This is a genomic window from Pseudomonas sp. IPO3778, from assembly GCF_013386825.1.
Classification (GTDB): domain Bacteria; phylum Pseudomonadota; class Gammaproteobacteria; order Pseudomonadales; family Pseudomonadaceae; genus Aquipseudomonas.
This window is the reverse complement of the sequence record NZ_JACARC010000043.1, coordinates 57672-115342: the sequence shown is the minus strand read 5'-3', so window position 1 is coordinate 115342 and position 57671 is coordinate 57672. Positions and strand designations below refer to the sequence as shown.

At 57.1% G+C, this 57671-nt stretch carries 44 protein-coding genes and 1 other RNA gene (2 of these 45 cut by a window edge); 13 read left to right on the top strand and 32 right to left on the bottom strand.

Annotated elements, in window-relative coordinates; genetic code table 11:
• The 4 genes from HX855_RS23460 to HX855_RS23445 all read right to left on the bottom strand — a co-directional run.
• Positions 1-5101: the 5' portion of a membrane-targeted effector domain-containing toxin gene (locus HX855_RS23460; protein ID WP_177089502.1), read on the bottom strand. The gene continues 593 nt to the left of window position 1, outside the view; only the first 5101 of its 5694 coding nucleotides appear in the window; its start codon is at positions 5099-5101; its stop codon lies beyond the left edge, outside the window.
• Between the two features lie 69 nt (positions 5102-5170).
• Complete coding sequence (locus HX855_RS23455; RefSeq protein WP_177089534.1) at positions 5171-6994, bottom strand: CocE/NonD family hydrolase; 1824 nt, start codon at positions 6992-6994, stop codon at positions 5171-5173.
• A 19-nt stretch (positions 6995-7013) separates the two neighbouring features.
• Complete coding sequence (locus tag HX855_RS23450; protein WP_177089501.1) at positions 7014-8453, bottom strand: YfcC family protein; 1440 nt, start codon at positions 8451-8453, stop codon at positions 7014-7016.
• A gap of 108 nt (positions 8454-8561) precedes the next feature.
• Entirely contained in the window at positions 8562-9458 is an 897-nt protein-coding gene (locus tag HX855_RS23445; RefSeq protein WP_177089500.1) for a LysR family transcriptional regulator, read from the bottom strand.
• A 172-nt stretch (positions 9459-9630) separates the two neighbouring features.
• Here HX855_RS23445 and HX855_RS23440 point away from each other — a divergent pair, with 172 nt between their 5' ends.
• The gene (locus tag HX855_RS23440) at positions 9631-10854 is read left to right on the top strand and encodes an OprD family porin (protein ID WP_177089499.1); all 1224 of its coding nucleotides are present in this window, start codon (positions 9631-9633) and stop codon (positions 10852-10854) included.
• A 7-nt stretch (positions 10855-10861) separates the two neighbouring features.
• Here the strand turns inward: HX855_RS23440 and HX855_RS23435 are convergent, their stop codons facing one another.
• From HX855_RS23435 to HX855_RS23385, 11 genes are all read right to left on the bottom strand, one after another.
• Entirely contained in the window at positions 10862-12319 is a 1458-nt protein-coding gene (locus tag HX855_RS23435) for a glycosyltransferase family 39 protein (RefSeq protein WP_177089498.1), read from the bottom strand.
• A gap of 111 nt (positions 12320-12430) precedes the next feature.
• Positions 12431-12979 carry a nucleotidyltransferase family protein gene (locus HX855_RS23430; RefSeq protein ID WP_177089497.1) on the bottom strand — a complete coding sequence of 183 codons (549 nt, stop codon included), beginning with the start codon at positions 12977-12979 and terminating at the stop codon, positions 12431-12433.
• A complete protein-coding gene (locus tag HX855_RS23425) occupies positions 12976-13485 on the bottom strand; it encodes a hypothetical protein (RefSeq protein ID WP_177089496.1) in 510 nt (169 codons plus the stop codon). The genes HX855_RS23430 and HX855_RS23425 overlap by 4 nt, the downstream gene beginning before the upstream one ends.
• 109 nt (positions 13486-13594) lie before the next feature.
• On the bottom strand, positions 13595-13882 hold the full coding sequence (locus tag HX855_RS23420) for a DUF6124 family protein (RefSeq protein WP_177089495.1): 288 nt from the start codon (positions 13880-13882) through the stop codon (positions 13595-13597).
• Between the two features lie 564 nt (positions 13883-14446).
• On the bottom strand, positions 14447-15571 hold the full coding sequence (locus HX855_RS23415; RefSeq protein WP_177089494.1) for an SIR2 family protein: 1125 nt from the start codon (positions 15569-15571) through the stop codon (positions 14447-14449).
• A complete protein-coding gene (locus tag HX855_RS23410; RefSeq protein ID WP_177089493.1) occupies positions 15568-17241 on the bottom strand; it encodes a restriction endonuclease subunit S in 1674 nt (557 codons plus the stop codon). Before HX855_RS23410 ends, HX855_RS23415 begins: the two co-directional genes overlap by 4 nt.
• Positions 17238-18707, bottom strand: a complete 1470-nt coding sequence (locus tag HX855_RS23405) for a class I SAM-dependent DNA methyltransferase (RefSeq protein WP_177089492.1) — start codon at positions 18705-18707, stop codon at positions 17238-17240. The genes HX855_RS23410 and HX855_RS23405 overlap by 4 nt, the downstream gene beginning before the upstream one ends.
• A 102-nt stretch (positions 18708-18809) precedes the next feature.
• Entirely contained in the window at positions 18810-21176 is a 2367-nt protein-coding gene (gene hsdR, locus HX855_RS23400; protein WP_177089491.1) for an EcoAI/FtnUII family type I restriction enzme subunit R, read from the bottom strand.
• 240 nt (positions 21177-21416) lie between these two features.
• On the bottom strand, positions 21417-21704 hold the full coding sequence (locus HX855_RS23395) for a DUF6124 family protein (protein ID WP_177089490.1): 288 nt from the start codon (positions 21702-21704) through the stop codon (positions 21417-21419).
• A gap of 915 nt (positions 21705-22619) precedes the next feature.
• Complete coding sequence (locus HX855_RS23390) at positions 22620-25565, bottom strand: DEAD/DEAH box helicase (RefSeq protein WP_256353084.1); 2946 nt, start codon at positions 25563-25565, stop codon at positions 22620-22622.
• A gap of 40 nt (positions 25566-25605) precedes the next feature.
• A complete protein-coding gene (locus HX855_RS23385) occupies positions 25606-26400 on the bottom strand; it encodes a Hachiman antiphage defense system protein HamA (protein WP_177089488.1) in 795 nt (264 codons plus the stop codon).
• Between the two features lie 755 nt (positions 26401-27155).
• Here HX855_RS23385 and HX855_RS23380 point away from each other — a divergent pair.
• Together HX855_RS23380 and HX855_RS33465 are read left to right on the top strand one after the other, a co-directional pair.
• On the top strand, positions 27156-28997 hold the full coding sequence (locus HX855_RS23380; protein WP_177089487.1) for an RNA-directed DNA polymerase: 1842 nt from the start codon (positions 27156-27158) through the stop codon (positions 28995-28997).
• Positions 28990-30540 carry a DNA polymerase gene (locus tag HX855_RS33465; protein ID WP_256353083.1) on the top strand — a complete coding sequence of 517 codons (1551 nt, stop codon included), beginning with the start codon at positions 28990-28992 and terminating at the stop codon, positions 30538-30540. Before HX855_RS23380 ends, HX855_RS33465 begins: the two co-directional genes overlap by 8 nt.
• An 847-nt stretch (positions 30541-31387) precedes the next feature.
• Here the strand turns inward: HX855_RS33465 and HX855_RS23370 are convergent.
• From HX855_RS23370 to HX855_RS23305, 14 genes are all read right to left on the bottom strand, one after another.
• The gene (locus tag HX855_RS23370) at positions 31388-32083 is read right to left on the bottom strand and encodes a hypothetical protein (protein ID WP_177089486.1); all 696 of its coding nucleotides are present in this window, start codon (positions 32081-32083) and stop codon (positions 31388-31390) included.
• 20 nt (positions 32084-32103) lie between these two features.
• Entirely contained in the window at positions 32104-33462 is a 1359-nt protein-coding gene (locus HX855_RS23365; RefSeq protein WP_177089485.1) for a site-specific integrase, read from the bottom strand.
• Between the two features lie 156 nt (positions 33463-33618).
• Positions 33619-33909, bottom strand: coding sequence for a hypothetical protein (locus tag HX855_RS23360; protein WP_169864185.1), 291 nt, complete (start codon positions 33907-33909; stop codon positions 33619-33621).
• Positions 33909-35189 (bottom strand): AAA family ATPase, encoded by a 1281-nt coding sequence (locus tag HX855_RS23355; RefSeq protein ID WP_177089484.1) that lies wholly within the window; start codon positions 35187-35189, stop codon positions 33909-33911. The genes HX855_RS23360 and HX855_RS23355 overlap by 1 nt, the downstream gene beginning before the upstream one ends.
• Complete coding sequence (locus HX855_RS23350) at positions 35186-35596, bottom strand: virulence-associated protein E (RefSeq protein WP_177089483.1); 411 nt, start codon at positions 35594-35596, stop codon at positions 35186-35188. Before HX855_RS23350 ends, HX855_RS23355 begins: the two co-directional genes overlap by 4 nt.
• A gap of 2 nt (positions 35597-35598) precedes the next feature.
• A complete protein-coding gene (locus HX855_RS23345) occupies positions 35599-35889 on the bottom strand; it encodes a hypothetical protein (RefSeq protein ID WP_169864179.1) in 291 nt (96 codons plus the stop codon).
• Complete coding sequence (locus HX855_RS23340) at positions 35886-36068, bottom strand: hypothetical protein (RefSeq protein WP_080520221.1); 183 nt, start codon at positions 36066-36068, stop codon at positions 35886-35888. The genes HX855_RS23345 and HX855_RS23340 overlap by 4 nt, the downstream gene beginning before the upstream one ends.
• Positions 36069-36445: 377 nt before the next feature.
• Positions 36446-36700: an AlpA family transcriptional regulator gene (locus HX855_RS23335; RefSeq protein WP_177089482.1), complete on the bottom strand. Its 255-nt coding sequence runs from the start codon at positions 36698-36700 to the stop codon at positions 36446-36448.
• A gap of 112 nt (positions 36701-36812) precedes the next feature.
• Entirely contained in the window at positions 36813-37682 is an 870-nt protein-coding gene (locus tag HX855_RS23330) for a hypothetical protein (protein WP_177089481.1), read from the bottom strand.
• 64 nt (positions 37683-37746) lie between these two features.
• Complete coding sequence (locus HX855_RS23325) at positions 37747-38988, bottom strand: tyrosine-type recombinase/integrase (RefSeq protein ID WP_177089480.1); 1242 nt, start codon at positions 38986-38988, stop codon at positions 37747-37749.
• A gap of 165 nt (positions 38989-39153) precedes the next feature.
• Positions 39154-39551, bottom strand: a transfer-messenger RNA (tmRNA) gene (gene ssrA / locus HX855_RS23320).
• A 103-nt stretch (positions 39552-39654) separates the two neighbouring features.
• A complete protein-coding gene (locus HX855_RS23315) occupies positions 39655-39939 on the bottom strand; it encodes a hypothetical protein (RefSeq protein WP_177089479.1) in 285 nt (94 codons plus the stop codon).
• 186 nt (positions 39940-40125) lie between these two features.
• The gene (locus HX855_RS23310; protein ID WP_177089478.1) at positions 40126-42936 is read right to left on the bottom strand and encodes an FAD-binding and (Fe-S)-binding domain-containing protein; all 2811 of its coding nucleotides are present in this window, start codon (positions 42934-42936) and stop codon (positions 40126-40128) included.
• 70 nt (positions 42937-43006) lie between these two features.
• Positions 43007-44701 carry a lactate permease LctP family transporter gene (locus HX855_RS23305; RefSeq protein ID WP_177089477.1) on the bottom strand — a complete coding sequence of 565 codons (1695 nt, stop codon included), beginning with the start codon at positions 44699-44701 and terminating at the stop codon, positions 43007-43009.
• Positions 44702-44952: 251 nt separating this feature from the next.
• Here HX855_RS23305 and HX855_RS23300 point away from each other — a divergent pair, with 251 nt between their 5' ends.
• Positions 44953-45720, top strand: coding sequence for an FCD domain-containing protein (locus tag HX855_RS23300; RefSeq protein WP_177042194.1), 768 nt, complete (start codon positions 44953-44955; stop codon positions 45718-45720).
• 55 nt (positions 45721-45775) lie between these two features.
• On the opposite strand, the gene smpB is transcribed toward HX855_RS23300, so the two are convergent.
• Entirely contained in the window at positions 45776-46258 is a 483-nt protein-coding gene (gene smpB / locus HX855_RS23295) for an SsrA-binding protein SmpB (protein ID WP_076013764.1), read from the bottom strand.
• Between the two features lie 168 nt (positions 46259-46426).
• Between smpB and HX855_RS23290 the strand changes: the two genes are divergently transcribed.
• Entirely contained in the window at positions 46427-46861 is a 435-nt protein-coding gene (locus HX855_RS23290) for a type II toxin-antitoxin system RatA family toxin (protein WP_003212236.1), read from the top strand.
• Complete coding sequence (locus HX855_RS23285; RefSeq protein WP_177089476.1) at positions 46854-47168, top strand: RnfH family protein; 315 nt, start codon at positions 46854-46856, stop codon at positions 47166-47168. Before HX855_RS23290 ends, HX855_RS23285 begins: the two co-directional genes overlap by 8 nt.
• Before the next feature lie 62 nt (positions 47169-47230).
• On the opposite strand, the gene HX855_RS23280 is transcribed toward HX855_RS23285, so the two are convergent.
• Positions 47231-47758, bottom strand: coding sequence for an outer membrane protein assembly factor BamE (locus HX855_RS23280; RefSeq protein ID WP_177089475.1), 528 nt, complete (start codon positions 47756-47758; stop codon positions 47231-47233).
• 98 nt (positions 47759-47856) lie between these two features.
• Here HX855_RS23280 and fur point away from each other — a divergent pair, with 98 nt between their 5' ends.
• Positions 47857-48261, top strand: coding sequence for a ferric iron uptake transcriptional regulator (fur, locus tag HX855_RS23275; RefSeq protein ID WP_154743001.1), 405 nt, complete (start codon positions 47857-47859; stop codon positions 48259-48261).
• A gap of 95 nt (positions 48262-48356) precedes the next feature.
• On the opposite strand, the gene recN is transcribed toward fur, so the two are convergent.
• The gene (recN, locus tag HX855_RS23270; protein WP_177089474.1) at positions 48357-50030 is read right to left on the bottom strand and encodes a DNA repair protein RecN; all 1674 of its coding nucleotides are present in this window, start codon (positions 50028-50030) and stop codon (positions 48357-48359) included.
• 253 nt (positions 50031-50283) lie between these two features.
• Between recN and grpE the strand changes: the two genes are divergently transcribed.
• The 6 genes from grpE to carB form a co-directional block, all read left to right on the top strand.
• On the top strand, positions 50284-50844 hold the full coding sequence (grpE, locus tag HX855_RS23265) for a nucleotide exchange factor GrpE (RefSeq protein ID WP_003212224.1): 561 nt from the start codon (positions 50284-50286) through the stop codon (positions 50842-50844).
• A gap of 102 nt (positions 50845-50946) precedes the next feature.
• A complete protein-coding gene (dnaK, locus tag HX855_RS23260) occupies positions 50947-52863 on the top strand; it encodes a molecular chaperone DnaK (protein ID WP_003212222.1) in 1917 nt (638 codons plus the stop codon).
• Between the two features lie 316 nt (positions 52864-53179).
• The gene (dnaJ, locus tag HX855_RS23255; protein ID WP_010174305.1) at positions 53180-54304 is read left to right on the top strand and encodes a molecular chaperone DnaJ; all 1125 of its coding nucleotides are present in this window, start codon (positions 53180-53182) and stop codon (positions 54302-54304) included.
• Between the two features lie 10 nt (positions 54305-54314).
• Positions 54315-55121, top strand: a complete 807-nt coding sequence (gene dapB, locus HX855_RS23250) for a 4-hydroxy-tetrahydrodipicolinate reductase (RefSeq protein ID WP_177089473.1) — start codon at positions 54315-54317, stop codon at positions 55119-55121.
• Positions 55122-55380: 259 nt separating this feature from the next.
• Positions 55381-56517 carry a glutamine-hydrolyzing carbamoyl-phosphate synthase small subunit gene (gene carA / locus HX855_RS23245; protein ID WP_177089472.1) on the top strand — a complete coding sequence of 379 codons (1137 nt, stop codon included), beginning with the start codon at positions 55381-55383 and terminating at the stop codon, positions 56515-56517.
• Positions 56518-56622: 105 nt separating this feature from the next.
• Positions 56623-57671, top strand: partial view of a carbamoyl-phosphate synthase large subunit gene (gene carB, locus HX855_RS23240; protein ID WP_177089471.1) — the start only. It continues 2173 nt past the right edge of the window; 1049 of the gene's 3222 nt are visible here — the first part of the coding sequence; its start codon is at positions 56623-56625; the stop codon falls past the right edge of the window.

Here is a 57671-nt window from a genome sequence, read left to right as displayed (position 1 = left end):
AGTCGAGGGCGCGGATACGTACTTTGTATTTGATGGCCACCTGTACCAGGCTGGAGAAGGTGTGAGGGCTGCTGGTTGGCACGCCGTGGCCGGTGTCCAGCGCACGCAGATAGGCCCTTAGCTCGTTCGTCAGGATCCCGGTGCTGTAGGCAATATCCAGGTCGGCCTGATGCAACTCGGTGGTGAGTTGCTCCAGGTACAGGGTCTTGACGTTGCGCTGGCTCGTCATGTGTTCCATATGGTTGCTCAGGAACGCTTTGCTCGATGTGGCGCCATGGGACTCACCCACGACCAGGCCTTCGGCGCTTTCCAACACCCGGTCAATGAAGGCTTTTTCGTCGAGGGCTTCGGCCACCTCGGGCAAGGCCGCGCGGGCAGGTGGGGTGTGTTCGCTGAAGAACTGTTGTGCGTCGTCCCGGAGTTTTTTGCGGGTGGCTTCAAAGGCCTTTTGTGCGTTTCGGCGGACGCTGGCGAGTTCGGGGTAGACGGTGTTGAACATCGCTTCCTTGCTGCCCAGCGGCAGTGTGATCTCTTGGCCAAACAGCGCGAGGTGTTCCTCGGGTAAGTCAAAGCGATTGAAATGGCTGTGCTCCACCGACGGCCCAGGGCGCGGCGACGGTGGTTCAAGCGCTTGCACAGACGTGCGCAAGGACAGTTTCAGGTCGCCCTTGGCCAGCGGATCTCCGGGAATGGAACCGGCCACATCGGCGACCACTCGCGTCGGTTGGCCGAAGGAATCTTCGATGCGCAAGGCGATGCTTTTTTGCAGGTCGGCGATACCCGGAGTGCCTCGGAAGGTGCTCATGCGTCTGTGCTCCACCAGGGCGATCCAGCGCTCGCCGGGTGCCTTTTCGATATCGGCGTTGAGCACGGTGTGAGAGTAGTAATTCATCAACGATACGGGGCGCGTCGCTGCTGGCCGTGAGTCGATCAGGCCGAGGACGTTTTCCAGGTCGTAACAGGTGGAGGCATTCAGCGACCTGATCTCGATACCGTTCTGCATCGCGGCCTCCACCAGCTTCCAATAGCCATGCTCACCCTCAGGGTCCATGAAGTGGGCGTGGTCGGTGGACGTGAGCTGTTTTTTGGCCTGTTTGGAAATGCCTTTGGAGAACCGCGAGTGGGTTTGCAAATGATGCACGTCGCGCCACAGGTGTTCGATGTAGATCGCCTTCACGTGCAGCGTCTTGAGCAGCGGCATGTGTTCGATCAGCAACTGTTTGCTGGCGATGGAAAAGTACGATTCGCCGATCACCAGGTGCTGTGCGTCATCCAGTAGCCGTCGCAGCAGATCGGCGGGGAGAAGGTCTGCTGCCAGGTCCAGGGGCTCGGCCCGCTTGACCGGGGGCGGCAGCCTGGAAAAAAAGTCATCGGCATCACGGGTCAATCGCTGCACCTGCGTGAGGTGCGATTCGAGGGCGGGATGCAACTCGTGCCGCATTGACCAGATCATGTGGGTATTCATTGAGTCGTCCAGGCCCTGTGCCAGGAGGAACATCGCCGTGCGGTCTTCAGGGGCGAGGACGTCGGCGACGTGCTTGCCCAGTTTTTCCGAGAGTTCATAGGGTGTCTGGAGTTTTTCATACTTGGGCGCACCACCGGCGACCCCGGCGCGCAGCCATTGGCCGTCGGCGTTTTTGCTCACCAGTTTGCCGGTGGAGCGCAGTTGATCCTGGACGGCGTCATACCGAAACAGCAGGAACCGGCCCAGGCTGTCGGGCGTTTGCGCCGCCCACAACGTATCGCCGCCAAACGCCACCGGGCGCATGCCGCTCATGGCGGTTGGCTGGGGCGGCAGCTGTTGGATCAGCGTCATCGCCTCCTGCTGCCGGGGCAGGCGGGCGATATGGCGCAGGGGTTTATTGACGAGCTTGCCGGCCGACAGCAGCACCGGCCGCAGGTCGGTCAGGACGGCACCGCCCGCATTGAGCAGCGCGCTGAAATAGTGATTCAGCGCCGCCTGGGTATCGCCGCGATGGTAGGCATGCAGGGCCAGCATTGAATCCTTGAATACCAGCAGCGTACCCAGGGCCAGGCTCAGGACCGGAAACGGAATAGTGACGACGGCGATGGTCAGTTCGGCAATCAGGATGACCAGGTCCATGATCATTTCGAACCGGCTGGTGGTGGTGCTCCGGACGTCGTCGAGCACGTGCCGCAGCGGCTTGTCGTACACGTAGAAGCGCAAGTCCCGCAGGGGTTCAAAGGGGCGGGGGACGTCGAACACCGGCTTGGAGTAAACGCCACGTTGTTGGGGCTCCAGGCGGTTCAGCAGGTCACGCAGGGTGGACTCGAACGCCCTGCGCTCAAGGCTCGCCACGCGCTTGGTGTAGTAGCTGGCCATGCCTTCAACGTTTTTCAGGCGCTCGTTGAATTCTTTTTGCGCGCGAAAATCGATGCCGTCCGGTGATTGCGGGGTGTACAGCAAGGGCACGTCATCCCCGTGGTGGAAGCGGTAGCAGCCGTCGATGACTTGCCCGCACAGCTCCAGCGGATACACCGGGTACAGCGCGCGCGTGGCCAGGCGGCTGTCCCCCAGGCTGTCGATGCTCCGGGTCAGCCAGGCCAGGTCGCTGCGCGCAAGATGGCCTTGCAGGCAGCTTTCCCAGGCGGCTTTTTTCATGCGCAGTTGGGTCAGTTCCAGTGCCATGTTGCGGCGCCACGGGTAGTGAGGGGCGAGCGGATCAAGCAGGGTTTTTTCCACCTGCTGGATGTAGCGCGACCCGATCCAGGTGCCTCTGATGGATTTGCTCACGACCTCCGCGTTCAGCCGGTTCAGGTCGACGCCTGCGGGGCCCTTGAAGTGCGCCATGGTGTCGGCGGCGGGGTTGAGGAAACCCAGGCTGTAGTCATAGCCGTTGCGGTAGAGGGTGGTGTAGGAGACATGCTCGCGGGGCGTGATGACGTACACCTGATTGGGGTCGACCGCCGGTGTGGGGTGGCCCAGCAGCGTGTTGAGCGCCCGGTGTGCCGCGTCATACAGGTAGCTGTCGAAGTCCGGAAACTGCTCCGGGCTGCCTGGGCTGGCGCTATAGACCTGGGCCGCACCGGCGGCGTCTTCGTTGAGGTCGGCGAGGGTCTGGCGGTCAATCTTCGAGGCGCGGCTCAACCAGTCCGGGGTGCGATGCAGGTGTTCATCCGCCTGCATGGCCAGCAGGTTCTCGCTCATTTCCAGCAAGCAGTCCTGATAGGTGGAGGCGGGGCCGAGGATGATCATCTGATGTTCCAGGGCGTCCGGCCTGAAGCCCAGGGTCGAGAGCATAAGGTTGTACGTGGGGCGGATACGGCTGACCAGTTGTTCAAGCAGGTACGTTCGCATCGTCACCGGCCGGTCGGGCGACGGCACCTCCTGGCTCCAGCCAAGAATGTGCGCCTGCAACTCCCGCTCACTGCCAAAGGCCAGGAACTGCTCGGTACGCGGCGCTTGCGGCGTACACAGCAGCAGGCGTCGGGTGGCACCTTTTTCGTCGAGCTGGCGCATCACCCACAAGTCCTTGAGCGGTGCCTCGTGCAACGCTAAGCAACTGGCCTTGAGGGTGGCGCCAGGGCCCGACTTGAGGGTTTCAAACAGCTGGTAATCCGCGGTGCTGATGTGGTTTTGCAGCAGGGCGCTGTAGGCCAGCGCCTGTAACCGTGTGTCGACCATGTCTTGCATCGCGCGCTTCACCACCGTGGAGCCCAGGGCGCGTGCCTGTTCGCCGGCAAAGTCAAAGCGCGGTTGCAGGGTGTCGAGCAGCTCGGCCAGGTAGTGCGGGGTGATCGCACTGAACTCGGGCGGCAGTGGCTGGCCGGCGTAGGTCAGCCGGGTGTCCTGGAGAAACGCCGAGCCTGGCTGTGTATCGCCGACATGCAGGCCGCGCACGGCCAATGCCGTCAGGGTGTGTTGTTGTTGATAGGCGTTGCCGGACATCAGCGTACGCTCGGTGCTGATCAGCAGTTGCTCGGGCACCAGCGTTTGAATGTCCAGCTCTTGATCGAGGCGTTCGAGCAACTGCGTGCGGGCCAGGTGCTCGGGGGACGCCGCCGGCCCCAGCAGCGCCAGGAGATCTTCGCGGGCCTGTTCGTAGGCCTGTGTATGTCGCACAAGGGTCTGGTGTTGCGCGTGGGTGGCGCGGCGAAACCAGTCCGGTGCGGCAGCGTGCAGCAGCTTGTCCAACAACTGCTGCGCTCGCAGTTCCAGGCGCGTATCCAGGTTCCAGAGTGTGCAGCCAACCGCCTGGTCCATTTCGGCTGTGAGCTGGGCGACACTCGTTGGCGTCGGGCTGCCGTTCAAGCCCAGGGCAAAGTCGATGTCCTGGCGCTGTTTGGCCAGCAGGGCGTTGTAGGTGTGTTCGGCCAGGGGCATGGAGTCGATGGCGCTCAGCTGCAACGGCCAGGTGCCTGCTGCGCCCAGGTGCTGATCGCGACGTGGCAGGTGTTGCAGCAACTCCTGGCGCCATGCGGGATGGTCCATGCGCTCACGCAGGGCGCGGTCCAGCAGGTTGAGTGAGGTGAAGGTCTCCAGGCCACGGGACGGTGTGAACAGCAGCACATCGCCGACTTCCGTATCCCCCGTCAGATGGGTGACGGGTGTCCGCAATGCGGTCAGGACAAACGCCCCGGCAAACTCGATGGTGCGTTCGCGGTGGCTGAAGCTCAACGCATACATTGCCGGACGCAACGAGGGGCCGCCCGGAATGTTCAGCACCCGGTCACGGTCACTGGGCAACAGCAGCCGGTCCTCAACCTTGAGGCGAGCCTCGGCTTCCAGCGCGGCCTGATGTTGATCGAGTATCCAGCGCTTGAGTACCCGGCCGTCGGGAACCCGTTCAGCTTCCAGTGCCTCAAGTTTTTTACGCGCGGCGAGGTTGATTCGGTTGCGGTTCAACCGGCCTTGGTCGCCTTCGAGGACCCAATGGGCGGGAAGGGTGTAGGTCACCTTGACCTGCTGAAGTATGCGCTGTGCTTCTTCGGTCAGTTGGGTGTTGAGTTGCTCGATGGTCCGGAGCTGCGCTGAAGGCTTTTCCTCCGGGAGTTGGCCGGGTAGGGGCTGGCCGATTTGCAGCAGGTAGGCACGCAGTTGCGAAGGGCTGGGCCCGGAATCGGAGAGTAGGGCGCTCATGGGGAAAACCTCGGGTATTGGATGAAATCCGAGGTTGCGGGGTTTGAGCGCCCGGCTGGGGGTACTTAGTTAATCGGCTGCCGGTATGGGCAAAGCATGGGTGGGCAGCACGGTGAGGATCAAGCGCGAGGAATAATCACGGCTCATATGCACGGTGTTGCGGGCTACTCGTGGATGCTGCGCCTGGCCCTGAGCCTCGCCGCTGTTGGGGTTGACGTCAAAGTGCGGGAAGTTGCTGCTGGCGATGTCCAGGCGCAGGGAGTGGCCACGCTTGAAGCGGTTGCAGGTGGCGAACGGCTCGATCACGACCTTGACCCGCGCCCCCGGCGTCAACAGTGTCGGCTGTTCCCATGAGTCGCGGTAGCGGGCACGGCGAATGCCATCGGTGAGGTTCATGGCATAGCCGTCGGGGTACACATCCACCAGTTTGGCGGTGAAGTCGGTGTCGGGTGCATCGCTGTCGATCCACAGTTCTATCTGCAGCGGGCCGGCGACGATCAGGTCCTCGGCCAGGGGCTCGGTCTGGAAACTCAGGATATCCTCACGCGCGTTCAACGGACGATTATCACCCTGGGTGCCGAAAAAGTCGGCGCGCTCGCGCTGGTCGAACGCGCCGCCGGCGAACACCGGGCTGCCGGAGGTCAGGGCGCCGCCAAGGGTCGGCACGGGGTTGGCGGGGTCGGCGTGGTAACTCAGTTGCCCTTCATCGGTACTGGGGCAGGTGTTTGTCAGTCGCCGGTTTTCCTGCAAATAGAGGATCAACGATTGGCTGCCGGGCAACGGCCATTGGTGGCTTTCGAGCCAGCGGCCACCGTGTTGCAGGCGGCCCTGCCCATCCCGGGCGCCAGTGCCGCCGCCCATCAAAAACACCTTCACCGGTGCCGGCGCCGCCAGCGGTGCGTTCTTGAGGGCACGTTCAAACCAGTCCAGGCGACAGCTCAGCCAGTCTTTGGCGACCTGGCCATCGAATGCACCCAGGGCGCCAAACTCAGCGTCACCGCTGTGGGTGATGTTGCGATCGCCGTGCAGCCACGGGCCCATGATCAGTTGGTGTTGCGCCTGGGTGCCTGCGCAAAACGCCGAATAGTTGGCCAGGGTCGAACTCACGTAGGCGTCGTACCAACTGGACATGAACAGCACCGGGATATCCGGCAAATCCTGATAGTGGCCCTCGGCGTAGATCCCCGGTGACTGCCAGTACGGGCCGAAATCACCCTGTGCCCATTGTTCCAGCAGGTAGGCTTCATATTCCGGCACGTGGCGCAGCGGCGATTGCCCGGCCTGCCACGGCATGCGCGTGAACCACTGGTGGATATCTTCCTGCTCCAGCGCCTCAAGGATCGCCGGGTCCGCCAGCGCCGCCGGGCTTTCCTTGGCCTGGCGCCAGGCCCAGGTGGCTTGCTTGAGTTCGAATGCGCCGCCCTGGCGAATCCCGCATTGGTAGGCGTTGGCGAAGCCGCCGCTGTCCAGGACCATGCTGGCGAGGCCGGGCGGATGCAGGCAGGCCATCGCCAGTTGGGTGTGGGCGGCGTAGGACAGGCCCATGCTGCCGATCTTGCCGTTGCACCAGGGCTGCCCGACGATCCAGGCCAGGGTGTCGAAACCGTCTTCGCCCTCGGCGGTGTATTTGGTGAACACACCTTCGGAGGCGTAGCGCCCGCGGCAATCCTGGAAGATCGCGACACAGCCCTGGGCGGTAAAGCGTGCGGCCATTTGCTCGCGGGAAATGTGCTGGCCGTCGAGCCGGATTTCCGAGCGCGACGGTTTGCTTTTGTCATAAGGGGTACGTTCGATCACCACCGGAAACGGGCCCGCGCCCGGCGGCAAGTAGATGTCGGTGGCCAGGTGGATGCCGTCGCGCATGGCGATCATCTGGTTGTGCAGCGTCTGCATGGAAAAAACACTCATGGGTTCAATATCCGGTCCCAACGGCAATGGCCAACAGCACCATCGCCAGTACGGCATAGATCAGAAACAGCGGCAGGATGTAGCGCGCCCACTGGCCCCAGCCAACGTTGGCGGTGGCCAGCAATACCAGCAGGCCGCTGGAGGTTGGGGTGATCATGTTGGTCAGGCCGTTGCCCATCAAAAACGCGAACACCGTGGTTTGCGGGCTGACACCGGAGAGTTGCCCCAGCGGCCCGAAGATCGGCATGGTCACCGCCGCCTGGCCCGAGGTGGACGGGATCAGCACATCCAGCCCCAATTGCGCGAAGAACATGCCGTAGGCCGACACCACCGGGCCGTGATCGCCCACCAGGTTGGCCAGGGTGTTGACGATGGTGTCGAGCACCTGGCCGGTGCTGAGGATGATTTCCACGGCGGTCGCCAGGCCGATCAACACGCCGGCAATCAGGACCTTTTTCATGCCGTCGACAAACGCACTGGCGGCGGTGCTGGCGCCGAGCCCGGCGATCACGGTGAAGGCTACGGTCAGCAGCAGGTAGAACGCCGACAGCTCGTGGTATTTCCACTCCCAGCGGTTAGAGGCGTACACCAGGAAGCCAATGCCGGCACCCAGCACAATCAGGTTCAACAGGTGGCGCAGGGGCAGCGGTTTACGTTCGAACGCGATCTGCGCGCTGGCATCAAACCCATGTTTGCGGATGCTCCACAACACGAACGCAATGCCCACCAGCAGGAACGTGCAGTAGGCCGCGACGCGCATGCTCAAGCCGCTGAAAATCGGCAGCCCCACCATGGGCTGGGCCACGGACAGCGCCACCGGATTGGAGATGGAGGCCAGGTAGCCGATCTTCACCGAGATGGTCACGATGGCCAGCCCGATCAGGTTCGACAGCCCCAGGCGGTTGGCCATGGCCACCATCAACGGCACGATCAGGATGAATTCCTTGGCCAGGCCCATAAAGGTGCTGCCGGCGGAAAACACCAGCATCAGGCTCGGCACCAGCACGTAGATATTGCCCCGGGTCAGCCCCAGCAGGCGCTCAAGGCCGGCGTCGATCACCCCGGCCTTGTTCAGTACGCCGAACATGCCACCGATGAACAACACCATGAAAATCAGCGCCGCACGTTTTTCGATGCCCTGGGGAATGGCCATGAAGCCTTCCACCAGCGACACCGGCCGGGCGACGGTATCGCCGGCCTTGCGCGGTTCGAGGGAGAACAGTTGGCCGACGGCGTCGTGTTTTTCCAGCACCTGATAGGAGCCCGGCACCACCAGGCCGTTCTGGCGCTGGAACTTGCCCGAGTTCACCGCGTAGGTGAAGGCGACGGCCAGCAGCACGATGCTCAACAGGATGATGGCCGGGTTGATCTGCTTGCGCTGCGCCGGTTTTTCCACCGGCGTTTCAGTGGGCGAGTGGGTACGGACGATCTGCGGTTCGGTCATGCTGGTTGCCCCGGTGTGCGCTGTTATTGTGGTGTCGGGTGACACTTGTGGAGCGGACACTAGGGCAAAGTTTTAGCGGCGACAACGTTATGCGCGGGCTGGGTTGGGCTATGCGTTTTGTGCGGCCAGGCGCTGCTTGAGGTGTTCGGCAAACGCCGTCACCACCTTGGACCTGGGCTCGTTCGCGCGAAACGCCAGGCCGAATGCATAGGGCAATGCCGGTCGAAACGGGCGGACCACAATCGGCAAATGCATGAAGTGGCTGGCCAGCAAACCATTGACGATCGACACCCCCAGGCCCTCGGCGACAAAGCTGCACGCGGCGCCTACTGAATGCACTTCTACCCGCACCTGCGGCGTCAGGTTGGCCGCGCGAAACACCTGATTCAACTCGGCCCGCAGTGCCCGTTGCCGGCCCAGCATCACCAGGGGTACGTCCCGCAAATGTTGCACTTCGATGCAGGCATGCCGGGCCAATGGATGGTCCGCCGGCATCACGCACACGCCTTCGGTTTCCAGCACCGGTTCAATCTCGAAGTCGGGAATCTCGGTGGGCAAGCGTACAAAACCGAGGTCGGCGGAACGGTCGAGCACGGCCCGCTCGATCATGTCGTAGGAGCCGGTCAGCAACTCGACGACGATGTCTTCCCGACCCTTGAGAAACTCGGCGACGATCCGCGGCAACAGCTCCTGGGTCATGCTGGTGGGCACCCCGACCTTGATCAGGCTCTTGCGCGAACGGCCCACGCGCATCTCGTCCGCCAGGCGCTGGATACGTTGCATGCCGTCCACCAGGCCAGCCACTTCGGTGAGCAGTTCTTCAGCCTCCGGGGTCGCCATCAAGCGGCCCTTTTTGCGCAGGAACAACGCAAAGCCCAATGCCTCTTCCAACTGGCTCAGCAACCGGCTGACGGCGGACTGCGACAGGCCCATACGGGTCGCCGCACCGATAGTCGAACCGGTGGACATGATCGCCTTGAAGGCTTCGAGCTGCTTGAGATTCACCGTGATGTTCCTGTGGTTTGAGGGCTTTGCGCATAGCCTGATGCGCTTCTCGCATAACGTTGCCGGGTGTTCGAGGAGCCGTTAGTGTCCGCCGCAATGCGACACGCCGTCCAGCCTGTCGCAGGCAGCAACTGCCCATAAAAAACCACAATACGGCATTCGGGAGACGGTTATGCGTGAGCTTTTCACGAGGGGAGGAGTGGTGTCTGCAGGCTTGCTGGCGAGCCTGTCACCGGCGTTGATGGCCCAGGGGTTCTGGGAGGATTCCCACGGCAAGCTGACCTTGCGCAATTACTATTTCAACGACGGTTACCGCGACGGCGGCGAAGACCGCAAAGAGTGGGCCCAGGGCTTTTTGCTCAACCTGCAATCGGGCTATACCGAGGGCACCGTGGGCTTCGGCCTGGATGCGTTGGGGCTGTCGGGGATCAGGCTCGACTCCAGCCGCGCCCATGCCGGCACCGGCTTATTGCCCGTGCACGACGACGGCCGCGCGGCCAGCGAATTCTCCAGCCTGGGGGTGACCGCCAAGATGCGCATCGGCGAAGCCGTGGTGAAAACCGGCACACTGCTGCCGAAAATTCCGGTGCTGGTGTACAACGATGGCCGGCTGTTGCCGCAAACGTTCCAGGGCACTCAGATCGAGTACAGCGGCATCCGTAACCTGTACGTGCACGCCGGGCACCTGGACAAGTTCAAGCTGCGGAACTCGACCGACAGCGTGGACATTTATCCCCAGGGCTACAGTGGCAAAAAGGGCAGCGACTTTGATTTCGCCGGCGCCACCTACGCCTTCACACCCAAGCTGAGCGGCACCTGGTACTACGGCGAAATGCGAGAATTCTATCGCCAGCAATTCCTCGGCCTGGTGCACAAGCAGCCAGTGGGTGCCGGCAGCCTGACCAGCGATTTGCGTTACTTCATCAGCAACGAAGCGGGCGAGGCACGCAACGGCAAAGTCGACAGCGACATGTTCAGCGGGCTGTTCACCTACCGGCTAGGGCCGCAGGCGCTGGGTGTGGGTTATCAGAAAGTCACCGGCGATACCGCCTTGCCCTATGCCAGCGTGTCGACGGTGTATTCCTTCAGCAACGCCGGTGTCGGCAAATTCATCCAGGCCGGTGAGCAAACCTGGATGCTGCGTTATGACTATGACTTCGCCGCTGTGCTGCCGGGGTTGAGCTTCATGACCCGTTATTACAAGGGCCAGAACGGTGACTTCAAGGGCCGTGAAGCCCGGGAGTGGGAGTCGGACACCAACCTGCGCTACGTGATCCAGGACAGTGTCTTCAAAGGCGTGGGCATCGAGTTGCGCAAGGCCACGTATCGCTCGACCTACGCGAGCGATCGTGACAACTACCGGGTGTACCTCACGTACGACCTGGCGCTGTGGTAGCCGCCCGTTACTGCTCGATGAAATAGTAAGGCTGGCGGTTGACCGACATCTCCTTGACCACCGTCATGGGTACGTTCAGCCGGTCAGTGTTATCCACCAGCGCCACGTTGCCGGGCTTGGCGGCAAGGTAGCTTTTAAGCGCTTCCGGCGTCTGCAGAATCTGCAAATAGGCCTGCATGTAAAACACCCCGGCGCCGGCGATACGCTCATTTGCCTGATACAACACCACCTCTTTGCCTTGCGCCTGCATGGCCTGGATCTCACGGATCACCGGCACAAACGACTGGCGCACATCGGCCTTGGGCGCGTACCAGAACGCAGCGATCAGGTAGCAGGCAATCACCACAGCGAAAAAACCACCCAGCAGGCCACGACGATGTTCATAAACGTGTTCGGCAACGTGGGAAACCTGCCCGCGACTTTTCAACCAGCCCAGCAACACGCCGCCATACTCGGCGGCCAGCACCGCTGCGGCAGGTGTCAGCGCCATCAGGTAAACCGTGCGTTTGCTGGAGGCGAACGTCAGCAGGGTGAACTGCGCCACCAGCCACACACTGAAGAACAGACGGTAGCGGTTACGCACCAGGCTTTTACGGAAGTGCCACAGCCCCAGGTACACCAGGATGTTCCAGGGCAAAAAGGCTTCGGGCAGTTTGGCGAGGTAGTAATAGAACGGTTCGTAGTGACCGGCTTCGACAAACGAGCCGCTGAAGCGCCCGACGCTGTTGGTCAGCAGCACTTCACCCACCGCTTGCAGCCCGCCGCGCTGGTACAGGAAACCCAGCCAGATCATCAGCGGCACCAGCGCCAACAGGGTGAACAGTGCGGGTTTGATCCAGTCGCCCAGTTTGAATTGTTTATCCATCAGGCTGGTGCTGGCCAGATAGACAAAGATCACGATGCCCGGCATGGCCAGGCCCAGAACCCCTTTGCTCAAGGTGGCGATCACCATGCCCAAGGTGAACAGCAGCCAGCTGCCCAGGTTGGAGCGGTCGCGCTCCGACTCGGGGCGGTTGGCCTGGTAGAACGCCAGCAGGGCCGTGGTGACCCCGAGGGTGAGCAGCGAGTCTTCACCCACGCCGCGCACATTGCTCCAGTAACTGGCCATGGTTGCCAGCATCAGCGCCGCGACAAACGCCAGGGTCTTGGGCCGGCCAAACTTGCGCAGCATCCCGTACAGCAGCATCACACTGAACAGCCCGGCAAACGCCGAGGCCAGGCGCACCGCCCAGGTGGTGCCGCCAAACAGGCGGATCGCCCCGGCGTCGAGCCACAGGCTCAGGGGCGGTTTCTCCAGGAACGGTTCGCGGAACAACTGTGGCACCACCCAGTCGTTATCCAGGTGCATGGCCATGGCAATCCCGGCCACACGGGCCTCGGTCGAGCCTTGGAGCTCGTGATTGCCAAGGGCGGAGAAGAACAACAGCGCAGCAAGCAGGAGCAGCAGAGGAGCGGAACGCGTCATGGATTCTGGCTACCGGGGCAGGGGACCGTTCGGGGGAACAGTCCGGGCGATCGGTGAGTATACGAGGGTGATTCTTAATAATTCGTGAATGAATGTGTGGTTTTTGCAGGGTCAGGGCTGTTTCAGCAGTGGCCAGCGGGTGAGCCAGCGTTTGGAGGTGATGCGTTGCTGGTAAATGGCGTGTTTTTCTTGGGTGAAGCGGTGTGTGGGGTTGAGTTGGAGGTTGAACAGGTCATCCAGGCCGAGTGGTGCTGAAACTTCGCACAGGTCTTCTGCGGTTCTTCTGACGGCTACGGCGGTGGCCGTCTCTGGCCAGAAGCGCATGGCGTCGCTGGCGTTGCAGTAGGGCGCGTCGCCGTTGCGCAGGTGCATGCGCGCCTGGTTTTTGACTGACCAGTCGATGGAGGGTTCTGCTGCGCGTAACAGGGCTTCGAGACGGCGGTCTTCGGCGGGGTCGGTGCAGGTGGCGTCGAACCACAGTACGTCGACGTCACCGGTCAGTGGTGATAGGGGGCGACCGTGGAGGTGATCCCACACGGCGTTGCGTATGAAGCCGGCGCCGATCCAGCAGTCGGGGAGGGCGAGGGAGCGGACGACGGCCAGTAAGTGCCAGCGTTGGACATCGCTGCTGATCAGTGTCTGGAGGGCGTTCTCGCTCAAAGGATTACGGCCTCTTTTACAACGATCCCCAATTCGTTGCTGACTTTCACCACCCTTACTTCATCGCGGTGCCCGATCCCCGTGGGGCGGCAGATTTTAATCGTCTTATTCAGTTCAGGATCGAACACCCTGATTCCGCTGCAGCTTTTACTTCCGCCCGACGAATATTCGTAGTGAGCTGTATAGCTGCTGCGGGTGCCGCCTGAACATAAAATGGCCAACGAAAACAGCGTTACCGATAACAGCGTGCATAGGATGAACATCCCGGCAAACGCCTTAAGCAGGGTCCGTTTTTTTTCGAGCCGTAGCTGTGGTTGTCTTACACGCCAGACAATCACGGACGCAGCCAGGGTCAGGACGAGCGATACGGATAAACAGGCTTTCCCAGCGACCGGTTTGAAGTGGATGGCCGGTGAGATGCTGAACTGCCATATAAACAGCACGGCCAAGAGAAGCGTTACTCCCAGCACGACGGGTATCAGGTAGGCGTAGGAATTCTTGTTCACTGCGGCACACATCCTTATGTTTCAAAAAGCAGGGGTCTATCTTAAAAGAAAACAGACCCTCACCTTTTTCTTACTGTTGGGGTACTCAAGCGGATCGCTATGTTACCTGTCAGGAAACGGTCCTTTCCGCAGCTGCTGAGTCTGCCGTTGGCACAAGAATGTCCAATGCGCGCGTCACCAGCAACTCACCCAAGACGCTCAATTGCTGGGTGGCCAGAAGTTTATGGCGAAAGGCGCCATCAAGCTCGAAAGCCAGGTCGGTAGTGAGAGCGTTCAGTGAGGCGAGGGTTTCGCAGGCTTGTACCAGCAGGGTTTCGGGGTCGATGTTTTGGGCGATACAGAAGATATCCGTGCCGGATTGGCTCGGGCATGGGGGGTTGGGGCTGTGCTTTTTCATGACTGCAACTCCTTGATTGGTGGAGTCGCCAGACGTCGCTGCTAAACGAAAAGGGTGGCGACTGTGCACGGGTTAGCAGACCAGGAATCAAGGAACCCAGCGCACTCGAAAGTGCCCCACGCACAGCCGCCATAACGCGGACAAGCGGACGCAAGATGCTTCGCTTGAACGGATGGTGGCATTGCATGCCTTGATATTAACCGAGCTGCTAAACCCGGTCGCTGATTTTGCAGCGACGTTTCAAGGCTAGTCGTGTCGATTGATGAGCACCAGTTCACCAAGGGCGCGATGTCTTGCGGGAAAAATCCGAAGGTTCAATCGGCGGTGTGTTTTCAGGAGGCCAGAAACGACAAAACCCGCACAAGGCGGGTTTTGGTGGTGCTTCGTATTTGGTGGGCCGGGGTAATTTGAATTGGCCTACTATACTATTGATAAATATGACAATAGATCGCTCTATAATTTTGGTGGAATACCATTTGGAATACCGAGTGACTGAATCATTACTCCTTAAGCTCGGTGAGAGGTTACTCGAAAGTGTCCGTGTTAACGGGGCTCGAACCCCCGTTAAATTTTTTCAACTTTGAGCAGTTTGAGTATTTGAGAGGGAGAGTCCCACTCGCCATCTGGGAACCAGATTGGGCTGATACCATGACCCGCGAGGAACTGGTCTCTGGCTCGGCGCTCTCCTTCATCACGTGGCGTATTCAATATCGCAAAGTGTCTGGGCATGTACTCTTGATGAGAGCCGTACAGTTCCTTAAGTACTGACAAGTAGCGATCCGAAATTAGGCTACATCCCATAAATACTACGCTGAAGCTTCCGAATATTTTTTTCAGGAGGCTAGGTATCGGGTAGTCGTAGTCGATGCCGCTAGCTCCATAGCCAGCATTGTATTCATCTAGAGTCAGTACTCGATTACGCGGCTCATCAATTCCGCCGTGTAGTTTCAATAGATAGTTGGATCCACTATAGATTGCTCTAATGAATCGACCGCTCTTTTCATTTCCAACGGGCTTCTCTCTGAATGGTGCGCCCAAAGCCTCTAGGCAACTCTCCAGCACTTCATCAAAGTTGGTGGTGATCATGCATCCATCAAACAGGTCTACAAGGTCAGCAGATGGGCTGAGGGCGGGAGTTATTTTTGCCCCCGCGAATGCATGCTTAAAATCTCGACTAAATACGGGAAGGGTTTGCTCCTGAATAACTTCATCCATCACTCGTTCGTGGTCGCCAGCGTGAAGACGCTCTTGTACTTCTTCTTCGTTTAATCCGGCACGTCTGGCCTGTGCTGCTATATAATTTGACCAAGAGGGGCAGCCTGCAGCAACAGAGAAACCCGCTCCGACAAAGGGTATTACAGTGCTGTGACGCTTTATGATGCTTAAAAGCTCTTCATATACGCCTTCATTCTCCGGAAATTGATCAAGCCATAGAGCTGAGCTTTTAGTGCTTTTTCGATCCTGCCGGAGAAGTTGCTGATATGTTGGAGGGTCTGCAAAAAATATGGCTCTGCTGATAGGTTCAAGTAGTTGCTCACCAGTTGGCGTCCTGAGGATAATTTCGTATCCTTCAAGCTCGCCTTGGTCGAGTCGGTTGTTGAAATCCTGATTGCTTACGTATTCTTGATGCTCATCGATAAGCGCTGCCGCTGTTTCGATCGCTGCCTTAATTATTTGCGAGGTACTCATGCCAGCGCCTCTTTAACTAGGTTGTTAGTTAGCTGTTCATTGAGCTTGCTGGCCAGTCTTATTTGGGATTTGAGTTGATCGCAGATGCCTGTTAGTTGATTTATTTTTTCAACGATACGGTGCTGTTCTTGTACTGGTGGAATAGGGATTGGAAATAGGCGTAGTGAGCCTAGGTTTAAACCTTTATATGCAATGCCCCGTAGTTCTGCTGTTATTGCGCTCCAAAAATAATTGGACTGCATAGCGATTGCCATATAGTGGCCGCTCAATTGTTTAGAAACTGGGATTACGGCGACTTCTCTTGCAACGTTGTAGCCTGCGAGCTCTGCATTTACCACGGCTACGCCTCCAAGCGTGCCGCGGATGTTTATAACAATTTCTCCTCCAGTAAGTCGCGTTCTTGTATATTCGCTTTCGATTTCTTGAGAAACTTTTCTAACAGAATGTAGATCGATATACCCGGGTTTTACGTCGCTGCATCTTAATGTGGCGATGCCACCTTGTTTTGGCTCTATGCCTAACTTGATAATACCGTAAGATATCTCTCGCCCTCTCTCAAGGAGCTTGTTGAGAGTTTCCCATCTCCACTGAGATGGGAGAGGAAAAGGGTGTGACTGCTTATCTTGTTTGGTGAGATGTGAAGCTTCTTTTGTAGAGTCCAAGTTGGGGAGTATTGTACTAACCGACTCATCGTTGGGGTCTTGCGGAACCAGTTTACCCATCACGGCCAGTTGCAGCAGTGTTTGCTTGAGGGCGTCGATGCCGGGTTCGGTGGTGAACAGGGTGTGAAAGTGTTCGGCCAGGCGCTGCCAGTTGGCTGTGAAGTCTGCGGCGTCGGTGACTTGGGTCAGGCTGCCGAGCAGCGCTTGCACCAGTTGAATGTGGGCGCTTTCGGCGTCGGCCTGTTGGGCTTCCAAGCGATCGCACAGGGCCATCAGCTCATCGACTTTGGCGACGATACGATGTTGTTCGGCAAGAGGAGGAATTGGAACTGGTATTTCTTTGAGTCGTGAGGCTTTGATCCCAGTCGCAGTCATTCCTGTCGAAACGTCAAGGAACTGAACTTGAAGAGTGGAGGACATCATTGCCAGCTGCAAAAATGGTCCAGTAGCTAGATCATGCAGTTGGAAACAAATCACTCGCTGAGCTAATGCAAACTGCTCTGATATATCAATCAGAGAAATATTTCCAAGGGGGGCCTCGGTGGTAAAAAGCATATCTCCCAACCGTGGAAAACCTCTGGTCATCCATGACGGATAATCTATTTCTGCAATGAATTCTTGGGGCTCTCGACTGATGAAGCCCATTCGCACATTTTTCGCCGTAATAAGTGGAATGCCCGATTGCGTTTTTGTAGGTGTCCTACCCCTATAATCAATAAAGCGGGCAAGGTTTCCAAGTCGAGCATACTCCCAGCCAGCGTTGAGCTTAAGGTAGTGTTCATCCTCTGGAATATCATCTCTTGCCGTAGTGCGCATGCCCTCTTCAATTACTAGACGTTGCTTTTTCGCCTCGATGTGCTTGAGCAGCTCACTGGCCGGCTCATCGCCGGGATCTTGGGCTACCAGCTTTCCGCGAATCGCCAATTCCAGAATCAACTCACGCAGCTTTTTGATGCCGTTGGGCGCACCGGCCAACAGCGGCAGATTGTCGGTGAGCAGCGTGGTCATACTTCACGCTCCAGAGCTTCCGTCAGCACGACTTTAAGCTGGCTGCGCAGAGTAGCGATCTCGCCTTGCAGCTTTGCGTAATCGCGCAGTAATTCTTCCGAGTCGTGGCTGACTTGCTCGCCAATATGCGGGTTCTTACAGTCCAGGTTCCAGTTGTTTGCCTGCAGATCTTCGACTCTAACCTTCCAGGCAAATTTGTTTGCCACCCGAGAGGCAAAGCCATCGGCCTCGCTGCCCCACCAGTCTTCTTCCGTCGCGAACTCTTCGATACGCATGGGCCGGGTCTTGGAGTAGTTCTTTACGCCGGCTGGGTACTGATGTTCGTAGAACCATACCTGATTGGTCGGCGTGCCCTTGGTGAAGAACAGCAGGTTGGTCTTGATGCCTGTGTAAGGGTTGAATACTCCATTAGGGAGGCGAACGATGGTGTGCAGGTTGCATTCGTTGAGCAGCTTTTCCTTGATACGGCTTTTGATGCCTTCGCCGAACAGGAAACCATCGGGCAACACCACGGCGGCGCGACCACCATCCTTGAGCAGGTGCATGATCAGCACCAGAAACAGGTCGGCGGTTTCCCGGGTACGAAAAGCTGCGGGGAAGTTGGTTTCGATGCCGTCCTCTTCCATTCCACCGAACGGCGGGTTGGCGACAATGCAGTCGACCCGCTCCGCCGGGCCCCAACTAATCAGCGGGCGGCTCAGGGTGTTGTCGTGGCGGATCTGGCTGGGCACCTCGATGCCATGCAGGATCATATTGGTGGTGGCAAGCAGGTGCGGTAGCGGCTTTTTCTCCACGCCGAAGATACTGGCCTGCAGGGTGCGTTCGTCCTCGGCGGTTTTTACATATCGGCTGCGCTTGTGCTCGATGGTGCAGGTTAGAAAGCCACCTGTGCCGCAGGCCGGATCCATAACCTTCTCGACCAGTTTGGGGTCAACCATACGCACCATAAACTCGGTGACCGGACGCGGTGTGTAGAACTCTCCGGCATTGCCGGCGCTCTGCAGGTCGCGCAACAGTTGCTCGTAGAGGTTGCCGAACTCGTGACGCTCCTGGGCCTTGTTGAAGTCTACGCCTTGCTGAATTTTGTTGATCACTTGGCGCAGCAGCTGGCCGGACTTCATATAGTTGTAGGCGTCTTCAAACACGCTGCGCACCACGAAGGCCGCTGGCGAGCTGCTGTATTCAGGCAGGTTCTGCAGTTGGGGGAACAGGTTGTTGTCGATAAAGCCTTTGAGGTCGTCACCTGTCATGCCTTCCGGGTCGGCGGCCCAGGTGCGCCAGCGGCAGCTCTCGGGAATCGGCGAGCTGTAGCTGTCGTTCATCAGTTCCCATTCCAGCTCGCGATCATCGAAAATCTTGAGGAACAGCAGCCAGACCAACTGGCCGATGCGCTGGGCGTCTCCATCGACGCCGACGTCTTTGCGCATGATGTCCTGGATGGATTTGATGGTGGAGCTAATCGACATGACGAATTCTCGGGAGGGCGCAGTAAATCGGACGATTGTATAGGGGTTAGTTGTTGGGGGGTACGCCGCCGCGCGACTACCCCATCCTTGGGGCGATGTGGGCTAACTGGCGTAAAGCTCGTCTTCCAGCTCATGGATGGCCTTGTTGTAGCCGGCCTTGCCGCCAAAGGCCTTGACCAACTCGATGGGCACACCGATCTGGCTAAACGGTTCAAGCTGCAGGATTTTGATGTCCTCAATATGCTCGATGCCGGTATCGGCGTATTTATCCAGCAACGCCTCCAGCACTTGGCGGGCTGCGCCGGAATACTTGGCAAAGTAGTTACGTTTTTTCACCTGCTCGGCTCGCTCACGCCGTGATAGGGCAGGCTGATCGAAGGCGACGTGGCAGATCAGGTCGAACGGGTCGAGCGGCTTGCCCTGTTTCTTTTCAACCTCTTCGGCCAAGGCTTCCCACATCACGCCCTGGACGGCCATCTCTTCGATGATGACTTTCTTTTGCTCGGAATCACTCCAGCGCCGGAGGAAATCATCCAGCGAGGCGAACTGCTTTTGCACACAGGCGCGGGTGTAGTCGTGCAGCGATTCGGTGATCAGTCGGCCATCCGGGCCGTAGTACTGCACACGCTCAGCGATGACGTAAATCGGAATGTTGTCGATGACGTACTTGATGCGCTTCTTGCCCTCATCTTCGCCGGTGAATTCCAGGTCATCGCTGTCGGTATCGTTGCCTGCGCTGATGCCGTCTTCATCGGCAAGCGGATCATCCGGCGGTACAGGGGAGTCATCACCTTCGGGGGCGTAGATCACCACCGGGTCGCCGTCGAAGGCCGGGTCAGCAAACAGCTCGGTGGCCTTTTTGAAGTCCATGATGGTGAACCAATACTTGCTAAAATCCTCGTTGATGCGAGTGCCGCGACCGATGATTTGCTTGAACTCGGTCATCGATTTGATGTGCTGGTCGAGCACGATCAGCTTGCAGGTCTGAGCATCGACGCCGGTGGTCATCAGCTTGCTGGTGGTGGCAATCACCGGGTAGCGCTCTTCCGGGTTGATGAAGTTATCCAGCTCGGCCTTGCCTTCCTGATCATCGCCGGTGATACGCATGACGTATTTGCGATTCTCGGCCACACGCTCGGGGTTGAGGTTGACCAGAGCCTGGCGCATGCGCTCGGCGTGGTTGATGTCGTCGCAGAAGATGATGGTTTTCTGAAACGGATCGGTGGCCTTGAGGAGTTCGGTGACCTTCTGCGCCACCAGTTGGGTGCGCGCCTCGATCACCAGGGTGCGATCCATATCCTTGAGGTTGTAGATGCGGTCTTCGATCAGCTCGCCATTCTTATCGAGCATGCCTTTGGGTGGCCGCCAGCCTTGCAGGTCTTTATCGAAGTCGATGCGCACCACTTTGTAGGGGGCGAGAAAGCCGTCTTCGATGCCTTGCTTCAAGGTGTAGCTGTAAATCGGTTCACCGAAGTAAGTGATGCTGGATACTTCTTTGGTTTCCTTTGGTGTGGCAGTAAGGCCGACATGGGTGGCGCTGGAGAAGTATTCGAGGATTTCACGCCAGGCGGAATCCTCGGAGGCGCTGCCACGGTGGCATTCGTCGATCACGATCAGGTCGAAGAAGTCGCGGGAGAACTGCTTGTAGATGTTCATCTCTTCATCGGTGCCGGTGACGGCCTGATAGAGCGACAGGTAGATCTCGTAGGAGGTATCGATCTGACGTTTGGCGATCTTGGTCATCGCCTGGCCGAAGGGCTTGAAGTCGTTGTTTTTGGTCTGGTCGACCAGGATGTTGCGGTCAGCCAGGAACAGGATTCGTTTCTTCTGTTTCGATTTCCACAGCCGCCAGATGATTTGGAAGGCGGTGTAGGTCTTACCGGTGCCCGTGGCCATCACTAGTAAGATACGGTCTTGGCCACGCGCTACGGCTTCGACGGTGCGGTTGATGGCATTCATCTGGTAATAGCGCGGCATGCGCCCGGAGCCGTCGTCGTAGTAGGGAGCTTCGATCTTGTGTTGGGCTGTAGTATCCAGCCCCTTCCACTGGCAGTAGCGGTGCCATAGTTCGGCAGGGCTGGGGAATTGATCAAGGGTGAGTTCGGTTTCTAACTGGCTGCCTGTGCCACTGCGGTCGTGAAACAGGAAACCATCGCCATTGCTGGAGAACACGAACGGTACGTCCAGGGCCTCTGCATAGCCCAGGGCTTGCTGCATGCCGGAGCCAACGGAGTGCTTGTTGTCCTTCGCCTCGATTACAGCGATAGGTAGGTTGGCCTGATGGTAGAGGATGAAGTCTGCGCGGTGTGCTTCGCCGCGGCTGTGAAGTTTGCCTCGGACGATAATGCGGCCTTTGGTAAAGCTGACTTCCTCGCGCACCTGCTTGTGCATGTCCCATCCAGCTTGCTGAACGGCTGGGGCGATGTACTTGCTGCAGATGTCCCGCTCGGAAAGCGACTTTTTGTCCATAACCCCAATTCCCTTTCAAACCGGCCTGGTCGCTCCATTCCGGCACTGCTGATCATGCTCGATGGGCGTAAATGTACCTTGTTTGATGATGGCACGGGGGAAGATCAGATTATGGTGGCTCAAGCTGTAAGTAAGATAAGTCGGGGCCGTCGGAAAAAGGAGGCGGATTTATTCTCGAAGAAATGGCCGCCCACCTTTTTTGACTTTTTGGCGCGCTCCAGTTGGTCGCTATTTTTAGTGCTAGGAAGCTGTTCCTGCGGCAGCTTTTGAATCTGCTGTCGGCACAAGAATGTCCAGTGCACGCGTCACCAGCAACTCACTCAAGACACTCAATTGTTGTGTGGCCAGAAGCTTATGGCGAAACGCACCATCAAACTCGAAGGCCAGATCAGTAGTGAGCGCGTTCAGCGAAGCTAGAGTTTCGCAGGCTTGTACCAGCAGGGTTTCAGGGTCGATGTCTTGGGCGATACAGAAGATATCCGTGCCGGATTGGCCCGAGCATGGCGGATTGGGAGTGATCTTTTTCATGGTGACGCTCCTACACTGGTGACGGGAGCTGCCATCCCCTGCTGTCAAACAGGTGTGGGTGGCAGCTGTACGCGGGTTGACAGACCGGAAGTGTAGGAACCCGGCGCACCCGAAGATGCCCCACGCACAGCCGCCATGAACGAGGCGGAATGCGCGAAGCATGCCGACTTATCAAGGGGAGTGAAAGGTTACACTTTTCGGCCTGTCAAAGCCGGTCGCTGATGAGCAGCAACCAGGGAAGGCTAACTTCGTGGGGTGACTCGCGCCAGTTCACGCAGGGCGCGCCGTTTTGCAGGAAAAATCCGAAGGGTCATTCGGTGGCGTGTTTTCAGGGCTCCAGAAACAACAAAACCCGCACAAGGCGGGTTTTGGTGGTGATTCGTAATTTGGTGGGCCGGGGACGTTTGAACGTGATTGTAATGTTCAAGTAATCATTGAGGTTTAGGTGCTTCGAGGATTCAAGGCATACACACTGGCATACATGGTGCTCGTGCCTGTGAAGCTTCCGGCAGCAAAATGACTAGCTATGATTGTTCGTAGGGCCATAACCTAAAAATCATATTCATACGAATGGATTACGACTCGTTACACCAGCGGTTGGAATGCTCGTTAAGCAGTTGAACCGCTTTCAGAAGGTGTGCATCCGACTTAAACAGTCATTTGCGTTCGCGCCGACTTGCAGTTTTCAGTTAGTGGTGGCAGCCCTAATGGGATGTGTCAGCCAACGCAAAATGGCTGCCATCGGCCAGAAACGGACAGTGATCCCAGTAAATAATCTGTCCCCCTTTTCTGTACTGGAAACCTGAGCAACTATCCTCCTCCAGGATGCACAGACCCCGCCTGAATAGCTCTTTTTGGTCTTGTCACTGAGCCCACAATCTTGCAAAGCCGTTACCAATACGCATCAGTGTCGGTCTAGCCCACCCTGCCAAGATCCTTCAGGGTGTTGGAGTAGACGAATTCACCTAGCGCGTTACGCCAGCCATCTGGATAACTCTCAAGTGACCGTAGCGCCACAGCCTTGGCAGTCGCGGGTTGGACAGCAGGGGTTAAAGCTTGTATCGCATTACCCAGTGCGACGTACGCTTTTCGATGCCGTACCCCACCATTAGCAAGCAGGACTCCGAAACGTGAGGGCGCACCAAACTTGAGATACTCGACGAATGCAGCTACCCCTTCGTTCACCGCAATCCCACGTTCGAGCAATAGTCGGGCAAGAAGCGAAACGCCTTGTTCGACTAGTGTTTGCAACGAATACGTGATCGCGCGCGTGTGTATCCCAAGGATCTCGTCAACTTCCATCCGCGTTGATTGGGCGATCTCGGCGTACGTTGTACCACGTACCCACTGCCGAATGATCCCGAAGAACTTGGGTTTGACTGTTTCAAGATCCTGATCATTGTCCAGCCTGAATGCCACACGCACATCTGACTTGAGCTCTGTATCCTGCCACGCCCATTCCAGCATCGCTGAAAGGAGATCGTCCGAAGCAGGGTCTATTGGGCTCGCCCAATCTGCCCTGCTCGGCAACAGAACCTGTTCGACGAAATCCAGAAGGCGCACCTTGGCTCCAGTATCTTGAAGCCAAGCGATCTTGCCATCTGCCCTGAGCGCAATCAGACGCCGGGCGCGCAACTCAAAGACCGTACGAAGCGTGACGGCGGAACCAGCTGGAAGCTGGTAGGCAGCAAACGTATGGTCAGATAGGTCGGTAGCCAACCTTATAAACTCAGCGTCCCCGATCTCTTCCGCGATCAGCTCAATGAGCGTTGCATCCACGCCATCGATGAGCGGATGACTGTCAGGCTGGCGTTCCAAAAACTGATTGTCGAGCGCGATACTGTGGGTTCTCAGGAAGTGCTCAAGCTCTCCAATCAAGGTGCGCAATGAGCCCTTGACGGGCTCTCCTGCCCCCGCAGTAGCGACGGGGAGAACCAACCGCCACTGATCAGGATTCGCACAGATCACCAACCCTCTGGTATTGGCGCCGGCACGACCGGCTCGACCAACCAGGTTCTTGATGTCACGGGCGAGCATGTTCTCGGGTCGCCCGCTGCCAATGCGGCGCTGCACCGAATACAGAACGAGCGAGCGGATCGGTAGGTTTACCCCTTCCGCGAGCGTACTGGTACAGATGACCAGTTGGACTCGCCGATCCCGCAGGAGCTCCTCCAAAACCTCTCGAGTCTCCTGAGGGATGTCACCGTGGTGCAGCACAGCACCATTGCTCAGCGACCTCGTACCTATCCAATCTGCACCAAATTCAGTTTCGAGGTAGTCGACGCGCGTGCGCAGCGCTTCAAGATCTGCATGATCAATGGGCTTGGGTAAAAGTAATGGACACTCCAACTGCTTGATGAGCTCTTCCGCCAAACCGATCGCCCCCTGATCACCGCGCTTGTTTGCGGCGAATATCGCCGTGGTTCCCATCGACAAGACTTTCCGGGCGGCGGCGACAGCCAGAGTCTTGGTTGATGAGAAGCCATAGGTCTTCGTGCGCCCCGTGCGTGCGTTCACGTACTGGAAGGTGTTCCGATCCAAGAAGCCATGGATCGAGTACTGCCGTTGCTGAGCATGGGGGTGCATATCTAGACGAACGGACTTGCCCACTCCACTACCATCGGATCGAAGGACGGAAAATTCGGCGATCGCCGGTCGATAGGTGCTTCTGATGACGGTGTCCTCATCGCCTCCAAGCCATGCGTTGATTTCTTCGATGTTCGGGATGATGGCCGACATGAAAACGAAGCGGATCGGATTGACTTGGCGGGCCTTCATCCGCGCCAGTAATAGCTCCAGACCAACACCCCTGCCGGAGCTATCGAGCAAATGCCCTTCATCGCAAATGACCAGCGATATCCGCTGGGCGAACGCTGGGTCAGCACTGAGAATTCCGGACAGCGACTCAGGGGTCGCGATAAGCGCGTTTATGTGATCGAGCCCATGCACCTCGTCTCCCGACGGAATCGTCCCGCCATACGCGCAGCGCGCCGCGATCCCCAGGCTGTTTAGCTGACGTACCAGAGAATGGCGAAGCTCCGAAGCCAGCGACCGGTACGGCACGATCATGATCGCGACGTGGGTCGGGTTACGCTTCAGGTGCCAGTACAGCAAGGTCTCGCAGAGCGTGGTTTTGCCGGCCCCCGTAGGCATCTGCAAGGAATAGCTTTCGGCGTTGCCGAGCAATCCCCTTTCAATCGCCTGTATCTGGGAGGGGAAGAACTCCCAGGTCGATGGTTTGCGTTCGATGAAAGAGTTGATTAGAGGCGTCCAAAAAGTATTCGCTCCATCTGGCAGCACAGCCCGAATATTCGATGCCTCGAAACGAGCCAGCAGTCGACTGAGCAAGACCGCTGCAACCCACGTATGCGGCCCATCCGCTAATGCGCTTTGTGCCTCAGTGGCGCTCGCCTCTACGTTGTCGCTAAGACCGAATAGGTCGCCGCTGCGCAGATGCTCCCGGACCTCGATGGCAGTCTGAGATCCTAGGTTGCTCGGGCGGGCCAGGAAGTCATAGCACGCCGCCCATGGGCTTTGTGGATCAGTCGGCCGAGTCGACTGACGCATGGCCAGGCAGGCCGACGCTGGAAAGTCGCCAAAGTAGAACGCTGCTGCGGCAAACAGCGCAGCTTCATCCTTCGAGATACCCAACGCTTCAACCTGCTCAGCCGGAGTCTCTGTCGAAAATTGGAGGAAGGCATTGCCCAGCTGTGCCCAGTCGTCGCTTGGGGTATTCGTGGAGTGAATTCCGTCGAACAGCTCTCCCACGAGCGAGATGTAATAGTCGGCAAGGCGATTCCCGATCTGAGCAAGCTCAATGGGTAATGCAGCTACGGAAAACTGACCCAGGTGCCGGGCCATGTCTGCATCGTTAATCCAAGTCTGGAGGGAGGCTCTCATATCAAAGCACCGAAGCCCGCGCAGCTGCAAAAGCTGCGTTGTAGGTGGTGTGCAGATTCGGCACTGAGATCACCACGAGTGTGTACTCGTCACTGGCCGTGGCGGGCGCATTGTTCAGCTCAGCAGTGACAAAGTTCTCACAGATAACGGCAACGGCCCTGTATCGCAGGGCCGCTGGCGGATAATCAACCGCGTTGATAAACCGGTTGAGAAGCGGAATGTCGACGTCACCGAGATCCTCAGTGATGGCGCGCTCACGTAGCCACACCAGTGTGCTCGCGAGCCGGCTGGTGCGATCTTTTGCGCAGTCTGTGATAGCAGAGCCGATTGGGTCTGATGGAGCGCCGGTGGATTTGACCTTTACCTCAGCACAAAGCACTTGGTCATCAGCACTGGCAGCTGGGCGATGGGGCATGATGAAGTGAACGACATCCGACTTGGGGGCCGGTTTGGTTCTGTCCTGCTTGAGCCGCCATTTCTTCGGGCCTATGGCGGCACCCGGATACTCCTTGGCGGACTGGTAAAAATAACCGAGCACCTCGCCAAAATCTCCCGCCATGGTTGCGCCGGCATCCGGAAGCTTGCTCGCCAGAACATCCGAAAGAGTGAGCCCATGGCGATCCGCCGCAGCGTGAAGAACATCATCGGTGATGTAACAGCGACGCAATGGCTCGGCGATGGCCGCCTCCAAAAGCGCCACCTGCTGGGTAGTCATCCTGACCAGCACGTACGGCTGCTCCTGCTCGTGCGGGAACCACTGAACAGCGTTAATGAAGTCGAAACCAAGATCATCCATGAGTGCGGGTCATCCTAAGATAAGGGCTGGGAGCCAGCTCCGCGGTCAACCCAAGGCCGGGTAGCCGAGTAATGGTGGATAGCCACTACGGTACGCTAAAAAAAGGTACTGGTGTCAACTGGACCGCTGATAGCCCCCTTGTTTCCAGGCTCAATTGTATTTCCAGAGATGCAGCGCAATGTAGTTAACGCGAAGGGTTGCCGGGAACGCAGGTCGAGGCGTACATCAATCCCGTGAGGCTCCAGATCGGCTTGTATCGAAACGCGTCCATACCAACCTCATTGACAGCACCTGATCATCTCGGGGAGCGCAACGTGAAGCAGCGCTACGCAGAAAAGGGACAGAGTATGTATTGGGGATCGCTGTCCGCTTTGGGCGATTGCGGCCATAAGCGAGCGGCAGCCCCCGGCCAGTAGCTGACCTTCAAGGTGTGTACAAAATCAGTAGCGATTCAGGTCAGACGGTTATAGACGCCATCGCGTGCCACACTCCCGACGACATTGCCGGGTGTCACTACACCGGAGGAGCCACGTTTGGACAGAAAATTTTAGCCTCAATGCTTCTTCGTATTCCTGTGGCAATACGCCAGCGGACATGCTACCAAGTAGACTTCGCCGGAAGATTCGGATAAACGCGATCTCGCAGCATTTTCACGCATCGCCACAAGAATCAACGAGGTCTAATTTGTGGCGTGAATAAATAGCAATATAGATGGGTGATTTTGCTGCACTACCACAACTATCAAGGATTGAAGTATGGAAACAGAAATTGCTTCCGAAAAGAGCGGCGAGATCACAGCCCTCTGTGAAGGCGATCCACTTCATCTTACGTTAGACTTGTTGTTGTCAGAGATACAGAACAACAAAGCACTGCTTAAAGATAATATATTTCGGAAAAAACTAAGCATCTTATTCAAAGAGTCAACCTCCAAAAAGCTTGTAATCTTAGCCAATAAAGACTCCCTTGAGCTGCTGGCATTTCCCATTGACATCGATTCGGTATTACAACACTTAAACCAAGATATGCGCGACGACTGGTTTGTTGATGTACTCCAGCACCAGGACTTGTTTTCAAATAAACCGCAACTGCACGACACATTAAAGTCTCTCTTACTTGAGGAGAATGGGCGTTACTTAGGCAGTGAAAGACAGGCGTATGACATTCCTAAAAAGGGTCTAGGAGTTCGATATTCATTAGAGACGGACTTCTATGATCGTTTTATATATCAAGCAATATGCTCTTATTTGATACCGTTTTATGATCCGCTATTATCCCATCGTGTGCTGGGTCATCGGTATAACAAAAGGCGAGCCTCTGAGAAATATATATTCAAAAGTCGAATCGACTTATGGAAAACCTTCGAGGGCGTAACTAAAACAGCACTTTCTAACGACCAATCGTTGCTAGTCACCGACCTGATTAACTATTTTGAGAATATTTCCCTGGCGGCCATAAGTACAGCATTCGAAACGATGCTTGAACAAGTGAAAGCATCAGGGCCGGAAAAGACTTTAATTCGAAATGCAGTACATACTCTCTGTACTCTTCTGACAAGATGGGGGTACAACGAGAAGCATGGTCTCCCTCAAAATAGAGATGCCTCTTCTTTCATTGCCAACATAGTACTAAACTCAGTTGACCAGAACATGGTGGCTTTGGGATACGACTACTATCGGTATGTGGATGACATCAGGATAATTTGCTCTTCACCGCGAACAGCTAAAAAAGCACTTACAGATTTAATAAATCAGCTTCGGAAACTCGGAATGAATATTAACTCAGGAAAAACCGCGATCCTTACGAAGGATACTCCAGAATCCGAAATTGCCGAAAACTTCCCGACTACCGACGATAGAACACTTACAATCGACAGCATGTGGCGCTCCAGAAGCAGGAGAGTTATAGCTCGATCGGCAAAGTATATATATCAGTTGCTGAAAGACTGCATAGACAACAAGCAAACTCAGTCACGACAGTTTCGGTTTGCGGTAAATCGTCTAATTCAACTAAGCGAAGCAAAGCTCTTTGATGTCCATACGGAGATTTCAGATGATCTTAAACTGCTACTGATAGAAACTTTAGAAGACCACGCTGCCTCTACAGACCAATACTGCCGTCTTCTTTCAGCCCTAAACTTAACGGAAGATGATCTCGGTAAAATTACGCAATACTTGATGGATGATGAGAAGTCCATTCACTCCTGGCAAAATTTTCATCTTTGGTTATTGCTCGCAAAGAATCGCTACAAAAGTGAAGAAATTCTGCAGTACGCATCCGCGAAAATACAGGCGGACGTTCTTCAAGCAGAGGGAGCTGCGATCTTCATATACCTTCGCTGCGTTGATGAAAGCGCTGCATTAATTCCATTTATCCCGGAATTCAAAAGTACATGGCCTTTTTACCATCAAAGGAATTTTTTGCTTGCCACTAGCGAGTTTGGTAAAGAAGACTTACGCCCTTTAATATCAGAGTTGAAAACAAAAATAAAAGGTACCGCTGTTCGAGCAAGATCTCATTTCAAAGACGGACGCCCCCTTACAGAGCGCGAATCAAGAAGCCCGATGGAACTATACGAAGAGATAAGCCCATATGACTAAAAAGGCTCTCATCTTCATCAGGGACTACACGGACCAAGGAAAAGACAGATTTTTTCTTTGGTCTGAAAAAGTTCTAAAGGAGGCATCTGCTGACGATATTTCCTCTCAGACAGAAGAGCTGGTGTGCCATGATTACTGGCTTATAGCCCCAATACTTTTCAGGCTAAGTGGAAGGCTGCCAAAACTAATCATAGACGTCGAAGAGCTAAGAATTTCTATCTCCGGAAAGAGATCCGAGAGAGAAAAAAAAGAAAAGGTAGACATTACCAATTCGCTACAAAGCCTTATGCCTAAAGAGACCATACAAAAATATCTTGCGATATTTAACAGGAAAGAAGAAATCTGCGAAGAAACTCTTTCCGTGTTTGCCGATGCTCTCGTGTCGTACTCTAACCAAGTTGAAATTGAAGCAAAGCACGAGCAGGAATGGGACAGGCTAATCCAAATAGAACAGCCTGTCGCGCGCTACCTGATAGGTTCTGCTGCGACTGGAATAAATATAAACACGGAAGTGCTTAGAGGTCACAAGAATAAGATAGAATTCGATTTTTATATGGCCCTAAAGGAATTCTCGTCCAAGTACAGTGTTCCTCTAGAAGTCCCATCGGATGAAGATGTCGTAGAATACCTAGAGCCTCGCGGATTTGATTTTTCTGGCGTAAACGTAGATTACGTTCTTAATTTCGTCCCAATGCAGGACGAGTACGCTGACGACGTACTCAACCTAAGAAAAATTCAAAAATCCAGAATGGTATTGGCGGCAATACCGCTCAGCCAGAAAAAAATCTTCCCAATAGTAGATTCATTCGGTTCGATTACCTCGCGCATATACTTCAAAGACCCATCATTGCAAAATCTCGCTAAGCAGCACCGAGATATACTTATTCCAGATGAAGGGCAATTTTTCTCATACGTCGATTACGAGCAGTACGAGGCCGGAATAATGGCCGCACTTTCCGGCGATCCGTTACTTACGAGGTTCTATGCGGAAGGTGATCTCTATCAAATAGCGGCTGACTCTATTTTTCGTGATGTAACAAGGCGAAAAGAGGCCAAGCGACTATTCTTATCTTACGCGTATGGAATGAGGCACCGTGACTTAATTGATGCGGCGTACGGGTACGGCGCAGACAGACAAAATGCAAAAGTTTTTTTTAAGCAATTTGCCAGATTTGAGGATTGGAAAACTGGAGTTTATACCCGGTTTGAAATAGAGGGCAAAATTGGAACTGCTCTTGGCAACCACATTAAGCGAGAGCGAACGGGAGCTCTAAGTGAGAAGGAGAAAAGATCCTCAATCAGCCAGCAAGTCCAAGGAACCGCATCGCTTATATTTAAAAAAGCTTTAATTGCGATGAGCGGCGATCCACGAGTCGAGCTAAAAGTGCCAATGCATGATGCCGTGCTTTTTCAGCACCAAGAAGGTTTTGATCCTCAGGTCGTAGTCAATATTTTTTCAGAGGTTATGTCTAACCACTTTGAAAACAAGGTGACAGGAAAAGCATCGTTGGCGCCGTTTAGTCCACCTCTTGAAGCAGTCTAATTGCCGATGATTGTAAATAACTAAGCCTATGCTGGTCGCGAGTTTTTTGTGGTGCCAACAATCGACCGTTTCTCGTTACTAACGATGTGAATCGCGCCGAGTTTCTTAGGCACTTCTGGTGGTCCGCTCTTGGCCGAATACAGGTTACTGAGAACGACTGCTGTTTGCCCGTGTTCTGCCGTTCATCGCTACGGTGTGCATTAGCCTGTTTTAACAAAAGTTGTAGTCATCGTACTCTCTATACATGTGCTTTTTTGTTACGGCTTTGGGGTAATGGTGGGCGGCATCGCTTGGTCGGCCCTGGGCTGTTTTTGTTACCCGGTAGCAGTCGATTTTGTTACCCGTGCTGTTACTCGTTGCAGGTAAAATTGTATGCCCCGGGTAACAGAAATAGAGTCGCGACACGATCGAGTTAATAACCGGAGGGGCTGGCGGGCTGGGCCATTGAGCGATTATTGAGTGCGCCATTGCTCCCTTCACTGGAGACGAATATTTCTGTTACCCAAATTTCATATGCGTTAGCTGGAGGCGCAGCGCGGCGCGCAATGCCCACGCTGCAAGGAGGGCCAGGAGGGACCCAACATAGGGGGGAGGGGCATGGCCTTTGAAGGCTAGCGGGTGACGTGTCCGTTGCTACTGCAAAGGGTCTTACTGGAGACTGACGGGAGTGATGTCTACAGCGATGGCGCGGAATGAATCACTGTCGTGTGACTTCGTCACGGCAGCACTGCACGGATACACCGCCAAAGAGTGCTTATAACCAATGTGGTTTGTGTGCGTGTCGTTCGTATTAGCAACGCCGACCAAAGCTATCGCTCGGATCGGCGCTGAACTAGTGTGGTGCGGTTCACGGCCTGGAGATATTCAGCCCTACATTCCTTAGTTCGTCAGTGAGCGCCTGGGTTTCGGCATCGCCCAGCGTCTTGTCGTGCAGCCAGGGCACTGGCGCGTCGTATATTTCAATGCTGGAGGTGCTACGCCGGATCTTGTGGCTGTGCGGAATGGCAAAGTCCGCGACACGGATCTTCTTGATCATTTTGCTCGCTAGGTGCTCGCCAGCGCCAAGCGCCTGCATCGCACGGTCAGCTGCACAAGCATCGGCCAGTGGCGCGCCGATATCGCTTAGGACGCGTATGTAGCGGTTGATCGCGTCGTTGCGCAGTTGTTTCAGCCATTCGACTGTGAGGCCGCGTCGTTCTTGCTTGAGCTGTTCGACCTCTACCACGATGCCGTCCCGCTTCTCGACTAGCATGCCAATGGCGATGGTTGCCGCTTGGCCGTCCTCGATAGCTTGACGGCTAGCGCGCTCTAGTTCTTCCTCGCGAGCGTTCAGGTCCGTGACATCCGCCGTGGTCTTGCACACGAATGCCATAGCCCTACGCTCCGCACGCTCGCGGCTCAGTTCGTCCAGTTGGGTTGCGATGGTATCCGCTAACTGTGCGGCGGTCTCAGCACGCTGAATGTCACTGCTGATCTGCTCGATGATGGCAAAGCCTTCGGAGATGGCTTTGCTCAGGTCGCTGATCTTCTTGGGTGCTTTCATAGTTTGACCTCCAGGGTCAGTCATTGGTGTGTAGTTTTTTGCAATGGTGTGGACGTTTGGCATGTGTTATTTCCCCGGCCTTTGCCGATTAACCTCCTCCCTTGGGATGGATGCATAGAATCGCTAGAGGCCACGCCGTTAGAAGGCTGCGTAGGTGATGGCGCTCCCGTGTGTCCTGGATATGTCTCACTGTGCAAGGCAATGAAGCCATAACCATCAAGGTGCCGATGCCACGTCTCCAGGGCTTTGCGTTTCATGCCCTCGGCAGTGGTGTGGATGTAGGTCGCATCTAGGTCTTTCATAGCGTGGTTGAGCAGCATTTCACCCACCATGTAATCCACCCCCAGATCCGCCCACGCGGTGCGCGCCACCTTGCGCAGGTCGTGGCTCGACCATTCGCTCTTGGTCATCCCCTTGAACAAGGTGCTCGCCGTGGACGCGCTAATGGCCCTACCAGTGCGCCCAGGGAACAGGAATGGTCCCTGATACCCAGTGGTCTGTTGAGCGGCCCGGTAACGCTCGATCAGAGCGCAGGCTTGCTCCGTCAGTGGCAGCGTGTGCTCTGCCTTAGTCTTGGTGTCCTCTGCCGGGATGAACCATTGGCGGGTGGTGAGGTTGAGGTTCTTCCAGCGGGCTTGCCGGGTTTCCCCCAGTCGGGTGCCGTGACAGAGCATCATTAGCGCGAGCATGGATTCCAGTGGCGCACACTCGAAACGATCGGCCAGATCCAGCAGCAGGGCGGGCACGTCATCGCCGCGCAATCGGGCCGGCTTTGGTTTTATCCGGGTTCGCACAAAGTCGGTGTACTTGAGGTCAACCACAGGGTTCACGCCAAGCAGCGCCAGGCGAGTAGCTTGCCGAAAGGCGACGGCCAGCACGCCATAGACCGAGCGCACGAACGACAGCGCGAAACGCTCTTGCATCGGCCACATCAGCAGGCGGTCGAGGCTGGCCCGGTCGAGGCTGGCTAGCTCCAGTTTTTGCAGCCGTGGCACCAGGTGACAACGTAACGCGGACTGGGCGCTGGCCTTGCGCTTGGTAGACAAGCCACGGTCACGGCTCATGCGGTCGGCGTACCAGGTCAGCACATCACCCACCTTGGTCCAACTGGTAGTGGTCGAGGTGGCATCCGGGTCAATAGAGCGTCGTGCGAGGATGGCAGGCAAAGTGGTCTGCATCAGCTTGGCATTGATGCCGGGATAGTTTCCTGCCTTGCCCCACTTGCCGCGCACCACGACGTGCCAGGCGCCCTTAGTACGGTCGGTGGTTGAATAGCGGAAACGCAACTCGGGATAGCGGTGATCGCGCAACTGGCGCACAGGGCCAGCGGCTTGCTTGCGTATCTCGGCATCGGTGATGTTTACGTGCAGGGTGTTCATGATTCCAGTCTCTGAGGTTGCGTCTGCCATTGGCGGGAGTTAATGCGCTCAAATCTGAGCCCATCTCTGGTACCGATCCGGTAACGGTGCGAGCGTTAGTGGTCTTTCACCATTGGTGGATGGAGCAGATCCGCGCCATCCACCAATGGCGGGAACCTAGGCAAGGTCCGCGTCTGGCCAGCGCCACAGGGCTGTATTGAGGGCTTCCGCTCGGGTCATGGGCTCCCCAATCATCGTGCAGAGCGGTTTGCCATCGCGCATGACCCGCCAATGGCAGCGGCGCTCAATCCCGTCATTCGAGGCCAGCTCAGCCAGCAGTTCGAGCCGGTGGTTTTTGATGTAGGCGCGCACCTGGTCATTGAGCTTGCTTGCGGGCGAAACCCGAACACGCTTTCCGCTCAACTTCGCCGAAAACCCGAGATTGAGCAGGTAGGCGAGGGCGGCCATCAGACTTCCTCCGAATCGTCATCGGTGAAGTTCTGCGGAGGTGCCTTACTGATTAAGTTGTTCCAGTCGTGCCCTTTTTCTCCAGTCGGGCCCATGTCCAAGGGTGGGCACAACTGGCCGTCTGAGGGCACGACTGGAGGGAATGCCGCGAACTGACCTTTCGCTTGAGGGAGCGACCAGCTCACAATTGTGTCGCCGCCAAAGCCGGACCGTGCTGTCACTACTGAGAGTCGCTCACGGGCGTTGCGGATCTGCTTTTGCGTATAGCCGTTGCCGGTCATCAGTCTTTTGGCTTCTTTCCCGGTCAGGGGCCCCGCGCTCAGGATTCGTCGGAGTGCTTCGGCTGGATCATCAGCATCGTCCAGGCGATCTTCGTCGACCGACTCAACGTCACCCAGAATGTCCCGCGCCGATCCCTGTATCAGATCGCCCCACGCAACTTGCGTCGTTTCAATGCCTCCGTCGATGGTGCAGGGCTCGATGGTGTAGGACACGCCACCTTCGTCGGTGCCGATGTTGGACTTGGCCCGCGCCAACACCCTTGCATCAGAATCTTGCTGTTTGGCGGCGACCAGAACCGTTCGGGCCAGTGCCGAGAAGGCTTGCGAACCGATCACACGATCAGCCGGCGAGGATCCAGCGCCCCCCTTGGCAAAGTGGCTGATACCGACAACGGCGCAGAGATTGGCCTCAGCAAAGTCCACCACGCCTTGCAAGCCACGGCGAACGTCATTGGCCTTGTGCATGTCCCCTTTCACGGCACTGACCACTGGATCGAGCATCAGCAATGACACACCGCCCAAATCACGCACGGTGTCGCGCAGCAAACCAATATCGTTTGATGGGTCGAAGGGGTCAGCCTCGCCTTTAGCGTTGAGGCGCCCTTGAATAATGTGTACCCGGTTCACGTCAGCGCCAGCCGCGATCAGGCGCGGCACCAGCGTGTCTGCCGGGTCGTCTTCGCTCGACCAAATCAGAACATTGCCGCGCTCTTGGCAAAGCTCACCGTCTGGCCAGCGTCCGCCTGTGGTGATGGTCGCGATCAAGCTAATCAGCAGGGTAGTTTTCCCGGTACCGCCAGCACCCGCGAGTATGTGCAACTTGCCTTTGGCCAACCAGCCAGGCCACAGCCAGCGAATGGCCACCGGTTTGATATCGGCTGCGCTGACCGCGTTTACCTTCCAGACGGCGGGGACTGTTGGCAATACTTTGAGGTTTGCCCCTTTGAGCGGCTTGTTCAGCTCCTCCCATTGCTCGGCGAATCTATCCTTATTGTTCATTTAACCCCCAGACGCTGTTTGGCGAGGTTAAAACGCTGCAGATCGTCGCCGGACAACTTGCCGTTATCGAGCAGCGCCTTTCCGATCAGGTATACGGTGCGCTCATGTTCAATGGCCTGCTTACTTGGTCCGCGACGTGGCTGCTTTGTACCAGGGAATAGGTCGCGCAACTCCAGCCCCATTGCCGAAACAATCTCCTGAGCGGTACATCCGGCCCAGCACTTGAGCAAAAGAGTGCCGTCTGATGTTTCGGTTATTGCTAGGCTTGGGGATTTGTCGTCATGCGCAGGGCAGCACGCTTTCCATTTGTTAGTGCCGGAAGCTTTAACTTTGTCGAGACAACTAAGAACTTTATTCAGGCAAGCCGATCCCGCCAGCGCAACTTGGCGCTGATTTAGAGTGGTCATGTTTATTCCCCGGGAATGAAGTCGTTAGTTTTTTCTAATTTACCCAGCACGGAATAAAGCGCAGCTCTGGCGCTTTCAAGTGTATGACTCACCATAAAGGCGCTATTGCCTTCAAGTGGAATATCCCCAACAGCCGCCTCTGTGAGGACATCCATCACACTGCCGATTAGGTCCGAAGCTATATACAAAGCGTTTTCAGCATCAATGTCGGGGTTGACGCTAAATACTTGTTGTTTGTTGTGAGCGTGGGCCGGAGAAATAAAACAAACTTCGATAGTAGTCAGATGTTTCACTGTGCGCCTCCGGTCAACATGGCTTCAAAAAAGCGGGCACGGGTCATTTCGGCGTTGTAACGCTGATGGCGAACTTTGAGGCTGGATTTGCTCTTGAGTTGGGCGACAGCGCGAGCACGGTGACGCTCGACTTTGTTATGGACTTCGGACGGAGTAAGGCTGAAAAGACGGGTAAGCATGGGTGACGCTCCTTTTGCTGAGGAGCTGCCACATTCGTTACCAAGCGAATGGGTGGCAGCTGTACGCGGGTTGGTAAACCGGGGCAAAAGGAACCCGGCAGACCCGAGGGTCTCCCACGCACAGCCGCCATAAAACGGAAATGCGGACGTAAAAAAAGCGCCTGCAATCGTAATAGGGGCGCTGTTGCGCCTTTTGCTGATCGGGTTACCAAGCCCGGTCGCTGAATTTGCAGCGACCGCAAGACGATAACTGCGAAAGCTATCACTGGCAACCGATTTCGGCAGTCGTGCCCTTGTGCCCTCAGTAGTGCCCAGCCTGGGGCATGGGCACGACTGCACAAAAAGGGCACGACTGGAGCGGATAACGTTTGGGCCGCTCACTGTTGCACCTCCCCAGAGTGGTCGCCTTGGGCTTTGTCCCGAGCGGCAATCTTGGATTGCAGCCAGGCTTCAACTTCGGCCACGACGTAATAAACAGCCGATTGGCGGGAGTCACCGTCCTTGATGGGCTTGGGGAAGTTTAGGTCTTTCGTTTGGAGCTTGGCGAGGCCCGAGCGGGTCATTCCAAGCCATTGCCATAGCGCGGATTGTCGGATTAAGCCTTTGCTTAGTGCTGGTTGATTTAGATGCATTCATATGCCTCCATCCGGTTGAGGCCTGCTACGTTATGCACCCGGTCCGTCGGAGTCATTGCAATTGCAAAAGTATTTTGGTCGCCCGTGATGAGTGCGGTCAGGTCTCCTGCTACTCGTACCTTTTTTTCACAAAATCGCGCCAGCTACTGGCCGCTGCAAACGATTTCTTCAGGCTGTCCTCGCTCATTCCTCTATAGGTTTTCTCAGGCAGAATTTTTTGCAGTTCTTCTATCAGATGTTCATCGTTGCGTAGTTTTTTTCCAAGCTCGGCGCGCAGCTCATAGATCATTTCGTGCATCGCCGAAATAATTAGCCGCATACATGGCTTGTCTTCCCCTGGTGCTTCGCCGCTGGATGATGAATTAACTTGTTTGCGAGTTCTTCGATTTGGATTGAAGTGGTCTGGATCGTCAGTGAATGGGCTCATGCCCACTAACACCGTTTCATCTTCGACTCCGGGGAACTCATCGCAGTAACTATGAACGGCGCGCTGGTATTTTCCGGTTTCGATATATTGAATTACATTTTGTTTTGACTGGCGTATTTCTTGTAACGTGTAAAGTCTGACGAAGTGCTGATCTGTCAGATGCTCTGGCTGCCCATTAGAACGAACTGCCATAACTAGATAGTCAAAAGTTCTTAATGTTGGCAGCCTTTGCTGTCCGAGGACAGTCCATTCTGCCATTTTAAGTATTCCGCCCTCTCGAAGAGGAAACGGCAAAGCTTGAATTGGGGATTTGAAGCCATTATCCCAACCTCGCTTCATCTGCGGCTCGTCTTCGCAGTCTGGGAAGAAGAAATAAAATGATTTATCAAGGTAAGCGGTCTTATCTTTTGGATGAAATTTAATGTATGACGGGATGACGCCGCAATTGACAAGTTCTTGCATTAGTGAATCGCTAATTTCCTCGTTGATCTTACCTTTGGTAATTTCGGATAGTTTTTTAATGGCTAATTTTTCGCTTATATAGTCAGGCATGCTTTCATGGCTTCTAATATTTAACATTGCAAGATGAGGTGTCTAGTATTGGTATTACCTGGAGTTACTGCGTTTTTTTGAATTCCACAACGTTACCTGCTGCCAGCTTGTCAAGGTGGTCTGCATACCACTGCATCATGGTCGTCCGTTGCGCCAGGTACTGAGCTTTGTTGTACACGCCTGCAATGCCGTCTTTGACGTGTGATAGCTGAGCCTCAATGTGGTTCTCGTCGAAGCCGTGTTCGTTGAGGGTCGTGCTGGCGATATGGCGGAACCCGTGGCCGGTCTGCCGACCTTCATAACCGAGGCGACGCAGGGCCATCAGGAATACCGTATTGGAGCGTGGCTTGGTGGTGTCGCTACGGCCAGGGAATAACAGTAGGTACGCACCTGTGAGGTTTTGAAGATCGCGCAGCAGGTCGACGGCTTGGCGTGGTAAGGGAACTACATGCTCGCGACGACGCTTCATTCGTTCGGCGGGAACGGTCCACAGGCAACCATCTAGATCGAACTCGGACCAGCGGGCCTCACGTAACTCAGACGGTCGGCAGGCGAGCATAGACAGTAGGTGCAGACCGATACGAACGTCTGCCGCGCTCGGGTACGCTCTGATCGCTCGTAACAGAGGCGGCAGCTCGTCGGTTGAAACATGGGCATAGTTTTCTGCGGGTTTAGTCAGCAAAAATTTGTGCAGACCTTCAAGCGGATTGTGAGTGGCGCGCCCGGTAACGCGGGCCAGGTCGTAAATTTCCCGGCACATGCCACGTACCCGACTGGTCTGCTCGACAATGCCGGTCTGCTCCATACCGCGCAGGAGCTCCATCCACTCCATGGGCAGGACACCTTGATAGGGTCTCTTACCAAAGACTGGGAACACATGCAGTTCCAGAGCGCCGATGGTCCGGGTTGCAGTGCCTGCACTCCAGCCTTTGCGCTTGTTGGCGTACCACTCGCGAGCCAGATGTTCGAACGTGTTGTTGGCAGCCTCAAGTTCTGCGGCTTTTTTGGCTCGCTGAGTGGCAAGCATGCTGCCATCTTTTGCCGTGCCATTGCGCAACTCTGCCGCCTTTTGGCGTGCCTGCTCGCCGGTTAACTGGTGGCTACCTTTGCCGTAACCTCCCAAGCCTAGCCAAGACCATTTGCCATCGGCTTTTTTGTAGCGCAGCTCCCAGGACTTCTGCCCGGTGGGCTTAACGCGCAGATAAAGACCGGCACCATCTAGCTCCCGGTAGGTGCTGGCCTCTGGCTCAAGGCTGGCCAGAGTGGTATCAGCCATAGGACGGCGCTTTATCTCCGAACGCTTCATTTGTGTATGCCTTAGTTTCAATATTTAGGCGAGCATACAAGCAGGCATACACAGGGTGCAATGCTGTACGGGATCATTCATAAGCGTCCAGACACAAGAAAGCCCGCACGTGGCGGGCTTCTTGGGGTGTTTCCGATCATGTGGGAGCATGTGGAAACTAGTATTTGGTGGAGCCGGGGGGATTTGAACCCCCGTCCGCCAGTACTCCGCTGTCGGTACTACATGCGTAGCCGTTTCTATTAAGTTAACCCTCAGCGACCCGAAGGGCAGGGTGCTTTGGGCGAGTTGTGTAAGTTTTAGCCGATTCGTCCACAACGTACTGCACGGCGATTCTGTTCTATATGACAATCACTTTGGGTTTACAGACATCCCCTGGTGATTGCTGGACCCGAAGGTACCAGAAGCTCAGGATCTAAAGCTGCTTACGCAGCGAGAGAGAATTCCTGGCCGTAGGTTTCGTCATTGGCAACTATAAGAAGTTGCAACAGTGGATTTACGAGTTCTGTTACCAACTCGGCATGCACCTAAAGTTTCGCGACCGGCGTCGAATCCTAAACGGCCCCGTGCTTGTAACTCGTTGTTTCTTAGTGAGCGACAAGCCTGTGCAGTGTACGCCAATCGGTCACAGAAGGCCAACCCGAAGGTTGGCCTCCAACGGTGGGCGATTTACTGATTGCCGCCTTTGTCGATTTTCTGCAGGTCGTCAATCGCTTTGGAGGTGATCTCGATGCATTTCTTGTCATCGCCTGCCGCATGGGCCGCTTTGGCTTGGGAAACGGCGGTGTCGATTTCGCCGGCCTTGCCACTGGTGTCGGTGGCGAGCAACGCTTTCCCGTTGTTGATTCTGTCCAGATTGGATTGGCACAGGCTATCTGTTTTATCGGCTGCAAACACGGGTGACGCCAGCATCGCAGCGGTAATGAACAAACCAGCAAGAGCGGAACGCTTCATGGGTATCTCCTTGTGCAAATAGGGCTCGATGCTGCCGGTTTTCCGTGCAGCCAGCGAGGTCACTGAGGAGCCTCGTGTGTCGAGGCCTATGCAGATGACTACGCCGGCGCGCAGGGGTTCTGTTTTGTCGCTGGATTAGTCGAAAAACCCCGAAATCATTAGGTTTTGCACCCAAAGAGGGCGGCCCTAGTGGGGGCGCGCCTGGGTGACTCGATCCACCAGGTACACCAGGCCGTGGTAATCAATTCCACCGTGTTGTGTCAGGCCAATCTCACACGTACGGCTGGTGGAGATGCCCTCGCTGCAATGCTGCACGGCGTCCTTCAGGCTGCGCAGCGAGTGAGCATTCAACTCCGGTGTGGTGAAGCCCTTGTCCCCGGCAAAACCACAGCAGTGAATGCCTTCAGGGATCACCACGTTTTTACTGCAACGCCTGGCCAGGTCGATCAGCGCCTGGCTTTCTCCCAGGTGTTGGGTGCTGCAGGTGACGTGCACGGCGATCGGGGCTTCTTGCGGGGTGAAGTCGAGGCGATCCATCAGGTGCGTGCGGATAAAACGTACCGGGTCGTAGAGGTCGAGGCGGGTTTCGGCCAAGTCCTGGACCAGGCGCAGGGTGCACGGGCTGGTGTCGCAGTAGATCGGATCAAGGCCGCCACGGCTGGCGTGGAGCAAGGCGCCGATCAGTTCCTGGCGTTTGTGTTCGGCTTGTTCGGCGTAACCTTTGGACGCAAAAGGCTGGCCGCAGCAGAGGTTGTCCTGATTGTCGGGAAAGACTACCTGGTAACCGGCTTTTTCCAGCAGGCCGCGGGTTTTGTCGTACAGCGACATCTGTTCGTTATCACCGGCTGCCGGGCCCATCGCGCGTGATACGCAGGCGGCGAGGTACACCACCCGTGGTCGTTCATCGTTTAAGGCGGGGCTGAAGCGAATGGCCTTTTCCGGTTGCGGCATGGCATTCGTCCACTGGGGGATTTGCCCTTTGGACAGCCGGGTTACAGTGGCCGAGAGCTTCGCCAGTCGCGGAGCGCCCAGCAACAGGCGGGCGCCGTTGGCCACGTGCAGTGTGAAGCGCGCACCTTGCAGGGCGGTGGCGAAATGCGTCGACAGCCATTCGGCGGTTTTCGTACGGTCGGCATCGCGGCTTCGCAGCTTTTTCACCAGGTCGCCGGTATTGATTCCTACCGGGCAGCGTTGGGCGCAAAGCCCGGTGGCCGCGCAGGTGTCGATGCCTTGGTATTGGTAGGCCGCTTCCAGTTCAGTGGTGTCGATACCGGCGCGCTTTTTGGCCTGAATATCACGCCAGATCACAATGCGCTGGCGTGGGCTAAGGGTCAGCCCTTTCGACGGGCACACCGGCTCGCAGAAGCCGCACTCGATGCACTTATCCACAAGCTCGTCGGCGGCAGGCAGCGGCTTGAGGTGCTTGAGGTGGATTTGTGGGTCCTCGCTGAGCACCACGTCGGGGTTGAGAATGCCGTTGGGGTCGAGCAGGCGTTTGAGCTGCCACATCAACTGGTAGGCATCGCTGCCCCATTCCAGTTCGACGAAGGGCGCCATGTTGCGACCGGTGCCGTGTTCGGCCTTCAGCGAACCGCCAAACTCCACCGCCACCAATTGGGCGACGTCGTCCATGAACGCCTGGTAGCGTGCGACTTCTTGCGCGCTGTTGAAGCCTTGGGTGAACACGAAGTGCAGATTGCCTTCCAGGGCGTGCCCGAAAAGGATCGCTTCGTCGTAGTGATGTTTGTCGAACAACTCGATCAGGCGATTAACGCCGATGGCCAGTTGTTCTACCGGGAAGGTCACGTCTTCGATGATCACGGTGGTGCCGGTTTTACGCACGGCGCCCACGGCGGGGAAGGTGTCTTTGCGGATCGCCCACAGGCGGGCGTTTTCCACCGGGTCTTCGGTGAAGTCGACTTGTTTCTCCACCGGGAAATCGGCCAGGGACGCCATGATCAGCGCCAGTTGCTCATGCAGCAGCGAAGGCGAGGCCGCGCGGGATTCGATCAGCAGGGCGCAGGCGTTTTCCGACAGCTGTTGTACGAAAGCCGGCATGCCGGGTTTGTCCTGCACCGAGCGCATGCTGCGACGGTCCAGCAGCTCCACCGCCGAGACAGGTTGGGTTTTGAGTGCAGTCACTGCGTTGCAGCAGGTTTCTACATCGGGGAACACGATCAGCGCCGAGGCCTTGTTCGGGTGATCGATCACCGTGTCGTAGGTCACTGCGCTGATAAAGCCCAGGGTGCCTTCGGAGCCCACCAGCAGGTGGCTGAGGATATCCAGCGGCTCGTCGAAATCCACCAGGGCGTTGAGTGACAAGCCGGTGGTATTTTTCAGACGGTATTTGTGGCGGATCTTTGCAGCCAGTTCGGCATTGGCCCGCGTCTCGCGACCCAGTGTTGCCAGGCGTTCAAGCAGCTCGCCGTGACGCTGGCGAAAGGCCGAAACGCTGGCGGGGTCTTCTGTGTCCAGGCGGCTGCCATCGGCCAGTACCAGGCGAATCCCCGCCAGGGTGTGATAAGTGTTCTGTGCCGTGCCACAGCACATGCCGCTGGCATTGTTGGCGACGATGCCGCCAATCTTGCAGGCGTTGATCGATGCCGGGTCCGGCCCGATCTTGCGCCCGAACGGCGCCAGCCAGGCGTTGGCCTGGGCGCCGATCACGCCGGGCTGCAGGCGAATTTGTGTGCCCTGGCCGCGAATCTCGCGCCCGTTCCAATTGTCCCCCAGCACGATTAACACCGAGTCGCTGATGGCTTGCCCGGAAAGGCTGGTGCCCGCCGCACGAAAGGTCACGGGCACGCAGTCGCGCTGGGCCAGTTGCAGCAGGGCCACCACTTCATCTTCCGATTCAACGCGGACCACCAACTGTGGGATCAGTCGGTAAAAACTGGCGTCGGTGCCGAAGGCGAGGGTGGAAAGTGGGTCGTCAAAACGACGATCTTTCGGGATCAGTTGTGCGGCGTCGGTCAGAAAGGCAGCAGGCAGGCTCATCGGTCCTCCAGAAATAGCAGACGCCGGAATCGCTGCCCGGCGTCGGTTCTTACCCTATTACACGCAGGTCTCAGTGCACCAGCATGCCGGTGAACCAGTAGGCCTGGGCCAAGGTGATCAGCCCGACAATCGTCGCGAAGAACAGGCTGTGCTTGAGGGTAAAGCGGAACAGGTCGGATTCCTTGCCCACCAGGCCCGTCGCTGCGCACGCCACGGCGATCGACTGCGGCGAGATCATCTTGCCGGTCACGCCGCCGCTGGTGTTGGCCGCCACCAGCAAGATGTCGTTCACGCCGATCTGGTGTGCAGTGGTGGCTTGCAGTGAGCTGAACAGCGCGTTGGATGAGGTATCGGAGCCCGTCAGAAACACCCCGAGCCAGCCGAGGAATGGCGAGAAGAACGGGAACGCCGCGCCGGTGGCGGCGAGTACCAGGGCCATGGTCGATGACATGCCGGAGTAGTTGGTGACGAAGGCAAAGGCCAGCACCATGCCGATGGACAGGATCGGCCAGCGCAATTCATAAAACGTTTCTTTCAAGGTGGTCAGACCAGTTTTGAAATCGATCTTCAACACCAGCATCGACACCAGGGCGGAGAAGAAAATCGCCGTACCGGTCGCGGAAATCGGGTCAAGCTTGAACACTGCCGGGATCGCAGTTGGTGCTGCAACGATTGGCGCAACCTTGATCACCAGTTGATCCAAGTGTGGGATCGCGAAGTTGAACACTGAGCTGTACATCGCGCCACCTGCGGCAAACATCGCCTTGAATGGCTTGAGGGTCCAGAGGGTGACCAGCACGGTCAGGATCAGGAACGGCGACCAGGCCTTGAAAATTTCCCCCAGGCTGTAAGGCGAAGCCAGGGTGTTGCGGGGCAGGCCAAAACCACCGGCGCTGGCGGTGATGGTTGCGCCAGCAGTGACGCCTGCGATTTGTGCGTCGGCACTGCGCTTGGGTTGCCAGACTTTCAGGAACAGGGTCAGGGAAACCAGGCTGACCAGGGCTGACGTGATGTCCGGCAGTTCGGGACCGAAGAAGTTCGAGGTGAAGAACTGAGTGACGGCAAAGCTCAGTCCGGCGACCAGTGCGGCTGGCCAGGTTTCTTTGACGCCGCGCAGGCCGTCCATCATGAACACCAGCCAGAACGGCACGAACAGCGACAGCAAGGGCAATTGGCGACCGGCCATGGCGCCAATCTTGAAGGCGTCGATGCCCGTCACTTGGCCGGCCACGATGATCGGGATCCCCAATGCGCCGAAGGCAACCGGTGCGGTGTTGGCAATCAGGCACAGGCCGGCGGCGTACAGCGGATTGAAGCCCAGTCCTACCAGCAGTGCGGCAGTAATCGCCACGGGTGCTCCGAAACCGGCGGCACCTTCGAGGAACGCGCCGAAGCAGAAGCCGATCAGCAGCACTTGCAGGCGTTGGTCGTCGGTAATCGACAGCACGGAGCTGCGGATGATTTCGAACTGGCCGCTTTTGACCGTCAGTTTGTAGAGGAACACGGCGGCGACGATGATCCAGGCGATGGGCCACAGGCCGTAGGCGAAGCCATAACCGGCGGCGGCGAGCGCCATGTCCACCGGCATCTGGAAGGCAAAGATCGCCACCAGGATCGACAATGCCAGGGTGATGCTGCCCGCCACGTGGCCTTTGAGGCGGAACACGGCCAGGGCCAGGAAGAAAAATACGATGGGGATAACGGCGGCCAGTGCGGACAGGCCGAGGCTGCCGAGCGGGCTGTAGAGCTGTTGCCAGGTTTGCATATGGGGTGGCCCCTAATTGTTGTTGGTCAGGCACTGCTTGGATAATTGGTATTACCAATTTACAATCACCGTTGGCTAGATTAAGAGCCTTCAGGGGGTGTGTCAATTTGCCGCTTGGGAATCTTTGGTCGTAGGTCGGCGTGAACGAGTGCTGATTGGCTGAAACGAGAGCGTTCTGATAGGTGCCGGATGCGCCGCGATAGGCCAGAATAGGGGCCCCGGCGAGTGGTCGGGATGGTGGAGAGTGAGTTATGGGGTTTGATCAGGTGCGTCAGCGCCGTTTGTCTGACGATATCGTCGAGCAGCTTGAGGGCATGATCCTTGAGGGCACGCTGAAGTCGGGCGAGCGATTGCCGGCCGAGCGCGCACTGGCCGAGCAGTTTGGGGTGTCGCGTCCGTCCTTGCGTGAGGCGATCCAGAAGCTGGCAGCAAAAGGTTTGCTGGTCAGCCGCCAAGGTGGTGGCAATTATGTGGTGGAGTCGCTGGGTTCAACCTTCAGCGACCCACTGCTGCATCTGTTGGAAAATAATCCCGAGGCTCAGCGCGATCTTCTGGAGTTTCGTCAGACCCTGGAAGCCTCGTGCGCGTATTACGCCGCGTTGCGCGCTACTGAGGTAGACCGCGAGCGGCTCACCGCGGCTTTCGAAGAATTGCAGGATTGCTACACTCGTTCAGATGAAGTAAGCCGGGCGGAAGAGGGCGCGGCGGATGCGAGGTTTCACCTGGCCATCGCCGAGGCCAGTCATAACGCGGTATTGCTGCACACCATTCGCGGCCTGTTCGACCTGCTCAAACGCAACGTGGTGACCAACATTGGCGGCATGTATCAGCAGCGTACCGAGACCCGTGACATGCTGATCAACCAGCACCGTGACCTTTACCTGGCGATTATCGAAGGGCGTGCCGAGCAGGCACGGGAAGTTTCAACACGTCACCTGTTGTATGTGCAGGAAGTGCTGGAAGAAGTGCGTCAGGAGGTTCAGCGCATGGCGCGGGCGGAGCGGCGCAAGGGGATGTAGCGCTGGTTGCGGCCGAGGGAGCAGGCTCCCTCGGCCACATCAGGTCACAGGAAAATCAATCTTCCTTGCCCTTGTTGCGCACGGCACGCTGCAATTCCCGATTGGAATCGCGTTCGCGCTCGGTGTCACGCTTGTCGTATTCCTTCTTGCCCTTGCCCAGTGCGATCTCGCACTTGACCAGGTGCTTGCTCCAGTACCACGACAGGCAGATGCAGGCGTAGCCCTTTTGCTGCACGGCGGCCTGGAGCTTTTCCAGTTCGCGGGCATTGAGCAACAGTTTGCGCGTGCGCACCGGGTCGGCGATCACGTGGGTGCTGGCGGTCATCAGCGGCGTGATATGACTGCCGAGCAGCCATGCTTCACCGTCTTTGAGCAGCACGTAACTGTCGACCAGCTGGAGCTTGCTGGCACGCAGACTTTTTACTTCCCAGCCGGCCAGGACCAGACCAGCCTCGAAACGATGTTCGATGAAGTAATCGTGTCGCGCCTTTTTATTTTGCGCGATGGTCCCTGTTGGGTGTTTCTTTTGTTTAGCCATAGGGGCGGCATTATAGGGAGTTGCGAGCGCGTCGGCTACGGTCAACCTGCGTGCTTGAGCGTGTTGAATGAATCCCGGACAATGCAGGCTGGTTTTTGATTTTTTTCTTTCGCGAATCCTGTTGTCCTTTCGCGATGTTTGCCGCTCAGCTGTGGAAATAACGCTCACATGACGACGCATATTCAACGTTCGGCCCTGCTGCCTTACCCGGCACAGGCGCTCTATGACCTGGTCAACGACGTGGCGCGTTACCCGGAGTTCCTGCCTTGGTGTTCGACTGCCGAGGTGCTGGAGAGCAGTGATGAGCATATGGTCGCCAGCGTGGGGGTGGCGAAGGGTGGCTTGAGTCAGCACTTTGTGACGCGCAATACACTGGTGCCCGGGCAGTCCATCGAGATGAATCTCGAAGAAGGTCCGTTCACTCAGTTGCATGGCGTGTGGGTATTCAAGGCGTTGAACGAGAAGGCCTGCAAGATCAGCCTGGACCTGTCGTTCGATTACGCTGGCCCTATCGTGCGTGCCACCTTGGGCCCGCTGTTCAATCAGGCGGCCAATACCCTGGTGGACGCGTTCTGCCAGCGCGCCAAACAAATGCATGGCTGAGCCCTTGGTTGAGATCGAGGTGGTGTACGCCGCAGTGGATCGCCAGGTATTGATGAACCTGGCAGTCGCGCCGGGCTCAAGCCTCAGGGCGGCGGTGCTGGGCTCGGGAATCGCTGCGCAATTTCCGGAGCTGAATCTGCAGAGTTGTCCCTTGGGGGTTTTCGGCAAGGTGGTGGCGGACGCGGATGTTCGTTGTGTGCAGGCCGGAGACCGAATCGAGATCTATCGACCCTTGCTGGCAGATCCGATGGAGATTCGTCGCTTGCGTGCGGCCAAGGCGGCGAAGGCAAAACAGCAGCGTTCATAGCTTGCGAAACGGCAGGCAACAAAAAGCCCGGCATGCCGGGCTTTTTATCGAGCGCTACAAACTTATTGCGGGCTGGCGTCCAGAGGTTCTGGAGTCGGTACCGGAACGGTTTGTACGCCGTCGACGCCTTTCTGGATCTGGTCCAGCAAGGAGCCTGGCTTGGCCGGTACTTCGGACTGGGGCTTCTCCTCGTTCTGCGCGGGCGCAGGGGCGGTGGTGCCGTTGTCCTTGCCCAGCAAGGCTTCATCGCGGCTTACGCCCGGTTTGAAGTCACCCGACAGGCTGGTGAGCTGGTCATTGCCATTGAAGATGACACTGACCCGCTCCTGCTGACGTTCACCGCCACCAGGTTGGATGCTATAGAGATAATCCCAGCGATCGGCATGGAATGTGTCGGTCAGCAGGGGATTGCCCATGATAAACCGTACTTGCCGTCGGGTCATTCCCGGGCGTAACTGGTCTATCATGTCCTGCGTGACGACATTGCCCTGCTGGATGTCGATTTTGTAAACCCCGGGGAATGAACAACCGGCGAGTGCGAGCAGTCCCACAAAGGTGAAACTGGTTAGCAAGAGCTTGGTGTTTTGCATCGGTGGGCGACTTCCACTATCTTGGCTGGGACAACGTAAACGCCGATCATACCCGTATTAAGAGAAGCTGCGAAGCAGCATCCGCGAGAAAGCTAACCATGGTTGAAAATAGCGAACTACGCAAAGCCGGTCTTAAAGTGACTCTGCCACGAGTCAAGATTCTACAAATGCTCGATTCTGCTGAGCAGCGCCACATGAGTGCCGAGGATGTATACAAGGCGCTGATGGAGTCTAACGAGGACGTCGGCCTGGCCACGGTTTACCGTGTACTGACCCAGTTTGAAGCAGCAGGACTGGTGGTTCGTCATAATTTCGACGGCGGTCATGCAGTCTTCGAATTGGCTGACAGCGGCCACCACGACCACATGGTCGATGTGGAAACTGGCGAAGTGGTCGAGTTCGTCAGCCTGGAAATCGAGAAGCTCCAGAAGGCGATCGCCGAAGAGCACGGAGTCGAATTGGTGGATCACAATTTGGTTCTGTACATACGTAAGAAAAAGTAAGAAAGCTACGCAGATTCGCTCTGCGAAACGATCGAAGGCGACCCTAGGGTCGCCTTCGTGCTTTCTATAGAAAGAAAATGGCCGGTAGCGGGGCCTCAGACTTTCGCGGTCACTACCATTTTCTTCGCGTGGGCCAAGGATTCCTTGGTCAGGTCAATACCGCCGAGCATTCTCGCCACTTCTTCTACCCGCTCGGTCTTGTTCAGCTTGGACACGGCGGTATGGGTGGCATCGCTGCCCCGCACCTTGTGCACGAACAAGTGTTGATGCCCTTGGGCAGCCACTTGCGGCAAGTGGGTGACTGTCAGTACCTGGCCGCGATCGCCCAGGCGGCGCAACAGTTGGCCAACGATCTCGGCCGTCGGGCCGCCGATCCCGACGTCCACTTCATCGAATACCAGCGTTGGCACGCGTGAGGTCTGGGCGGTGATCACCTGGATCGCCAGGCTGATCCGTGACAGTTCGCCGCCTGAGGCTACTTTCGCCAATGCCTTGAGTGGCTGGCCAGGGTTGGCGCTGACCAGCAGTTCTACCTGCTCCAGGCCATTGGGCAACAGCTCATTGCTGGTGTTGGTGTGCAGCTCGATGGTGAAGCGCCCGCCGGGCATGCCCAGGCGCTGGATTTCCTGCTCCACCGCACTGGCCAGGCCGGTCGCCGCCTGGTGGCGTAGATCACTCAGCTCGCGGGCTTTTTCTTGATAGTGACGCGCAAAGGACGCCAGTTCTTCGCCGAGTCGCTCAATGGATTCATCGTTGGCGTTCAGGGTTTCGATTTCATCCAGCAGCTTTTGCTGCATGGTTGCGACTTCGGTCGGTTGGATCCGGTGTTTCCGTGCCAGGGTGTAGATGGTGTCCAGGCGCTCTTCTATATCCTGCAGGCGTGCCGGATCGGCATCGAAGTGATCGAGGAAGCGATTCAGCTCGCCCACGGCTTCTTCGACCTGGATTTGTGCGCTGGTCAATAGCGTGGTGGCTTCATTCAGCGAGTTGGAGGAGTTGTTCACGCTGGACAGCCGGTTGAGGCTGGCTGTCAGGGCGTTGAGCACATTGCCGGAATCACTTTCGCTGCACTGCTCCACTACCTGCCGGCAAATGCCCAGCAAGGTTTCGGCGTTGGTCAGGTTCTTGTGTTCCTGCTCCAGTTGCTCCAGTTCGGTCTCGCCGAGCCCCAGGCTTTCCAGTTCTTCCAGCTGATAGCTGAGCAACTGGTGGCGAGCACGTTGCTCGTCGCCGGAGTTGGAGAGGCGCTCCAGTTCCTGGCGGGTCTGGCGCCAGCGCTGGGCGGCCAATTGCACCTGGCGCGCCAGGTCGGTGGCACCGGCGTATTCGTCGAGCAGCCGGCGATGGGTGTCGGTTTTCAGCAGGGATTGGTGTTCATGCTGGCTGTGGATGTCGATCAGCAGCTCGCCTAGGGCTTTCAAATCACCGAGCGGGCAAGGCGTACCGTTTATATAGCCGCGGGAGCGTCCTTCGGCAGTGATTACCCGGCGCAGGATGCATGGGCCTTCATTATTAAGGTCGCGTTCGGCGAGCCAGGCCTCGGCTTCCGGGATGTCGGCCAGGTCAAAGGTGGCGAGGATGTCGGCTTTGTCGGCACCTGGGCGAACTACGCCGCTGTCGGCGCGGTCACCCAGGGTCAGGCCCAGGGCGTCGAGCATGATCGACTTGCCGGCGCCGGTTTCGCCTGTGATTACGCTCATCCCGCGATCCAGTTCAAGATCCAGATGTTCAACAATGGCGTAGTTATGTACGGACAGGTGCACCAGCATGACGGCCGCTCCCAGGCTTTAGGTCTGGTTATTTATACAGTGTTTTGTTTGAGGGTGACAATCCTGATGCTTAGTTCGATTTGCTTGAATGACTGCCTTTTTAAGTGCGGCAAGGAATGACTGTGGGGAATTGATCCCGGACAACTGAAAGACTTTTGGTAACGCCTCCACCCTTGAACCTGAAAATTGTGGCCCCATATACCGGAACAGAAGCGCGAGTCGAGTTCGCGCATGATTTTGAAAGGAGAAATCTATGGCTGACGAACAGACGCAGGATACGCAAAATCCAGACGCCAACCAGGCAGCAGGTGAAGACCTGGCCGCTCGTGTGCAAGTGCTCGAAGAGCAATTGGCAGGCGCACAGGATCAATCGTTGCGTGTTGCCGCCGATCTGCAGAACGTCCGCCGCCGCGCCGAGCAGGATGTAGAAAAAGCTCACAAGTTCGCCCTGGAAAAATTTGCCGGTGATCTGTTGCCGATCATCGACAGCCTGGAGCGCGGCCTTGAGCTGTCCAACCCGGACGACGAAAACATCCGCCCAATGCGCGAAGGGATCGAACTGACCCTGAAAATGTTCCAGGACACCCTGAAGCGTTATCAGCTGGAAGCTATCGATCCGCAAGGCGGTGAGCCGTTCAATGCCGAGCATCACCAGGCAATGGCGATGCAGGAAAACGCTGATCTTGAGCCGAACAGTGTCTTGAAGGTGTTCCAGAAGGGTTATCAGCTCAACGGTCGCTTGCTGCGCCCGGCAATGGTTGTGGTGAGCAAGGCTCCTGCACCGGTTGCACCTTCGATTGATGAGCAGGCTTGAAATAAGTCGTAACGGCCCCATCTATAAGTCAAGCGTTTAAGCACTGCCGCAGTTAGCCACCACTGCTGCGGCAAAAAAATCTAAGTTTCGGGAGAGTAAATCATGGGCAAAATTATCGGTATCGACCTGGGGACTACCAACTCCTGCGTCTCCGTGCTGGAAAACGGCGTATCCAAAGTTATTGAAAACGCCGAAGGCGCACGTACCACCCCGTCCATCGTGGCTTATGCCAACGACGGCGAAATCCTGGTGGGCCAGTCCGCCAAGCGTCAGGCTGTGACCAATCCGCATAACACCCTGTACGCGGTGAAGCGTCTGATCGGTCGTAAGTTCGACGAAGAAGTCGTACAGAAAGACATCAAGATGGTCCCGTACAAAATCGCCAAGGCTGACAACGGTGACGCCTGGGTTGAAGTGAACGGCCAGAAGATGTCGCCGCCACAGATCTCGGCTGAAATCTTGAAAAAGATGAAGAAAACCGCCGAAGACTACCTCGGTGAAGCAGTGACTGAAGCGGTGATCACCGTTCCGGCCTACTTCAACGACAGCCAGCGCCAGGCGACCAAAGACGCCGGCCGTATTGCTGGCCTGGACGTAAAACGGATCATCAACGAACCTACCGCAGCCGCTCTGGCTTACGGTATGGACAAGGCCAAGGGCGACCACACCGTGATCGTTTACGACCTGGGTGGCGGTACCTTCGACGTTTCCGTGATCGAAATCGCTGAAGTCGATGGCGAGCACCAGTTTGAAGTGTTGGCCACCAACGGTGACACGTTCCTGGGCGGTGAAGACTTTGACATTCGTCTGATCGACTACCTCGTTGACGAATTCAAGAAAGAAAGCGGCATGAACCTCAAAGGTGACCCGCTGGCCATGCAGCGCCTGAAAGAAGCCGCTGAGAAAGCCAAGATCGAGCTGTCTTCGAGCAATTCGACCGACGTGAACCTGCCGTACATCACTGCAGACGCCACCGGTCCTAAGCACTTGAACGTGAAAATCTCCCGCGCCAAGCTGGAAGCGCTGGTAGAAGACCTGGTTCAACGCACCATCGAGCCTTGCCGCATTGCGCTGAAAGACTCGGGTATCGACGTTGGCGCGATCAACGACGTGATCCTGGTAGGCGGTCAGACCCGTATGCCACTGGTTCAGAAGCTGGTGACCGAGTTCTTCGGTAAAGAAGCCCGTAAAGACGTGAACCCGGACGAAGCGGTTGCCATGGGTGCTGCCATCCAGGGTGCGGTATTGGCCGGCGACGTGAAAGACGTTCTGCTGCTGGACGTAAGCCCGCTGACCCTGGGTATCGAAACCATGGGTGGCGTGATGACTGCGCTGATCGAGAAAAACACCACGATTCCTACCAAGAAATCCCAAGTGTTCTCGACTGCCGACGACAACCAGGGCGCCGTGACCATTCACGTGCTGCAAGGTGAGCGTAAGCAAGCCGGTCAGAACAAGTCCCTGGGCAAGTTCGACCTGGCCGAGATTCCACCAGCACCACGTGGCGTGCCACAAATTGAAGTGACCTTCGACATCGACGCCAACGGCATTCTGCACGTAGGTGCCAAAGACAAGGCCACCGGCAAGACTCAGTCGATCGTGATCAAGGCTAACTCGGGTCTGTCCGAGGAAGAAATCCAGCAGATGATCCGTGATGCTGAAGCCAACGCCGACGAAGACCGCAAGTTCGAAGAACTGGCAGCAGCCCGCAACCAAGGCGACGCGCTGGTTCACTCGACTCGCAAAATGATCGCTGACGCTGGCGACAAAGTGACTGCCGAAGAGAAAACTGCAATCGAAGCCGCAGTAGTTGCCCTGGAAGCTGCCGTTAAAGGCGACGACAAGGCCGCTATCGAAGCCAAGGTTGAAGAGCTGTCGAAAGTCTCTGCGCCAGTCGCTCAGAAAATGTACGCCGAACAAGGCCAGCCGGCTGACGGTGCTGCACACCAGGCAGAACCTGAAGCCAAGCACGACGATGTTGTCGATGCCGAGTTCGAAGAAGTTAAAGACCAGAAGTAACTTGGTCGCCCGGTTGACCGCTCACAAGCGGTGACTGGTAGGATGTCGCCGCGCGGGAGCTTGCTCCCGCGTTGGCGTGTCTGGGGTACGCGAATTTTTACAGCATGCGACAACGCTCGGATGCTGGCGGTGTGATCGGGAATGCTCCTGCTTTCCGGACGACAGTCACCGCGTTTTTGGCCGGTTTCCGGCTGAAAACAGTAACGACCAGGATCGTTGAATTGACGTGAGTTGGGTCCGGGCCTGTATTGGGGCTCAACGAGTTTGGCAAGGCTCAGGAGGGTTTTGCCGGACGTCCTTAAGAGTGCAAAGACTTATGGCAAAGCGTGACTATTACGAAGTGTTGGGTGTGGAGCGCGGCTCCAGCGAGGCGGACCTGAAAAAGGCTTACCGTCGCCTGGCAATGAAGCACCACCCGGACCGTAATCCGGATAACAAAGAATCCGAAGACCTGTTCAAAGAGGCCAACGAGGCCTACGAATGCCTGTGTGATCCAAACAAGCGTGCGGCTTACGATCAGTATGGCCATGCCGGCGTCGACCCGAGCATGGGTGGCGGCGGTGCCGGTTTTGGTGGCCAGAACTTCTCCGATATTTTCGGCGACGTGTTCAGCGACTTCTTTGGCGGCGGCCGCGGTGGTCAGCGTGGCGGTGCCCAGCGTGGCAGCGACCTGCGCTACACCCTGGAGCTGAACCTGGAAGAAGCGGTGCGCGGCACCAGCGTTAATATCCGTGTACCGACACTGGTCAACTGCAAGCCATGCGACGGTTCGGGCGCGAAGAAGGGCTCCTCGCCGATCACCTGCCCGACCTGCGGCGGTATTGGTCAGGTGCGCATGCAGCAAGGCTTCTTCTCGGTGCAGCAAACCTGCCCGCGTTGCCATGGCCAGGGCAAGATCATTTCCGATCCGTGCGACTCGTGCCACGGCGAAGGGCGTGTCGAAGAGTACAAGACCCTCTCGGTGAAAGTACCGGCGGGTGTTGATACCGGTGACCGCATTCGTCTGTCGGGCGAAGGGGAGGCGGGTACGCAGGGTGGCCCGACGGGCGACCTGTACGTGGTGATCAACGTGCGCGAGCACTCGATCTTCCAGCGCGACGGCAAGCATCTGTTCTGTGAAGTGCCAATCAGTTTTGTTGATGCGGCCTTGGGTGGCGAGCTTGAAATCCCGACGCTGGACGGTCGGGTCAAGCTGAAGATTCCTGAGGGCACGCAGACCGGCAAGCAGTTCCGTATTCGTGGCAAAGGCGTTGCGCCGGTGCGCGGTGGCGGTGCGGGCGACTTGATGTGCCGTGTGGCGGTAGAAACGCCGGTGAACCTGGGTCGTCGTCAGCGTGAACTGTTGGAAGAATTCCGTAGTTCACTGGCCGGCGACGACACGCATTCGCCAAAAACCACCGGCTGGTTCGAAGGCGTGAAGCGCTTCTTCGGTGACCTGTAAGGAAGTGAGTATGCGACGTATCGCGGTGATGGGCGCTGCCGGGCGCATGGGCAAAACCCTGGTTGAGGCCGTACAGGCGCGCTCGCCGGCCTCCGGGCTGACGGCGGCGATTGTTCGTCCCGGCAGCACCTTGATTGGTGCAGACGCGGGTGAATTGGCGTCCCTGGGGCGGATTGGCGTTTCGTTGTCCGGCAGCCTGGAGCAGGTTGCCGATGAGTTCGACGTGCTGATCGACTTCACCCTGCCGGAAGTGATGCTGAAAAACCTGGCGTTCTGCCGCAAGGCGGGCAAGGCCATGGTGATTGGCACTACCGGGCTGAGTGCCGAACAAAAGCAGTTGCTGGTGGAGGCGGGCAAGGATATTCCTATCGTGTTCGCGGCCAACTTCAGCGTCGGCGTCAATCTGTCGCTGAAGCTGCTCGACATGGCGGCGCGAGTGATGGGTGATGAGGCTGACATCGAGATCATCGAGACTCATCACCGGCACAAGATCGATGCGCCGTCCGGTACGGCGCTGCGCATGGGTGAGGCGATCGCCGATGCTCTGGGGCGGGATCTGTCGAAGGTGGCGGTGTATGGCCGTGAAGGTCACACTGGCGCCCGGGCTCGCGACACCATCGGTTTTGCTACCGTTCGCGGCGGTGACGTGGTGGGCGACCACACGGTGCTGTTCGCAACCGAGGGTGAGCGTCTGGAGATCACCCATAAAGCGTCGAGCCGCATGACGTTCGCCAAGGGAGCCGTGCGTGCGGCGCTTTGGCTGGAGGGTCGTACGCCGGCCCTGTACGACATGCGTGACGTGCTGGATCTGCATTAAGAAGTAGCTAAAACGGGGCCTCAGGATTATTCTAAGGCCCCGTTTTTACCCGCTAAGCGACGTCCTGTCGCATTCCCCTGCCTTTAAGGCTCATTAGCGGTGGACCAAAAAAGCCTTTTTCTGTAAGCTACAGCTTTAGTGTGTCCACTAAAAGCGCGCAGAATAATTCGGTGAAGAAGCGGGGTGACGTGTCCATACGTCACTCCGCTTTTTTACAACCTGCGATCGCCCTTTCAGGCTTTATTTACGGGAGGTCTTCTTGACTAAGCCAGCCATACTCGCCCTTGCTGATGGCAGCATTTTTCGCGGCGAAGCCATTGGAGCCGACGGTCAGACCGTTGGAGAGGTGGTGTTCAACACCGCCATGACCGGCTATCAGGAAATCCTTACCGATCCTTCCTACGCCCAACAGATCGTTACCCTGACCTATCCGCACATTGGTAACACCGGTACTACTCCGGAAGACGCCGAGTCTGATCGTGTCTGGTCCGCGGGTCTGGTAATTCGTGACCTGCCACTGGTTGCGAGCAACTGGCGTAACACGATGTCCCTGTCCGATTACCTGAAAGCCAACAACGTTGTGGCGATCGCCGGTATCGATACGCGCCGCCTGACACGCATCCTGCGTGAAAAAGGTTCGCAGAACGGCTGCATCATGGCCGGTGACAACATCTCCGAAGCAGCAGCGATTGCAGCCGCCCAAGGTTTCCCTGGTCTGAAAGGCATGGACCTGGCGAAAGTCGTCAGCACCAAGAAGCAGTACGAGTGGCGCTCCACTGTCTGGGACTTGAAGACCGACAGCCACGCGACCATCGACGCTTCCGAGTTGCCTTACCACGTCGTGGCCTACGATTACGGTATCAAGCACAACATCCTGCGCATGCTGGTCGAGCGCGGTTGCCGCGTGACCGTGGTACCGGCGCAAGCCCCGGCCAGTGACGTACTGGCCCTGCAGCCGGACGGCGTGTTCCTGTCCAACGGCCCGGGTGACCCTGAGCCTTGCGACTACGCCATCAAGGCGATCAAGGAAGTGCTGGAAACCGAGATCCCGGTATTCGGTATCTGCCTCGGCCACCAACTGCTGGCCCTGGCCTCCGGCGCCAAGACCCTGAAAATGGGCCATGGCCACCACGGTGCCAACCACCCGGTGCAGGACCTGGACACGGGCGTCGTGATGATCACCAGCCAGAACCACGGTTTTGCGGTGGATGAAGCGACCCTGCCGGGCAACGTCCGGGCGATTCACAAGTCGCTGTTCGACGGCTCCCTGCAAGGCATCGAGCGCACCGACAAGAGCGCGTTCAGCTTCCAGGGCCACCCTGAAGCAAGCCCGGGCCCGAACGACGTAGCGCCGCTGTTCGACCGTTTCATCAATGAGATGGCCAAGCGACGCTAACTGAGCGGACTGAGGGTGGCCCGGGAAACCGGCGGCCCCCTCAGGCTCTTCAAGGATTGTTCAAGACGGCTTGCCGACTGACCTGCGGATTTGAGTGACAAACCCATGCCAAAACGTACAGACATAAAAAGCATCCTGATTCTCGGCGCTGGCCCGATCGTGATCGGCCAGGCTTGCGAATTCGACTACTCCGGCGCCCAGGCCTGTAAAGCCCTGCGCGAAGAGGGTTACCGCGTCATCCTGGTGAACTCCAACCCGGCCACCATCATGACCGACCCGGACATGGCCGACGCCACCTACATCGAGCCGATCAAGTGGCAGACCGTTGCCAAGATCATCGAGAAGGAGCGTCCGGACGCGCTGCTGCCAACCATGGGTGGCCAGACCGCCCTGAACTGTGCACTGGACCTGGAGCGCGAAGGCGTTCTGGAGAAGTTCGGCGTAGAGATGATCGGCGCCAATGCCGACACCATCGACAAGGCTGAAGACCGTTCGCGTTTCGACAAGGCCATGAAGTCCATCGGCCTTGATTGCCCGCGTTCGGGTATCGCCCACAGCATGGAAGAGGCCAACGCGGTCCTCGAGAAGCTTGGCTTCCCGTGCATCATCCGTCCGTCCTTCACCATGGGCGGCACCGGCGGCGGTATTGCTTACAACCGTGAAGAATTCGAAGAAATCTGCGCCCGCGGCCTGGACTTGTCTCCGACCAAAGAGCTGTTGATCGACGAGTCCCTGATCGGCTGGAAAGAATATGAGATGGAGGTTGTCCGCGATAAGAAGGACAACTGCATCATCGTTTGCTCCATCGAAAACTTCGACCCGATGGGCGTGCACACCGGTGACTCGATCACCGTGGCGCCGGCACAGACCCTGACGGACAAGGAATACCAGATCATGCGTAACGCCTCTTTGGCGGTGCTGCGTGAGATCGGCGTGGAAACCGGTGGCTCCAACGTCCAGTTCGGCATCTGCCCGGACACTGGCCGCATGGTTGTGATCGAGATGAACCCGCGTGTATCGCGTTCTTCAGCGCTGGCATCGAAAGCGACCGGCTTCCCGATTGCGCGCATCGCCGCCAAGCTGGCGATCGGTTACACCCTGGACGAGCTGCAGAACGAAATCACTGGCGGCGCAACGCCGGCATCCTTCGAGCC

Bases quoted from the DNA above. Each gene is read 5' to 3' on its own strand.
- HX855_RS23455 (WP_177089534.1), bottom strand. From the start codon at position 6,994: ATGCAGACGCTGCACAACCAGATGATCGCCATGCGCGACGGCATCCAC.
- HX855_RS23450 (WP_177089501.1), bottom strand. From the start codon at position 8,453: ATGACCGAACCGCAGATCGTCCGTACCCACTCGCCCACTGAAACGCCG.
- HX855_RS23440 (WP_177089499.1), top strand. From the start codon at position 9,631: ATGCGTGAGCTTTTCACGAGGGGAGGAGTGGTGTCTGCAGGCTTGCTG.
- HX855_RS23435 (WP_177089498.1), bottom strand. From the start codon at position 12,319: ATGACGCGTTCCGCTCCTCTGCTGCTCCTGCTTGCTGCGCTGTTGTTC.
- HX855_RS23420 (WP_177089495.1), bottom strand. From the start codon at position 13,882: ATGAAAAAGCACAGCCCCAACCCCCCATGCCCGAGCCAATCCGGCACG.
- HX855_RS23415 (WP_177089494.1), bottom strand. From the start codon at position 15,571: ATGAGTACCTCGCAAATAATTAAGGCAGCGATCGAAACAGCGGCAGCG.
- HX855_RS23410 (WP_177089493.1), bottom strand. From the start codon at position 17,241: ATGACCACGCTGCTCACCGACAATCTGCCGCTGTTGGCCGGTGCGCCC.
- HX855_RS23405 (WP_177089492.1), bottom strand. From the start codon at position 18,707: ATGTCGATTAGCTCCACCATCAAATCCATCCAGGACATCATGCGCAAA.
- hsdR (WP_177089491.1), bottom strand. From the start codon at position 21,176: ATGGACAAAAAGTCGCTTTCCGAGCGGGACATCTGCAGCAAGTACATC.
- HX855_RS23395 (WP_177089490.1), bottom strand. From the start codon at position 21,704: ATGAAAAAGATCACTCCCAATCCGCCATGCTCGGGCCAATCCGGCACG.
- HX855_RS23390 (WP_256353084.1), bottom strand. From the start codon at position 25,565: ATGGCCCGGCACCTGGGTCAGTTTTCCGTAGCTGCATTACCCATTGAG.
- HX855_RS23385 (WP_177089488.1), bottom strand. From the start codon at position 26,400: ATGGATGATCTTGGTTTCGACTTCATTAACGCTGTTCAGTGGTTCCCG.
- HX855_RS23380 (WP_177089487.1), top strand. From the start codon at position 27,156: ATGGAAACAGAAATTGCTTCCGAAAAGAGCGGCGAGATCACAGCCCTC.
- HX855_RS33465 (WP_256353083.1), top strand. From the start codon at position 28,990: ATGACTAAAAAGGCTCTCATCTTCATCAGGGACTACACGGACCAAGGA.
- HX855_RS23370 (WP_177089486.1), bottom strand. From the start codon at position 32,083: ATGAAAGCACCCAAGAAGATCAGCGACCTGAGCAAAGCCATCTCCGAA.
- HX855_RS23365 (WP_177089485.1), bottom strand. From the start codon at position 33,462: ATGAACACCCTGCACGTAAACATCACCGATGCCGAGATACGCAAGCAA.
- HX855_RS23360 (WP_169864185.1), bottom strand. From the start codon at position 33,909: ATGGCCGCCCTCGCCTACCTGCTCAATCTCGGGTTTTCGGCGAAGTTG.
- HX855_RS23355 (WP_177089484.1), bottom strand. From the start codon at position 35,189: ATGAACAATAAGGATAGATTCGCCGAGCAATGGGAGGAGCTGAACAAG.
- HX855_RS23350 (WP_177089483.1), bottom strand. From the start codon at position 35,596: ATGACCACTCTAAATCAGCGCCAAGTTGCGCTGGCGGGATCGGCTTGC.
- HX855_RS23340 (WP_080520221.1), bottom strand. From the start codon at position 36,068: ATGCTTACCCGTCTTTTCAGCCTTACTCCGTCCGAAGTCCATAACAAA.
- HX855_RS23335 (WP_177089482.1), bottom strand. From the start codon at position 36,700: ATGCATCTAAATCAACCAGCACTAAGCAAAGGCTTAATCCGACAATCC.
- HX855_RS23330 (WP_177089481.1), bottom strand. From the start codon at position 37,682: ATGCCTGACTATATAAGCGAAAAATTAGCCATTAAAAAACTATCCGAA.
- HX855_RS23325 (WP_177089480.1), bottom strand. From the start codon at position 38,988: ATGAAGCGTTCGGAGATAAAGCGCCGTCCTATGGCTGATACCACTCTG.
- HX855_RS23315 (WP_177089479.1), bottom strand. From the start codon at position 39,939: ATGAAGCGTTCCGCTCTTGCTGGTTTGTTCATTACCGCTGCGATGCTG.
- HX855_RS23310 (WP_177089478.1), bottom strand. From the start codon at position 42,936: ATGAGCCTGCCTGCTGCCTTTCTGACCGACGCCGCACAACTGATCCCG.
- HX855_RS23305 (WP_177089477.1), bottom strand. From the start codon at position 44,701: ATGCAAACCTGGCAACAGCTCTACAGCCCGCTCGGCAGCCTCGGCCTG.
- HX855_RS23300 (WP_177042194.1), top strand. From the start codon at position 44,953: ATGGGGTTTGATCAGGTGCGTCAGCGCCGTTTGTCTGACGATATCGTC.
- smpB (WP_076013764.1), bottom strand. From the start codon at position 46,258: ATGGCTAAACAAAAGAAACACCCAACAGGGACCATCGCGCAAAATAAA.
- HX855_RS23290 (WP_003212236.1), top strand. From the start codon at position 46,427: ATGACGACGCATATTCAACGTTCGGCCCTGCTGCCTTACCCGGCACAG.
- HX855_RS23285 (WP_177089476.1), top strand. From the start codon at position 46,854: ATGGCTGAGCCCTTGGTTGAGATCGAGGTGGTGTACGCCGCAGTGGAT.
- HX855_RS23280 (WP_177089475.1), bottom strand. From the start codon at position 47,758: ATGCAAAACACCAAGCTCTTGCTAACCAGTTTCACCTTTGTGGGACTG.
- fur (WP_154743001.1), top strand. From the start codon at position 47,857: ATGGTTGAAAATAGCGAACTACGCAAAGCCGGTCTTAAAGTGACTCTG.
- recN (WP_177089474.1), bottom strand. From the start codon at position 50,030: ATGCTGGTGCACCTGTCCGTACATAACTACGCCATTGTTGAACATCTG.
- grpE (WP_003212224.1), top strand. From the start codon at position 50,284: ATGGCTGACGAACAGACGCAGGATACGCAAAATCCAGACGCCAACCAG.
- dnaK (WP_003212222.1), top strand. From the start codon at position 50,947: ATGGGCAAAATTATCGGTATCGACCTGGGGACTACCAACTCCTGCGTC.
- dnaJ (WP_010174305.1), top strand. From the start codon at position 53,180: ATGGCAAAGCGTGACTATTACGAAGTGTTGGGTGTGGAGCGCGGCTCC.
- dapB (WP_177089473.1), top strand. From the start codon at position 54,315: ATGCGACGTATCGCGGTGATGGGCGCTGCCGGGCGCATGGGCAAAACC.